Consider the following 57,671-nt stretch of genomic DNA (forward strand, 5'->3'; position numbering starts at 1 on the left):
ATGTGGGGCACGTCCACCTTGCCGTGACCGATTGTGGCGTCGGCATCGCCGAGAACGACGCGGACCGCGTCTTGGATCCCTTCTTCACCACCAAATCGACTGGCCTTGGAATGGGTCTTTCGATCTGCCGGTCGATCGTGGAATCTCATGGAGGACGACTGTCGATGGTCCACAAAAATGGACCGGGCGCGACGTTCCAGTTTGCCTTACCGCTGCATAAGGAGGCCGTCTCGTGACTGCACGATTTGACGCGCCAGATGAAGGCAGCAATGCCGAGGCCTCGACAAAGGCGACCGTCTTCGTCGTGGACGATGACGTCTCCATGCGTCGCTCGCTTACGAATCTTTTTCAATCGGTAGGGTTAGGCGTCATTGCATTCGGATCGGCGCGCGAAATGCTGCAGAGCCCAATCCCGGACGTTATTAGCTGTCTGGTTCTTGATGTCCGGCTGCCAGGCTTGAGCGGCCTTGACTTCCAGACTGAGCTAGCGAGGTTGAACATACATATTCCGATCATTTTCATTACCGGCCATGGCGACATTCCAATGACTGTCAGGGCCATGAAGGAAGGAGCGGTCGATTTTCTCAGCAAACCGTTTCGCGATCAGGAACTGCTTGATGCCGTGGTTGCGGCGACCGAACGCGATCGCAAAAGACGGGAGGCTCAGCAGACGGTCGCGAACCTACAGTCCCGATTTGAGAGCTTAAGCCTGCGCGAGCAGGGGGTGATGAAACTGGTCGCTGCCGGCCTGATGAATAAGCAGGTCGCCGCCGAGCTTGGGCTCGCCGAGATTACGGTCAAGATCTACCGGGGACACGTAATGAAAAAGATGCGTGCACGCTCGCTGGCCGACTTGATCAGAATGACTGAGACGTTGGGAATTCGCGCCAATCGTCCTGAACAAACACAAGTATGATTTTACAATTTCATCAGTCGAGCCCATCTTTCGCCGAAGGCGGCTAATGCTTGCAGCCGCTATTCCTCCTTCAGGAGGGCTTGTCTTGTCCGCGCCTGTGATTTCCGTCGTTGACAACGACGCCTCAGTCTGTGCGGCGACAGAGAATCTTTTGAAATCGCGTGGCTACATCGCCCAAATATTTGCCTCGGCCAAACACAGAGGAGCCCGGAGCAGGCTGGAACGCTTTGAGAAGCCGTACGGTTGATTGCGCCCCCGCGCCTTACGAGTTCGGCGTGAAGCCCTCCGTCGTCACCAACAATCGCCCCGCTCCCGGCGGACTGTTCGTGCTGCACGCGAGCGCAATGCACGACAATCCGTATGATGGGCACACCCTGCGGGACGCCATCGAGCGCACCGAGACGCCCCCATTGATGCTGCGCCAATGTCGTCCTCTCAGCCGTCGGCAACAACTTCCGCCGCATCCTCGCCCGGCTCAGAGAACTCTTGGGCCTCTTCCTGGAGTTGCGAATGGCGAACGCTCGCCACTCCAACACAGCTCAATCCGGCTTCTTAACTCAGGAGTTGGAGCCAGCGGAGCCAAAGGTGCGGTTCATTCGGCCACTGGATCCGGATGCGAAGAAGACCGATGCCGTACCACAAGCGGCACTCTATCGAGTCGCTTAACTAGTCTCGTATCGAGTCAGCTGCGCGCCCCGCGCTCCGTTCCGGCAAAAGGATACCCTGGATAGCCGCTAAAAGCGGAACCTAACAGGGACTTGCAGAAAGCAGGCGTGAGCTTGCCGCGATGGATCACGACGTCTTCGTGACCTGTTGCAGCTCGAGCGTTCTGCCAGAGGCGATTGTAGCCGCGCTGTTCGTTGGATTTCACGTGGCAAGCGGCGAACTCGGCGTCATCCAATGTCGTTAACTGCCACGCATAGACCGGCCGCTTCGTATGGATGTGCACCCACATCGGATTCACCGTACCATTGCGCAGTGGCCTAGGCTGCAGCTTGATCTCGAACAGCGTTCCTGGCTCACCCTTCAATGCGCGCGGTGACTCCAAGGGAGCCAACTCCTCGGCCGCCTGCAACCGTTCGAGGTACTTCTGCGAGGGAAACGCATAGGTCTTCATGCAATCGATCTCGATCGAAGCCTTTCGCGCCTTCAAAGCATGTGCCTGCCCCTGAACCTCCGACAACATCGCCTTGAGGCGGACTATTTTGTCGTGCACTTCGGGCAGTTGCATAGGCGTGAGTAGGCCGCGGCGGCGAGGTTCGTCCAGCGCGGCTACACAGGCCTCAATCTCCGCAGATTGGCTCTGCAGCCGCTCAACCACGATGTCCACGACGTGGTCGGCATCTTCGGGCTTCATGTGGCGCGCTTGCGAAATGGCTCTTTGCTCGCTGCGCAGATCGAATTGCAAGAGTTCGTCCAATCGCGCGAGCAGGCGCGTCAGTGTCTCCTTCGATGGCGGAGCCTGCCATATTGCCAAGTGTTCCCTCGCCGACGATGACATCCTCGTATGCGCCTCTTCCGCGCTCGCGAGTTTCTTCGTGCCCAGATCCGAGAGCACAATAACCTTGGTGGTTCGAGCCGTGTCGGCTTCGGGCCTAGCGAGCTGCGGCTCGGGCTGCCCGGCTGCCGAACTCCCCGCACCTCCGGCCTGCCTCCGCTTGCCCTTCCCTTTCCTGCGCGTTGGACTGCCTTCGGCCGGGTCCTTGCCGGCGGCGTCTGCCGGCAACGCAAGGCCAGCCTCCGTTGGCGCTGCAATGATGGCTGGTGTCTTCGGCTGCACTGCTAGGAGGCGCATGACCTCATGGGCAGTGACCCACGCTCCTTCCACGATCTGATCCAACAGATCCAACGGAAGCTCGGGACTTGCTCCCTTATGCCTTAGCTCGGCAACCATGTTGGGCAACGCCGACGCAAATTCCGATAGCCGCTCCATGACCCCTTCCAGAACGGCGCAGTGCTCTGCGTCGAGGGCTTGTCCTTTGCTGTGCAGAACAGCGTCGCCCGTTGAGAGGAATGCCGGAACAACATCGCCCATGAAGGTTCCGAGTAGACGTGCCCGACCGTTCTCACCCAAGAGGATTTGCCTGACGGCCGGGTCGAGCGTGCTCGCGTGCGACTCAATCATGACCCGCGCGAGAAGGACTTGCGATTGCAGATGCACGCACCTCGTATTCAGTGCCCAGCCGGTATGCAGCCTTAGTGTCGCCTGTTCGGTCTGTCGCATTTCGGCCGTTGCACTTGGCAAGCTGGCAGTGGCTGCGCAGACGGACTGCATCCGTTCAGAGCGCAATGCCTTCTTTTCCCACCACTCCGTGCAGGCCAAATAGTGTTTCGCCACACTGGAAGCCGCTCGGATCAGCTGGTCGGGCGGAGCATTGGATTGGCGCATCCGCTCGAGTATCTTTCCCGCTTTCTCCCTACGCTGCTCCAAGGCGTAGATAATCGGTTCGGCCAGCGCGTTGCATTCGTTCCCCGCATCCAGAGTCCGGTCACGAACTCGGCGAGCCTGATCTTCGGACAGAATGCTGCGCGCCACATCTGGAGACAGGCTCGCGTAGTAGTCCAGAACTGCTGCGCCTGCTTTGACAACCTGATCGATCAGCTCTTGCGCCTCAGACGAGCTCTGAGCGCCCATGGCAGCACTGTGGCAAGCATCAAGTTCCTCAAGCAGGCCGTCCATATTTTGTTTCGCTGCGTTGATCCCCTCACCGCTTGAGGAAATGGGGACTGCCACACCCGTACCTGAGGGCAGGCTCGCGAGCGCCGCCATTCTATCTTCAGACGCTAAGCGCATCCGCTCCACGACAGAGTTGAAAACTCGGTGGCCTTCCGCAGGGACATTTGGCTCCGAATGCGCACTGCTCGATACCGACGTGGTGTCGGCTCCCGCAGCCCCAACGTGCGGTTCGCCAGGTCGGCCAATGCCCGTCATGTTCCATCTCCCATACGGTCAACAATGCGCAGCGTCCCTGGATAGGCCGCCTGGCTGACGGTTGGCTGACGAAGGATGCTCTCCGAATGCACAACCCCGCCGTCCGAGTTCCAATTTCATGGAAGCTGTTGTGGTGCTGAGGCAGCAATAGGGGATGACCCATAAGGTGCGGGATAGTCGATTGTAGCGTCGGTCCGCATTCCGCTGCCTCGCCGTGACCAGTATGGAAATGTGCGCTGCCAGAAATAGCCCTGCCAAAGTCATTCAGGCAAGCGCGCGCACGCTCGACGGCTTGCGAGGGATACCTGCCAACCGGGCGCATGCTTGACGGCTCCACCATCTGCTTGCCGATGTAGAGCTTACGAGAAGGACCGGACGTTAGATATAATCTAGTATCCCAACGGAGCACTCGCGGTTGCTGCCACAGAGCAGATAACAGCAGACCTCCTCAGCGTCCCGAGGTCCTCACTTAACGAGTAACGCACATTTGCTCTGTATGAAGTCCAACATCAGCGGAACAGGCAGCCGCAATAGTGTGGCCGGCACCGGCCAGAGGAATGACGTTCAGAACTGTCGAACAGCTCAGCTAAATGATCTCGAAGTATCTCCGACGTTCAAAGTCGGTGACCCGGTGTTGAACGGCTTCCCACTCCCAACGGCGCGAGCAAGAAAACGCTTCAACAAACCTTTCTCCGAAGACATCACTTGCCGCTGCAGACTCTGCAAACCGAGAAGTTGCCTCTGATAGGCTTTGAGGCAGTCTCGCGGACGAACGACACATTTCCGCGCTTGCATCACCGACGATCGAAGCCGGCAGTGCCGGACCTGTCTCGACACCCAATATTCCCGAACCAATCGCACTTGCGAGCGCGAGATATGGGTTCAGGTCTGCGCCAGGCAGCCTATACTCCAGGCGATGGGCAGATGGCTCTCCCGGAATGGCGCGAATTGCGCAGGAGCGGTTGTCAACTCCCCAGCTTGGACAGATTGGTGCCCAGCAGCCAGGTACCAATCTCTTGTAGCTGTTGAAGTTCGGCGCAGCGAGCACACAGAACTCATTCATGTATTCTAGTTGTCCGGCGATGAATTGCCTCATAAGCTTCGAGACGTTGCCGAACGCATCACTGTCGTAAAACGCATTCTGATTATCCGAGGACATCGAGATGTGAATATGGCCAGACTGGCCGGGCCATTTCTCGGAAACCTTGGCCATGAATGTAGCCATCATGCCTCGCGTTTGCGCCCAGGCTTTAATCATCGACTTGAATATGGTTGCTCGATCGGCAGCTTCCAGCGCATCACAATGACGAAGTGACGCTTCGACCACGCCAGGTCCCGTTTCAAAGTGTAGTCCGCTGAGAGGTAGTCTAGCCTTCTCACAAAGCGCCAAGATCTCATCGAACAACTCATGTTGCGCGACCGAACGCGCAATCGAGTAGCCGAACGGGCCGCGTGTTAAAGGAGCCCATTCGCCGAACGACTTTTCTTCAATCGTGTCTGCGTTCTCCTTAAACAGCATAAATTCAAACTCGAACCCGACAGTGCAGTCGTATCCGTGGTCAGCAGCCCTTCGCAGGACCCTGCGCAGAACACCGCGCGGGCAAATGTTCTCATGTGGGCCCGTGAACTCCGCGAGGTAGAGATATTGATCGCCGAGATGAGACACCGAACGGCCGGTGCCTGACAGAATACGCAGGTCAGCGTCCCCGAACGCTGATAGCGGCTTTTGCGTAAAACTCGCCGGAATGACCCGGTCCGTACAATCCCACGCCAGCACCGCTTCAGAGAACTTGACGACTTTGTCTCCATCCGAGAGATCTTCACCTAAGACGTGCTTGCCTCGCAGAACGCCATCGAAGTCGCTTACGCCGACCATCGCCGCGCGGGCTGGATTCGCTCCGGTCAACCTGGGATCAGTTGGCATTAGGCGCGATCCTGCATCACTAACTCGAAGACCTGGTCCATCCGCATTGCTCGCAACTTGCGATAGTCATTCTCAAGCTGAGTCAAGTCGCTATTCACCAGATAAACAATGCCTGGTGTCGACGCCAAGTCGATCGTGGGAACCAGCTCATGACCAATTGGAACAAATGCAATGGCATCCGCGAAGCTCGGGAGCTGGCGGATTGCTTCAAGTCCCGGGTAACCGGCAACGACACCGCCCATATCTGAGATCAGCGAGACGCAAAGTGCGTGAGCCTGCCGCCTGTAGGGCCCGCGCAGCCTCATATATTCACCAAAGCCCTTGGGATCTGCGTAGCGCCAGGCCGTCAGGCTCATATGGTTGTGCCCCAACGCCATCGTTCGTGCTTTTGCCGACATGGTCCCTTGAAGCCTCGCTCCGAAGTCCACCAGAACCGGTCCCCGATGATCGGCGATGATCTCAGCATGAGCCGGTCCGTCGACGATCTGTAGCGCCTGCAACGCACGCACCAAATAGTCGGATAGTTCCTGAACGATTGGTTCGCTGCCGTCCAACAATCTCTCAAGCGAGCAGACCGATGATGCCCCCTCAATAGGAACCGTGTCATAGGTCCAGGCCTCCGTAACGAAACCTTCCCCGCCGATCGAGACGGCATTTACGGTGTACTGCTGGCCGTTTATTTTTTCTTGCCCGAGGGCAAAACGATTCAACACTCCGACACGGTTCGTCTTCCCGACAATTGTGCTTAGAGCCCGCTGAATATCAGCATCTGTCGAGCAAAAGAATACATCCTCGGTACCCGTACTGTTCAGCGGCTTGATCACGATCTCATCGAACTTCGCTTCACGCTTCCAGCTCGCGATCTCTACAGGATTGTCGGACACGACTTGCCTGATGGATCGCACGCCTGCAGAGGTCAACGCGCAAGACAATCGCGCTTTGTCACGCCGAGCAGCGGATAGCGCGGTCCCATTTGAGGGCAAGCCCAGCCGCTCCGACAAAGAATCGGCGAGTTCAACTCCGGTCTCGCAGCCCGCGATAACGAACTCCAGTTCCCGGCCATGCAGAGCCTGAAGATGATATTCAACGGTTTCGTCATAGCCCATCCCCTCGCTGGGGCGAATGACTTCATCATAAAGATCCGCATTGAAATGCGATCGGAATATGGGCGCAATCTGTGCAGCCGACATCACATGCACCGTTCCAATTCCATAGCGCTTGAACTCTTCCGGTAGGTATCGACCGGTAGAGTATGCGTCTACGATTACACAATTCCGTTGTTTCATGCGGATCTCCGATACTGCAAGTAGATGTTGCCGACAGCGACAGCCGTAATGAGAGCGTTTCCAATAAACGTATGTGACGAAGGCACGATGCGAGAATCGAAGTACTGGAACAGGAAGGTGATGATAGGGGCGGTTGACAGGACCGTGTTGACGGTGAAGGGCTCTACGCGCCGAATGCCCTGCTGGATCAAGAGCAATGGAACAATGATCGTCGACAGCCCAATTGCTGCGATCGCAAACCAATGCTGCGAGATCTCAGGCACGATAGATGAATAGTCGACCAGTCCCAGCAGCAAGAGAATCGTTCCATAAAAGCGATGCGCCAGGACTTGTCGGCCAGAAAACCCATGGTCGAACAGCAGTTTGACAAGTATATTTGTAAGAGCCAGCGATAGCCCGGCCACGATCGCCAAGACGATGCCAAAGGACGATCGAGCCCCCCACTCCACACCTGCGTTGCCGCTGGCCGAGATCCAAATCATGTAACTGCCGATCGTTGCGATCGTAACGCTCACGACAATATCGGATGCTGGAGGGGCACCCTGGCGCCTGATCAGTGCGTTTAACCACACTGTCGCGGTGGGCCCCAGTGCGACCATGAAGGCGACGACGATCGCAGGTTCGGCGTATTTCAGTCCGATGAATAAGCCGATCCAGCTGATTGCTGTCCCGACATTGAGCGCGACGAAGACCAGGAGCGACCATTTCGCCACCGTTGCCTCGTCTCCTTCGTGGCGAGCCAGGAGATTGAATATCAGACATACCGCGGCGAAGGACAGCAGGAGCGCGACGTACACATCCGCTTGCTGAAAGTACGACGCTGCATAAACCTCACCTGCCGCGCTCACGACGACATAAAGCGCCACAAGGAACACTCCCAGAGCGAAGCGATTCGCCAATCGTCCAGTCTTCCTGTGCCCGCGAAGCGACGCGCGGCCCTCGCAGGACCGGACGCGTGCGTCGGCTCCGAGGGAATGTCCTTTCGACGTGCACGGACCACGTTTGCTTTGAAATGTCACAATCCGCCTCTAGCTCTTCTTAGTCCGGTAGTACCGAACACACGCCTCTCCAAACGCCTTGAACAATTGCTTGCTGAGGAGATCGCTTGAGACGTGCCATTCGGGGTGCCATTGCACACCGATTTGCAGCGTCGGGGCGCCAATGACCGAAGCCGCCTCGACCAAACCGTCAGGCGCCCACGCCTCCCGCCTCAGCGCCGGGGCAAGCGCCTCGATGCCTTGATTGTGCAGCGAGTTGACTTGCGCTTCGATCGTCCGCGCGATTGGAAAGAGCGCGCCATCGGAACATATCTTGACGCTGTGGGCGGCGTCGTACTGACGGTCTCTTGGACGATTTGGCTTCTCGGCATGCATCGCACCACTTTCCGGCCTCCACTCCGCAAGCGATGAGCGGAGCGTGCCGCCGAAATAGACGTTGAGTTCCTGAAGCCCACGGCAGATGCCTAGAATAGGCATTCCGAGCGCGATGGCGCTCTCTATAGTTACGGCAGAGAGCCTGTCCCGCGGACGGTCGAGGATCCCAACCTCAACGTCCTGCCGGTCATCCTCCGTCAAGGACGCGGGCGCTCTCAGGACGGCGGGGTCGATGTTCGATTCATCACCTGTCAACACCAAGCCGTCGAGCCGGCGCATGATCGCCGGAACGACCTCCTCCCTCGCATCTTCGGCGTCGACCGTCGGCAATATGACGCAAGCCACGCCCGCATGACGATGGAGTGCCTGCAAGTACTTGCGCCGCAACCAGTCGCGATGCACAGCATCGACCAGAAGACGGTTCGAAGTGACGCCTACCACGGCTCGGGTGCTCTCTGGCCGTAGCAACGTCACGCCACCTGCCCTCGTGTGCGAACCTCGGCAACGGACTGCTCATACAACCGTCGATTTCGCTCTTTTAACTGATCTATGACGCTAGGTTGACCTTGAGGTCCCTTGACAAAGAGCCCACCCCAGGTCGCGGCAACCTTCGCATAGTTCGGATCCTGCATTCGGATTTTCTGAGCTTTGCGCAACAGCCAAAACGGGATGCCCGGCGAAAGGTGATGCTCAAGGTGGTACTCATCCAAATTCTGCCCGAGGATGGCCCGCTCGAGGAAATTTCCTTTCCGATTCCGGGTGAGATAGACGTTCTGCGTCTCGGTTTCGCACATAGGTGAGTGCTCGGCGAGCTCGATAAACCAGCCGAGGACCTGAAACGTGGTGAGATAGGGCACGATCCAAAACAGGACGACGATATGGAGCAGCCCAACAGCATATGATCCGGCCAGGATGCTGATCCAGAAGAGATAGAAGCCATACTTGTCGACAAGTATGCCTGAGCGGCTCTGATCCTCGACAGCTGTGACCGAAAATCGATTCGCCCAAAGATACTTCAGATACGCCACTGTCGCGCCGCCGAAGATCGGCTTCCAGATCATGTTGAAAGCGTACCGCTCCGGAGGCTGCACGTCGTAAACGCCGCTGGCCAGGAAGAACTTCAGGTCGGGGTCCTTGTCCGGGTCTCCAAGATAGGGGTGATGCAAATAGACGTGCGAGATCCGGTAGGCCCAGTGGCGCTGGAACAAGGGATACGACGCGAACAGAATGCCCAGGACGTAGTTCCAGGTCGTGTTCTTCGCGAGCGTGCGGTGAGCCGCATCATGAGCGATGGTTGTCAATCCGCGCTGATAGGCACCAATTAGAAGGACGGCCAGCGGGTAGAGCCACCACGAGACTGACACAGTCGCGAGCGTGCACGCTGTGATGACAGCGTAATCTTTGGCAATATAAGCAGCTCCCGTTATGTTGTCGGGTCTCAGCTCAGAGAGCTGCTTATTGATCTCTCGGCTGAATTGAACGGCCTCATAGCGTGATGACCTCAATTTCCAAGCATCTGCCTGATTCATGAGAACTTCCTCCTGATCGCCTTGCTGGTTGTCAGATTGCGGAAAGCGCCTTGTCCAGATCGCGCAGGATGTCGTTGACATCTTCGATGCCGACGCAAAGCCGGATCGAGCCGCCAAATATGCCGGCGGCTTCGCGCTTTTCCCGCGGGACGGTGGTGTGGGTCGTCGAGACAGGATGGGTCACGAGCGTGCGGGCGTCGCCTACATTCGAGACGTGATACATCAAGTCGACGTTCTGAATGAACTTGCGCCCGGCTTGTTCGTCCTCCACTTCGAACATGACCATCGCCCCGTGTCCGTATGCAACATTGAGTGTCTGTTCGACGACTTCCCGATCGGCGCCTTCAAAGAGCCCCGGGTAGAAGACACGGCGCACTTTAGGATGCTCCTTGAGAACGTCGGCCACGATCCTGGCATTCGCACAGTGCTGCTTCATGCGAAGTGGCAGCGTTTCAAGCCCCTGGATCAGTTGAAAGCTCGCAAACGGGGCGATCGCCGCGCCGGTATCGCGCAACCAGGTCATGCGAGCCTTGAGGAGAAACTCGCTCTTTCCGAGATCGTCGACATCGCGCACCGCGTTATGCCAGACAATTCCGCCATGCGCATCGTCGGGACGATTGAACAAGGGAAAGCGAGAGGCTCCCCGGTAGCTAAACTCGCCGTTGTCAACGATCAGTCCGCCGAGCGTCGTACCGTGGCCGCAAATATATTTTGTTGCGGAGTACGTCGTAATCGCAGCGCCGAGATCTGACGGCCGGCATACCAGTGGCGTTGTCGTATTGTCCACGACCAAAGGCACGCCGTACTTTCGGCCGATCTCGGCCAGCTGTTTGACGGGGAGCGGAATCAGACAAGGATTCGAAATCACCTCTCCGAACAGGCATATCGTGCGATCATCAATGGCACGTTCAAACGTCTCGGGCTTTCGAGGATCTGCCGTCCTCACGCTGATCCCAAGACGCTTTAATGTGTTGTGGAGCAGGTTCCAGGTATTGCCATATAGATACGGAGAGGCGACGACATTGTCTCCCACTTCGCCACTTGACAGGTTGACGATAGCCAGGAACGTCGCCGCTTGACCTGACGCGACGGCGAGCGAGTCCCTTCCCATATCGACGGCGGCGTAGCGCCTTTCCAGCGCGCGGGTCGTCGGATTGATGATCCTCGTGTAGGTGAACCCGTCGGCCTTGACGTTGTAGACGTCAGCAATGTGGTTTAGATCGCCATCGAGTTCATAAGCCGTATTCTGGTAAATCGGCACTGCGACGGCTTTCGTCACTGCGTCGCGTCGATAGCCCGCATGCAGAACCGCGGTCTCGGCCGAAAACGACAGCTGCGGTTCTCCACCCGTTTGAGCTGGCATCTTTACGCGAGCGTCACATGTCTCTTGGGCCGACATCGGCGCAGCTGACCGACCCTGACTGGAGCGGAAATATGTACGAAATGCGCAGCCCAACTGCACGATCCAGCTGGATTGGATTTCTCCAATGCAACCGATACGGAAACTCCGCGTCGGAAGATGCAGCTTCGAGTAGACATAAAGGTTGTGGGCTGCCAAGTGGCGGTACAGCCCGTCGAATCCTGCCTGGTCCACGATTCCGGAAGGCGCGCCGAACGCGACGCAGACCGGCGATTGCAACTCGGCCGACAGCAGCGGCGACACTACTCCTTCGAGTTCTTTGACGAGATCGTCCCTAATCTTCTCATACCTGCGGCGCCTCGCATCAATGCCCTCCTCGTGCAGAATCTCCAGCGCCTTTGTCGTTGCCTGAACGATGTGGGTTGGTGGGGTCGATCGCCACTCACCGCTGCGCTCGAGCGAGAGCCATTGATCTCTCACGTCGAGCACAAACGACCTGCGTTCTTGAACCGCATTCTCGAGCAGCTCGCGAGACGCGATGACAAACGCTACTCCCGGCGGCCCTTCTATGCACTTGTTGCTCGAGGTGACCAGGACGTCAGCTCCACGCTGGCTCAGATCGATATTAAGGGCGCCAAAAGAACTCATCGCGTCGATGATGGTCTTTACGCCACGTCGCCTCGCCTCCTCCACGATCGCGTCCAGCGGATTGACGATTCCGGTTGTCGTCTCGCAATGAACCAAACATAGGTGCGTAACGCCAGGATTTCGGCTCAGATACTCGCCAATTTCTTCAGGATCCAAAGGATCGGTCGCTCGCTTGACGAGCTTCAGCGCTTCGACGCCCCACAACCGCAAGATTCGTAAAATGCGCTCGCCATAGATGCCGTTTATGCAAACGAGCGGCCTGTCCGCTCGGGACACAAATGAAGAGAGCGCGGCTTCCATTGCAAAAGAGCCGCCTCCCTGAATAGGCACCACCGAATAGTCCTCAGCATTTCCCAACAAGCTGAGCATCAGCCGCCTCATGCAGGCGGTCACTTCCTTGAACTCGCAATCGCGCGATGCGAGATCAAGCTGCATCTGGCTCCTGACCGCCAGCGATAACGACAATGGACCAGGCGTCAGCAAAGAGCGCTGTCTCGTCAAACCATTCCTCCTCAAGTTGTAGTGTCAATGATCTGGATAACGCCAGCCACCAGGGAGCCCTGTGGCGAGCATCGACTTCCTAGGTCAACAGCTTCGGGCCAAGCGCCATACGCGGGCGCGTTTCGGGTGGGCGTCCGAAACCCCTGCCGGATGGCAACCTCCGTATCTCATCGCAGATGCGGAGCGATTGCTCATAAAGCTCATCACGGATGCCATTCACATCTCCTAGACATTGGCTTTCCGAGCGCGCGCTCGAACGCAGGTGACGCTGCCGCGCGATCTCATCCCAACTGTCATCCATGTGCAGACTGAGCGCCGTCGGCTTCTAGCCGGCGCGAAGCAGTAGGTCTGCGACCGACCTTACGCGGTGGACCTGCTCTATTCAGGCAAACTCGGCGTTAGGAAAACGATGCAGTCGGATGTCATCGCGCCTGGATGCAGGCCATGCCACGACACACTTGATGATCGTTGTCGGCAGCGGCAGTCTGATGCGTGGGCTTGAGACTCGATGCATTCGCACTCCGTCGCTTTTTGGAGGATTTCGGACGCCAATCACTGTCGTTGTCCATTTCGAGATCGTACAACTTGACGTTAGGGGCGTTTCAACCCTCTCCGGGCATTTTCTCGTGTGAATTTTTCCTGACCGTACTCGCATCGGCTCGCGCAACCGGACGTAGATGGGAGAGTGTGGAGAAATTCACAGCGAGCTGAAACAATTTGAGAGTTCGACATCAGGACACTCGGCCTCCGCCTGCGACCGCATACCGCAGGTAAGGATGGCCCAGTCTTCCCGTTCACGTATTCCTCGCCATACCGCAGATGGAGGTACCGAGCTTCTCCTCCATGCGGCCGAGATCCTCCTCGATAGCTGGCACCTGGAACGTGTACGCCTCGCCGCACATGACCACCGCTGTTAGGTGTCGTTGCGCTTGAATGAAGCGCCCCTGGCAGGCTGAGGTCGAGTCCGGCTTGAAGGTAATCTGAGCGACCTTGCGATTGCTGTCGCTTTAGCAACGAACAGTTCGACACCTTTCGGCGAGGCCGTGACGCAGAACATGTCGTCCTGCTTTGCTCGGACCAGGTCGACTCGACCCCAGATGAGTGGCACGTGTGCCTCTGTGAGCGCGATCGTTAGGCTGGCAGCATCTCTCGGTTCTGCACGCGGCTTCGCGGCGCCAAAGTCTCACGGACAGCCACCGCCGTGGCGAGCGTGCCGCGGTTGACGGCTTGTCCAAACCGTAGGCCCGAAGGTGAACGGAGTTCCATCGCGTCCAGCACTCAATGAGCGCAAAAACCTCGGCAGTGAGGCGGTTTGGTTCGCCGAATCGCACCTCGCAGCCGTTCTGCTCGCGTTGGCCCCTCTCGCGCCTGCTCGTTGATGGCGAGCTCGCGTTCGACGCGGTCTACCGCGCGGTCGGACAGGTTGACGGTTGACCAGAGCGGATCATCAAGAGATCGTCCTTGTCGCTTGCCATGGATAAGCTCTCTTGCCATTCGGCCGCGCCATGGCCGCCTTCATGGCGATCAACGACGGCAGGCGGAAGGGAGCAGAACCCGAAGCGCGGCGAAGGTCGGTAGCGCAGCGCGGGATGGCTAAGGTTCGCGGCTGCTTTGTCTCGCAATGCGAAGGCGCGGGTGTAGGCAGGCGTTGTCCGCCGTCGAGCGGCGGGCCACGGAAACAAGCTTGCCGAAAGCCGGCATGGCCGCGACATGAGGGAGTCGTGGTCGACTGCCAAGTTCGGGTTCTGGAAAGCAAGTACCCGCTCGCCGGATGCGGCCAAGCCCGGAAATCGACGCCCCTCATACTGCGCGAGAGATCGAAGCCGGCCGAGACGCTGCCCGGCTCGGCTTTAACGGGAGCTCGGCGTGTCGCTGGCCGCACGCGCAGCAAGAAGCGCCAAGCGAAAAGTCAACTTACTGGAAGTCGGACTTCCTCTCTGGACTTTGTTGTCACATCGTAGATTCCGATCTGGAGCATGGGACGGCGTTCCTTGAGCTCCTCCGCTCCCGCCCATGCTCCATCTCTGCTCGCGTACTCGGTTTGAATTGACCATCCACTTCGAGCATAACGGAAGCGGGGCAATCGACGAGTGGATGCGACCATTTTGTTCCTTTAGAGCCAAAAGTCCGATCGCAGGTTCGCCTGAGCTGGATCGCTTTGGCCGAGCCTGCGGGATATTGTGCGAATCGATGGTGCGACGCGAGGGACCTCTAACCATCAAGAATTGACCGCGCCATCAAGACATCCACTACCGCTTCCGCTGAATGCTCTAGGGTCTGCTCCATGGTCCTGAGATGAACCTCTGATGTAGTTGGTGCTTCGTAGCACGAATCGATCCCGCTGAAGTTCTTGATCTTGCCGGATTTCACCTTTGAATACAGGCCTTTTGGGTCCCGCCGCGCGCATTCCTCGAGCGGCGTATCGACAAAGACTTCTATGAACTCTTCCTTGCCAACCAGGCTGCGCACGCTGTCCCGTTCGGCCCTAGTGGGCGAGATGAACGAGCAGATCACGATCAAGCCGCTGTCCGCCATCAACTTGGCAACTTCGCCGACACGCCGGATGTTCTCCACGCGATCCGTCTCCGAGAAGCCGAGGTCCGCGTTCAATCCGTGCCGGAGGTTGTCGCCATCCAGCAGCATGGTATGCCGCGACATCGCAGACAGCTTTTGATCAACAAGGTTGGCAATTGTCGACTTTCCCGCGCCAGACAGGCCAGTGAACCAGATGACGCAAGGCTTCTGATTCTTGAGCGCGGCGCGCTCCCTCCTGTCCACGGATAGCGCTTGCCTAGCAATATTGGTGGCCCGCCGTAGCGGGAAGGCAATCATGCCGGCTCCGACCGTACAATTCGTGTAACGATCGATGACGATAAATGATCCGGTCTTTCGATTGAGGTCGTAAGGATCGAATACGGCGGGCGTTGCGGTCACAACATCGCAGAAGGCGATCTCGTTGAGGGAAAGCGTCCCGGCGGCCAGATGCTGACAAGTGTTGACGTCGATTCGATGCCTAATTGTGGTAATGCTGCCAGAAATCGTCTGCGCTCCAATCCGCAGGACGTAATTGCGTCCGGGAGCGAGCGGCTCCTTGTCCATCCAGATCACATAAGCGGCAAGCTGGTCGGCCACCTTCGGTCGGTCGTCCGGTCGCGACAGAATGTCGCCACGACTGATATCGATTTCGTCTTCTAGTGTAATGGTAACCGCATCCCCGGCTTCGGCGGCGACAAGGTCACCATCGTGGGTCACGATCCGCTTGACGCGCGTGGTCCGCCCCGACGCAGCGACAACGATCTCGTCTCCTGTCGAGATCCTCCCGGAAGCCACCGACCCGGCGTAACCCCGAAAATCCGGGTTTGGCCGGTTTACCCATTGGACGGGAAAGCGGAAAGCTTGGCTTGCGGTGCCGGACTGGATGTCAATGCTCTCCAAATGCTCGAGCAGGCAGGGACCATGATACCAGTTGGCATGAGCGGAGCGGTCCACGACGTTGTCGCCGTAGCGGGCCGAGATCGGGATCGGAACAATCGAGGTGAAGCTGAGACCGGCGGCAAAGGCGAGATAGTCACGGGCGATCCGATCGAAGCGCTCCTTGTCATATCCGACAAGATCGATCTTGTTCACTGCCAGCACGACATGTCGAATGCCGAGCAGCGAGCAGATAAAGGAGTGGCGGCGGGTCTGAACCATCACGCCTTTGCGGGCATCGATCAGGATGATGGCGAGCTGGGCATGCGAGGCGCCGGTAGCCATATTGCGGGTATACTGCTCGTGGCCGGGAGCGTCGGCCACCATGAAGGAGCGCCGCGGCGTCGTGAAGAAGCGGTAGGCGACATCGATCGTGATGCCCTGCTCCCGTTCGGCCTCCAGCCCGTCCACGAGCAGCGCGAAGTCGATGTCATTGCCGGTGCTACCATGCTTGATGCTGTCGCGTTCCAGCGCCGTGAGCTGATCGTGGTAGATCATCTTGCTGTCGTGCAGTAATCGGCCGATCAGCGTCGATTTGCCGTCGTCCACCGAGCCACATGTGATGAATCGCAGCTGATCCTTTGTCCTGGCCGGGACCAGTTCCGTTGCCGGATTCGTACACATCAAAAGTAGCCTTCCCGCTTCTTCTTCTCCATTGAAGCGGCTTCGTCGGTATCAATTAGGCGACCCTGGCGCTCCGACACAGTCGCAGTCTGCATTTCTGCGACGATATCTTCGATCGTCGTCGCATCGGATTCAATAGCCCCGCTCAAAGGATAACATCCAAGCGTGCGAAAACGGATCATCCGCATTTCCGGCGTCTCGTCGCCGTTAAGCGGCAATCGCTCGTCATCGACCATGATCATCGCACCATTTCGACGCACTATCGGTCTTTGTTTTGCGAAGTAGAGCGGAACGACCGGAATCTTCTCAAGCATGATGTATTCCCACACCTCGAGCTCGGTCCAGTTTGACATCGCAAACACGCGCATGGTCTCGCCCTGGCGGATCCGTGTGTTGAACAGGCTCCAGAGCTCCGGCCGCTGGTTACGGGGGTCCCATACGTGTCCGGCCGAACGAAAGGAGAGTATCCGTTCTTTTGCGCGACTCTTTTCCTCATCGCGCCGCGCTCCGCCAAAGGCGGCATCAAATCCGTGGAGGTCGAGCGCCTGCTTCAGCGCGTCGGTCTTCATCACCTGGGTATGGAGCGCGGAGCCGGAAGCGATCGGATTGATCCCGCGCGCGATGCCCTCCTTGTTGACATGGACGATCAGGTTGAGGCCGAGTCGCCTGGCTGTCGCGTCCCGGAAGCAGATCATCTCGCGGAACTTCCAGGTCGTGTCAACGTGAAGCAGGGGAAAAGGCAATTTTGCAGGATAGAACGCCTTGATCGCAATGTGCAGCATTACGCTTGAGTCTTTTCCGATCGAGTAAAGCATGACCGGCCTTTTGAACTCGGCGACCACATCACGCATGATTTCAATCGATTCAGCTTCGAGGCGGCGCAGATGTTTCGGTAGCATAAGTCTTCTTTTTCGATGCAGGATCTCTGTTCTTCGCCGCTCTATGGCTCCAGGCTAGCGTGGGGATATCCGCCGCTGAAACGACCGGCCACGACGCATGGCTCAAATAGCTCAACCCTACAGGCGACTTGCAGACGCGGGAGCATATCGCATTAGGCCGCTGGTGCCGCCGGCGCCTGCGTCACACCTGATCGGGAGATCAGCTCGTGCGGGTTAAGGATCTTGGCTAAATCAACCCGCGTGTTTTGTTCGCAACCATTCAGATCCCCTAGCGGAAATTGAGGATCCGCTCAAGCCGAGCGACTTCGCCTCGCAACATCTCAATAGCCGCGTCGCAGTTGCGAATGCCATCCAGCTCCGCAGCTCGATCAGCTTCTGACGCCAACAGCGTCTCTTGCAACTGGGCAGCCATCGTGTGGCCCGGCTCTCCAGCGCGAGATGGGCCGGATAATGCTCCCGGCTTGGTACTTCGCAAATCCCACCACGTTCGGAACATCTGACGATAAAGTTCGGTTACCTCCCCTCCCCTATCCAGGACTCCGGCTTGCCGTGCATGTACCAGTTCCTGCTCATATCCGAGTTCTAGCAAAAGCTCGGCGCCGACAAGATCGGTCACGGTTTGCATCTCTTCCACGCTCAATTGAGATTGCCATGCCGTGACAGAGCTTTGATCGACGGCGTTTCGTTCCAAGATTTTCCGGTCTCCGAAGCTGCTCGATCGAAGATAATCTGCTTGTCTCATCCCCGCCGATGCGACGGCCGCAGGATCACAGCCGAGCCCAGTCAACAGACGCCGGATTTCCTCGTCCGGATGCGCCACGAGCAGTTCGTATTGGACGAACTGTGTGTGCGGCCGAGTGCGGTGCGCGGCGAGCTTGGGAAGGCCCAGAACCAAATCGGCGAGTGGAGTTATGATGCCGTCGGGCAGACGGAGCATGAGATCGACGAGACTGGAGACGCTGACCGGATGCGAGCATTCTGCGTGCAGTGGGATGCCCCACGTCGATTTCAGTGAAGCCGCGATGGCATAGGGATTTCGCATCAGAAGGATGTGTGGCGCTTCTGGATAAACAGATTCAAGAAACTCAAGCGCCATCCAATAGCGTGGTGTCTTGTCTAGGATGATGCGCTTGCCCGCTTGTGCCAGATACTGATTATATGCTGCATCGGCGAAAGCGCGGCTGGGGATCGTGCGATCTATCCGCCCCAGGAATTCGGAAGTCGCGGCCTCAATCAGTGAGCTACCCGCCGGATGGCGCTGATCCACCCTGCCAAATGATTCAAGCGCCAGCATCAACCAGGGTTCAGGCGAAGCCAGAATGTCTGGATGGTGCTGGAGCAAATGCGCCAGGAGTGTCGTCCCAGACCGTGGAAGACCGAGGAGAAAGCACACCGCAGGCGAACGGCCAAAACCAGCGCTCATCGTTCAGACCTTCGTGCTTGAAAAGTGAACCCTATCGGCGCTCGCTCGATGGAGCGATACAAAGCCAGCCGCAAAGCGCTAAAACGACAAGAATTTTGTCTGCCACTCATGACTTGAGAACCGTTCAGTTTGATCGATCGGCTGGATCAAAGGACACTGCAATCGCATCCTCGATTGCTCGACAGTTGAAACGAAGTCGCGCGCCAGCTCAATTGCACGAAGATTGATTGCGGATATGGGAAGGTTGGAACGTACTATACGGACGTTTGCCGAAGACCGCCCGCGGCACATGGAAGTTACGTATAATCACAAGCTTCCTGTTGCTGAGGCATTGAAGACGTAAATGCGACCTGCACCTGGCTGATGCTCCGCATACACCAAAGAAGTACGGCAAAAGAGCGATCAGCTCGGCGAGCGCGGCAAAGAAGCAGACCATGACATCTCACTTGGCAAGGTGCAGCAATCTTGTCAGCGCGTATCGCTCCCGGCGCAACCGTGAATGCTGCCCTTGGTCCGCCAAGACACTGAGCCGTAGCTCCGGCCAGCCTGTTGTACGCCAGCCCATCCGTCCGAACTATACCAAATATTTGATTTTCCTGCTCTTGGCGCGTTGCCCTCCCTAATCGGCGCTAAGGAGGCTTGTAAACGATGGAACCTGACTTAAGATGCCTCCGGAGATCCAGCAAGCGCGGTTGGCCGCATCTCTACTGACGGAGACGAGATTGTCCGGTCATTTATGTGGGAGATCAGATCGATCCGTGCGCTCCAAGAACTTGCCAAATTAAATGTGCTTGGCATCACTCGGCTACGGTGGATGATCCTGATGGCTTTAACCTATTTGGGCAAAAGAAAAGGGTGTACCGTTCAACCTGGTATCACGATTGATGCACGTCGGCCCTTACTTTGTGACAACCCACTCTAAGCTGCTAGAGAAAAACGGTTTGCTGCGGCGTAAGTCCTCCGCAAACGATGCCCGGCGGACAGATGTCGCTGACGGCCAAACGCGCAAGCATCTCGCGACTTTGGAGCCACGACAGGCAGCGCTGGATGAGCTCGCATTTGATGAAAGTGGCGTTGACCGATCAAGCGAGTTCATTCCCAGGGCTGCTACACTGAGGCTTCGCCTGGAAAGGGCCCGCTCTGGCATTCAGAAGATCAAACGCACGACTGTCAGAAATGGAGCTCGCTAACATGAGTCTCCCATCCTTCGAATATGTCTTGAAGCAGCGCGGTCGAACGTGGTTGTGGTTCGTTCACAACGCCGAGGGCGCTCAGGTGATGACGGGTTCAGGCCGTAACCGCTCGGCCGCCATCTATCAAGCTAACAGAGCGCTTTTTCAATTGCTGTTAAGCGCGCCATATCGCCTCGGAGCTCCAGCTAGCCAACAGGCTCGGCGAGGTCCGCTTACACCCAAACTTTAGCCTAGCATGAGCTTCGAGGATGCCCCATTCGCGAGTTTGTTTCCATTTGGCTAAAGCGGTCAGCCGATGTGTTCGGCCCAGCGCGTAGACTGCTCGTCGAAGCTGAAGAAGCTGATGGCCGAACGAATACTAGATTCGGCGTATAGGGGATTCGTGTGCGACTGGCCCATCTTCTCAAAGTAACGCGCCTAGGACTGGGCGTTTTGGCCCCATCGCGGGCTAAGACTATGTCTTCACTGGCAATCATACATTGCAAGCGGCTGTCGAGAGCGCCTTGCAAAAACAATGATCAAAGATAGGGAGACGACGGATCCCGTTCCGCGACATTGAACGCCATCCAGCACGTGCGTGAAAAACTCTCTCAGCGCGGGTCGGCAAAGCCAATGTGCAATAGCCGCCCTACCGCACTATTAGCCAGCGTTTCTGAGTTAACGCTGATGCCCGAGTCCGATTCCGAGATTTAAGGCCTTCTGGCGTAGCGCGCCGACGCTGCGTTTGGTCATTTTTGCTATTTTTATGACCGGCGTCCGAGCCTTCGAATGGACTTTGAGCTCTTTGATATCCGCCTTCGTCCACTCGCGCCGCTTAACGCGTTTCTTGGTTGCTTTTTTCACCATGAATGCTCCTTCTGAGTGGAGCGCTTGTAGCATAGTTTTTTCGGAGCGACGACCGTTAAAAACGGACAGTCATCGGAACTCGCGCCAGTTATTAGCTCGGTCATGCTTTCGGAAGACAAGGCGTCTGGACTACTGCACCTGTTGATAAACTTCGCACAGACGCTGTGTTGAGAGGCTTCGTTATTGAATGCAGCCCACTCGACGTCTTTCTATTCGAAGCTAAGCAGGACGGTCCGTGATTTGTATATGCCTAGAGCGATCAAACACCGACGCCCTATGACACATCGTGACGGTCTCTTGCGATGGTCACCTCACGGCGATTTAGCGCGCGCTCGTTAGTAAGTGCCAGAGCTCCCTCGGGGCGCGAGAGAATACCAGATCGGTGTCGCCTTCGTGTCCATCGTCCGGGAGCAGCTCAAGGCATCGAAGTGCTTGAAGACATCAGGTCCTCCATCCTCAGGTTGGACGAAGCCATATCATCCCTTGATCGTGTTGAACCGCTTCACAGTACCACTAGCCACTGCATTATCTCCAAACTGCACTTGCGCGACCTAATCGGGGTAGGTGGCCATCACCAAGGGATTGAGCGGCAAGCCGTCAGGCTGATAACCCTTGCGCCGGCTCAATCGCTTGCCAAGGAACGCTTTCTGCGCGCGCTCGTTGGCAGCTGCTAAGACACCATCGGTGGCTACTCATCTTCGGGCTCTTGCGCGGTCTTCCGCTCAACCTGCCCCTGCATAGCACCCAGATCTAGCAGTTCGAGCCTCTCAAGAGCCTTCCTTCCCTCGTCGGTGATAATCCAGCACCCGGCCTCTCGCTCGACCAGCCTTTGGCCGAAAATATCGAGTTGCGGCGCGCGGCTCGCGATGCGCTTCATACGCGCCGGCCACTCTGGGCCGCTGCTGTAATAGATCGCCAAATACTGTTTAACGACTTCGATGCTCGCCCGTCCGTGCGGCTGGCCGGCAAGTATCTTCAGTATGGACAGCTGAAAACTCACGCGCGCACGCCATCGAGTCGAGGAAAAGCTCCATAATACTTATCCTGAGCGAAGCCACAGCGCCGTCCTGTCGTTTTTCAAAAGAAACCTTGCGCCATAAGCCTAATGAAGCAGGATACCCACCTGCCGTCGACGACAGCCTGCATTGCCTGGTCGCCAGCGCACAACGGCTTCGCCGTAAGCAAGTTTCTCAACGGCATCGGCGACATCCTGCCCAGAGCGTTTTGAAGCATGGGTCAGCGTAGGTAACCGCGTTGGCTAAGCGTGTGACGAGGTCTCGACTGCCGTCTTTGATCGACTTGAGATCAAACTACGTCGGTGGTACCCGCGCTGTTGCACATCTTGCCGAATGACATCGCTCACTAAACGCACCGCCCGCTTCTTTCGCTTCCAACTGCCGTCCAACCCCACGGGGATCGCAAACCCTCGCGGAACGACCAAAAGATCGCGTCTTCCATTCAAATAAATATCGAACATGTCGTCCTCGTTTGACACGAGCGTAGATCGCCGGTCTATACATTTGGTGACATCGAAGCAACAGTTGCGCTCAAAGACTCTACGCGAGTTTTCTGCAAAATTCGCCCGTACTTGAGCGTGCCTGGGGCAATCCCGCTGCTCCTTCACGTGCTCCGCATCGCCGAGAATACAGGAGCCGTCGGACGCCTTATTATCGCAAACAGATCCTCTTAGGTGTCGTGAGACGACCGCCCGCCGACTTGACGCCAGCATCACCAGTTGTACTCGAACCGACGGTCGACGCGAGCCTGTCGGGGATCACGCTTACATTACAGATTGACCCACGTTTCAATTCGCGGACTTCCCGCGCGAAAGTCAGGCTAACCAGCCCATACCGGCGGCAATGCAGGCGGGGTTCGAAGCTCTATCACATCGGCGAAGACCGTCCAATCGCGGACACTCTTTTGCTTGCAGAAATCGGCCTCAGCCTGCTGTGCAGCAGCACTCAATGAGGCAGCATCGACCTTGAACGCTGCCTGACAGGCACGATGTTCGTGGCCGGTATCGTCACAAACGGTCTTAATGAACCGAACATTAAATGAAGGCATGACACGCTCTTCTTGTGGGTTTCCTGATCCACCATTCTGCCTACTCGCGCCACAGGCGTATTTGATCTGCCTCAAGCAGCATCCCAAGAGGTTGTCCGCTCCTTCATTGAGTACTGTTGAAACTTTGGCATCGCCGCCCGAGCGCTCCCGTTGTCCCGCAGACCACGCGAGATCTATTTGTCCAGCTGCGCGGATCGCACTCCGTTGTGAGCCGCGGGGTAACGCGTTCTGGTCTGCTCATGCCCTCGACCAACAAAATTGAGTCGCCGATGACTCGAGGAATGTCTTGAACAGACGATTGAGTGCGGCATGCGCCGTCACGCCAGAAATGCCGACTATTGATCACGATCGATCCCATACCCAACCGCCGGCAATACCGAGATTCGAGAGGCCGCGAACTTTACACGCGGTACTTGGTGGTCTCAGGAGGCGTCTCCGCAAACACCAGGTCATTGCGCCAGTCACCGGCCAAAGCCATTTCTGACCCGCGCCGGCGGCCGCGGCTATCGATGGCGAAACCTACGCGCACGTGATCGTGGGCCATGCGGCGAACCGACCCGATCTCCCTTCTGACGGTCCATGCTGCGGCCGCGAGAGCAAAGCCGATGACCACGCTTGTCGCAGCAGACGTTTCGATGAGCCGAGGTCGTCAGGACTTCAGCGCCAAAGCCCATTTCTGGGATCTGCCCGGCAAGGCCACCGACAATGCGAGGCAAGCGATCAATCGACGATCTGCTTGCCGGCTACCGCAGCACTGGGACAAATGCTGTCGTGGCCTATTCGAGCGTGCGCATCAAATCAACCAGGCTACACGCTTACGTGTTTGCGGACCACGCGAGGTCGCGGCGGATCGCTCGACTTGGGCATGTCGCCTGCCAATGAAGCTTATGCGGCTCGAAGCCGCAGCTCGAGCTCGGCCATTCTGGACGCGCATCAGCTCTTTTTGACCTGTATCAATACAGCGGCGACTGCCTACTGATAGAAGTAAGCTTCCTGTCCAATATCACACACATGGCAGACAGAGAGACATGATGCGCCATCAGCTTTTCATGTCCAGATACCGGCGACTCAGTTCAAGGAGCGCTGCCAGATGTACCCAAGCGGCGTGCCGATGACTGCACACAACAACCTGCGCCGCGTGCTAGGCGTCCACTTCATCGACCCGCGTACGGGCGCGATGATCGGCGCCGAGCGAAGCCAGGCTTATCCGAATGGTGTGGCTGACGTCATCAGAACCGAGCGCCCCACGCTGCCGACGTGGGACAAGGAGATTTCCCACGAACAAGGGATGTTCGAAATGACAGACCACAGGGACATTCGTTCCGCCGCAGGTCGGGCTGCGGGGGCGGAAGTCCAGTTAAACTTCTGCAGAACAGGGGTTAATACGAGCCGCCGACGTCTTGAGCTGATCCACATTGATTCGACCGAAGCCCGGGAGTTGCTTCGCAGCGCCAATCCTAATATCTCGGCTGGCGAGCCGATCATGTCCCGGCACGACAGGTTCAACGGCGCCACGGCCGACAAAAGCCCGGCCGCGACTGGCGCAATCGAGAGCGCGCCGCTTCGGCAATATTGCGCTGAGCCTGCTCGCGGCGGCCAAGCCATCTCGTGCGAAGTGTTCAGAAGGTTGCCTGAATTTGTCAGCCAGCAGCGATGAACACCGTGCAAGATCTACTGGCGACCTGACGTGGGAGCGGCTCGAAACGGCACCGCCCTCGAATCGGGATCTGGAGATTGCCGTGATCGAGGGTAATACCATTCACCGGGTGGTCTTTCCTTGCCGGCGGGCCTTCAGCGGCTGGATCAATGCCAAGACCGGAGAACACATAGCCGTGCAGCCGACGCACTGGCGCATATGGCCCAGATAGCTGCGGCCATCCCGCGCAATACATTGGTGTGAGTTGAAGCGCATTCTGCTCCGGTGGCCTCTCGTGGGAAACAATGAAAAGTCGATCGAATGATAGCGTCTCCCAGAAAAGATGTCCGACCACGTCTGGTAAGCCTATGGCGCTGCCGCGGCCGCCGACGCGCTAGCTCTCATGCTCTGCCTGGCGCTAAATCCATTTGTTCATGACCTCGCGTTCATGAACATCTACCTTCCAGTCCTCGTTTTGCCGCTTTCGTCGCGGCTGCGGCCCAGGCTAACGTCGCTCCCCGCTCTGCAGCCTCATGATCGGCGTGATCTTTCCTGTGAAAGGCCTAATCCCGCACCCATGATCGATACCGCGGAATTCGCGGGCGCCATGATCGTGATTGAGAAGAGGATCATTCGCTCGTTCAGCGCCTTAGCAGTGCGTTTACTTGGTTGCTCTCACGTGGTCGGAATGAATGTATCGAGGTTGAGGCCGCAGCTCTACCGCGTCGAGCACGGGCGCTACATCGAACGTTGTCTGACCAACGGCGAGCGGCACATCATTGGCATCGGCCGCATCGTGGCCGGCGAACGGAGCGACGGCTCGAACTCCGTCCGTGAGACCAAAGTGAGCGCCGAACGGTTCTTCACCGGTTTCATCCGAAACCTCACCGAGGCGGGCGCAGGGACGGCGGTTGGAAGAGCTACAATCTGAACTCGTGCACGTGTCGCGACCGACCACCATAGGTGAGATGGCATCGTCTATTGCCAGTGAGATCAACCGGCCGCTCTCCGCAATTACAAACTGCATGCGGGACACAAAGGCTCCGCTCGCGCGCACCGCGCCGGACGCCAACTGCAATGGTGATGCACTCGAACGCGCCGCGCAACACGCTCTACGCGCCAAAGATATCATCAAGCGCCCGCGGGACTTCGTTTCCAGGGGCGAGCACACTGTGGAGAAGCCGCTCACGCTCCTTGAAGAAGCTGTGGCCTTGGCCCTAGTCGGTCCCAAGGAGTAAGGCGTACGCGTGATGACCCGCAGCGACCGCGACATCATTGTAGACAAGATCCAGATTCAGCAGGTCGCGCTAAACCTGATACGTAATGAAATCGAGACCATGACTTCCTGCCCGCGCCGTGAAGTTGCCAACGTCGACACGTATACCGTTGCTGATAAGGGGCCCGGCATCAAGCGCTGATATCGCCGACCGACTGTTCCAGCCTTTTGTCACGAGCAAAAGCCATGGCATGGGTGTGAGGTTATCAATCTGCCGGACGATCATCGAGTCAGATGGCAGCCATATCGTCGCGGAAGTGACTCTGAGTGGCAGCACGATCCTTAAGACGGCATTTGCGGAGCTTAGCGAAGAGACATGATTGGGCGGCGAATTCTTGTGATCGACGATGACGCCGCAATACGGGACTCGCTCGCGTTTCTTCTTGATGTTAACGGTTTCTACGTAGCAACCTATGAGACGGCAACCGCCTTTCTTAATGACGTCGCGAGCGGTCCAGTCGATTGCATCGTGTCAGACATCCGTATGCCGGGTATGAGCGGTCTCGAATTGGTCAGAAAAGTGAAGGCCAATCGCGTCGACTGCCCGGTTATCTTGATAACTGCTCATGCCGACGTATCGCTCGCAGTCAAAGCGATGAAAGCGGGTGCGGTCGATTTCATCGAAAAGCCGTTCGAAGAGAAGGTGCTGTTGCGTGCGATCAATAGTGCTTTGAAAGCGCGGCCAACGAAACCCGCCGATGACGCAGCGAAGCTGCAGGCGGAAGCCCGCCTCGCGGACCTCTCCTCGCGCGAACGTGACGTCCTGCAGGGACTATTAGCCGGCAAGATCAACAAGGTGATCGCCCATGATCTGGGCATTAGTCCTCGGACAGTCGAGGTTTACCGTGCAAACCTCATGGCCAAGGCCAATGTCCGCAGCATGTCCGAGTTGATGCGGATCGCCATTACCGCGGGACTCTAGCAGGGACGCACTTGGTGCGAATGGCCTATTCATGCATTCAAGCTGCGCAGTCCTGACGACGAACGGAGGTTGTCAGGTGCACAGCGCGGAGCCGATCATGTTTTCGGTGGTGGCTATTGATGCAACACAAGCTGCTGGTTTCTTGGAATCACGACGGCGCATGAAGCAGATCAATTGCGTTACCCAAATTTGTGCTCCGATGAACAACAGATCTTGCCGCCCGAAGACCGGCATAGTTTGGCAATATATTGGTCCATCCTCCAACGGAGCTCCCGGTGCGGGTTTCCGTGAACGGTTCGATTTTCTTCGCATTGGAAACGAGTGCGCATCTTGACGCTGTGGCAATCGGTTACGAGAGGGCCATCATTCGGTCATTGCGCTCGGCTGGGCGACAGTCACTTCACTTCGGTCTTCGAAATCAAACGATGGCATGGGTTGGAGGCGCATGATCATCAAGCCCGTCGATGAGGTCGGCCGCCGTACATCGATCCGTGTTTGAGCAACCAAGGGACCGCGCCGGCCCCATTCAAGACGCCCTCCTCATCGGACTTACGTATAAATACTTAGGGGCTTCTACCTAGGGAAAACAACCAAATTTCCCAGTTCGTCAGGAACAGACAATCTGCGTCACATCGACGTTCGCAAGATAGGGTCCCCCATGCACGCCTAGGCCGCCAGTTTTACCAAGAGCTGCCGCCATCGGACCAGCGTCTTGCGCGGGCAACTTCAACACTTCGGCTAAGTTGCTATACGCCAGCTCAAATCGGAGCGCGCTACTTTTTCGCGTCGAACGGCGCGGACGAACGCGGCGCAGCGAAGGACGCCGAATTCGGCTTAGGAGATCTTCTGAGCCGCAGAAACGCTTCCAGCCTACATTGTGCCTCCAGGAGCACCGCAATGATTATCGATCTTTTGCTTCGAGAGCATCGCAACATTGATCTGCTTCTGGTCGCTCTTGAACGCGAAGTGGAGATTTTTGAGAAAGGGATCCGTCCTGATTATGAGGTCATTCGCGCGATTATCAGCTATTTCGAGGTTTATCCCGAGGTGTACCATCATCCACAGGAAGACTTGATTTTTTCCAAGCTCAAGGCTCGCGATCCGGATGCAGCTGCAATCGTCGGCGATCTCGCGCTTGAACACCAGGAAGTCGTCGACCGTTTGCACCACTTCGCGCGGGCTATTGACGCCATCCTCGCGGATCGTGAACTTTTTCGGCAGGACGTCGGCGATATCATACGCGACTTTATAGTACGCGAGCGGCACCACATGAAGTGGGAAGAACGAGATTTCTTTCCGGCAGCTCTGAAGGCTCTCTCGGCTCAGGATTGGACCGAAATCGCTTCCGGTCACACTGATCATGGAGATCCACTGTTCAGCGAGACAGCGGCAGCAACTTCCGATGCGCTAAGAGCGCATATTCTGCAATTGGAGCAAGAAGCTGAGGCCGAACGGAGCTCGGTCGCGCTTGCGTGCCCCAAGGCCGCCCCTCAGTGACACGGCGCCGAGATGGACGGGCTGTACTGATCGCTGCCGTTTCACAACAGTAAGTGGACCTCATGTTCATCCTGTCAAAATGAAAATGGGGGGCTCGCGGGCACGTAGGCTGCCGTACCGCCAAAACAGCGTTTGGGCAATATAATCGCTTGCTCGACCACCGGTGCAAAGGCGCGCCGGAGTCTTCCTGAGCTCTGGTCCGGCATGTTCCAGAATGTGACGGTCTCAGGTCGGGCAGTTGCGCAGTGATATCGCGCGAAACGGACGCCCCCCATGTCCACGGCCAGATAAGGACAGACGATTGCGGCCGCGCGGGTGCGCGCGAAGCAATTCCACGCGTTGACCCAACCCGGGACGTTCCGACTCATCCGACGGCAGCCGCTTCGACCCACTGCACGCCAACTGGGCGGCACTGGCAAGCCCGGATACGTTCAGCACCAACAGCATGGCGCTTGACGTCGCTGGCCACGACCAGTAGCCGCCCGCACGGGCTCCCACGTTACACCAGATATCCGACGTCCTCGCATTTCTCAGCGTCAGTTCGCGAGTTGGATTATCAAGCCTGGCTTAAGTCCTTTAGCTGTATGGCGTAGCCCCACCGGACAGTCCGCTTCGTGCCTTGAAATCGAGCAAATGCCCCGAATTGCATCCGGGTCGGCTTTCGGGATTCAGCTACCCGTACATTCCTGCATTCAAGAAGCACAACGCAAAATCGACGAATTCACTCCGCTCGACAGCGTCGAGGACTACCTCCAATTCGAAAGGATCACGGAAGCTTTTGGTTGATGCTGGATCCATACGCGTCGGCATCGATCACTTTGCCGTGCGCCACGAAAGTCTTGCCGGGGCCAGGCACGAAGACAGGCTAAGCGCAATTTTCAGGGCTACACTGATGATTGCGCGGATTGATCTCGGCGCCAGCGCGATCGAGCGCATCCAACAAGGGCTTGACGGGAACGCTATCTCGGCAAATGACTGCCTTGCTCGTATCGCCGGGGATCGGCTCACCGCCGGGAAGGGCTGTTTGCTGAGGCAGGAGGATCGCTTCCGTGCCGAGATCACGATCGACTCATGTGCGTCATGGCAGTCGATCTCTTGGAGGCATTCCGTCGTTACGCTCTGGATCGAAGTTCGCCACCGTCGATCGTTCTCGAATCGACAGCCTTATCACGGATGGCGTCGTGGTGATTGAGATCGTCTGCTCTCCATCGTTGATGGCGCAGAGTTCCTGGCCCGGAGCGTCGCCTCGGCGTCCGACGCTCATCTTCCGCCGCGCGGGGCTACACATAGCGGGGCGGTCTAACTCTGTGCGCCGACCCGAGTCGGGTCAGATCCGAAATCGCTCAGTTAACTGGCCTATATTGGGGCAGGACCACGCTCACGGCTCAGGAGCACCCTATCGGCACCGCCGCATCTTCAAGCTCGTGACATCCTCCGCGTGGTCCGGTCTCAGACTCTCACCAGAGGCTCAAGCCGAAACCCGGCTATGGGATGGAAACGGTGGACCAAGGACTGCCCCTTAGGCCAGGTTCAAATCAATAGCAACCGCTCATGCATTGCCTATGCTTACGAGATCCTTGGAGCCGGGTTTGCCGTATCGTCTCGCCGGTGTCCGTGCGGTTTCGAAGCAGGAAAGCGCACCGAGTTTGCGGTGGGTGCCCTGCGGTGACCGCCCCGCATCACTGCCCCTCGTTGCCGTGTAGTCGTTCCCGACGCGCTCATGAGCGACAAACCTTGGCGTAGATATATAAACCTCAGACTATACGGTGGCATACCACGGCATAATTGAGCTACGCTGAGCTTGTGCTTCAACTCGGCTCAGCGATGCGTCAGTGTCGCTCCTCCAGACTTTCGCCCGGCCCGCCTAGGCGGGACCGGGCATTTTTTCTGTTCCCAGTGCTACCTCCATTATCGGGCGCGCAAATGACCACCTCGATGAGAAGAGACCCAAGCCCGGATCAACGGCCTGGCGGATCGAATGCAGCGCGCAGCTCGCGGGCGGCAGCGACCATGTTCGCTAGCGCCGGCCGGACCTCTTCCCAGTTGCGCGTCTTCAGGCCGCAGTCCGGATTGACCCAGAGCTGCGAGTCGTGCAGCCGCGTCAGAGCCAACGCCATCAGCTCCTTCATTTCGCCCGTCTCCGGAACGCGTGGAGAGTGGATGTCGTACACGCCCGGCCCGATCTGATTTGGGTATTCGTAGTTCCTAAACGCGTCGAGTAGTTCCATTTTCGAGCGCGACGTCTCGATCGAGATTACATCCGCGTCCATTGCAGCGATCGCACCGATGATGTCGTTGAACTCCGAGTAGCACATATGTGTATGAATTTGCGTTTGATCAGCGACGCCCGATGAGCAGATGCGGAAGCAATCCACGGCCCAGTCGAGATAAGCCGTCCACTCCGATCGACGCAACGGCAATCCTTCTCGAAGTGCAGCTTCGTCGATCTGGATCATGGTCGCACCAGCATTCTCGAGATCGCGGACTTCGTCTCGGATCGCGAGCGCAATCTGGCGGCAGGCCTCGCTTCTGGGAATATCATCGCGAACAAAGGACCAGTTCAAGATCGTCACCGGACCGGTCAACATCGCCTTCATCGGCTTCCTCGTTAATGATTGCGCGTAGCGCCACCAGTCCACGGTAATAGGCTTCGAGCGCACTACATCGCCAAACAGGATCGGTGGCCTGACGCAGCGCGAGCCGTAGGACTGCACCCATCCGCTCCTGGTAAATGCGAAGCCGGCAAGTTGCTCGCCGAAGTACTGCACCATGTCATTGCGCTCGAACTCGCCGTGCACGAGGACGTCGAGACCGATGTCCTCCTGCCAACGTACGGCGCGCGCAGTCTCCTCCTTGAGGAACCTGTCGTATTGCTCGTCACTTATCGCGCCCCGCGCATGCGCCGCACGCGCATTCCGGACCTCTGTGGTCTGCGGGAACGATCCGATCGTCGTGGTGGGGAAAGCCGGCAGCCCGAAACGATTGCTTTGGATCTCTGCACGACGGGCAAATGGGCTCGCGCGCCGACGCATGGTCTGATCGATCGCTTTCATCCGGACAGCGACATTAGCATCACGGATTTTCGGCGAAGTCCGGCGAACAGTCGCGGCACATTCCGACTCGGCAAGAGCTGGCGCAACATTCTGGTCGCCTGCGAGTGCCCGCGCCAGGATCGCAAGCTCCCGCATCTTCTGGACCGCGAAAGCAAGCCAGCTCTTGACGTCGGAAACGAGCCCGGTTTCAAGTTCAACATCGACCGGTACATGAAGCAGCGAGCAGGATGGGGCAATCTGTACACGGTCCTTGCCGAGCTTCGCAATCGCGGGTTCGAGCCGCTGGCGCAGCGAGGACAAATTCGACCGCCATACATTCCGGCCGTCGACGACACCGAGCGACATGACGAGATCACTTCGGCCGCCAGCGATGATCTGGTCCAACAACTGTGGCGCTCGAACTAGGTCGAGGTGTAGTCCGGCAACTGGCAGGCTCAACGCGGTTTTCAGATTGTCCCCGAGGTCGCCGAAATAGCTGGCAACTAAGATCTTGATGGCCGGCACCTCCTTGGCGAGCCGATCATAGGCATGTCGCAAAGATTGCCGCGCCCTCTCATCCAGATCAAGAACCAGGCAGGGCTCGTCGAACTGAACCCAATTTGCTCCACGTTTGGCCAATTCCTGCAGAACCTCGATATAGGCCGGTAACAGTTCATTCAGTAGTGAGAGTGGCTGGAACGCAGGATCGGGACTCTTGCCGAGCTTTAGGAATGTGACCGGCCCGATCAGGACAGGGCGGGTCTGAAAGCCAAGGGCCTTGGCTTCCTCATACTCCTCGATCGGCTTGCGAGAGCATAGCCTGAAAGTCTGTCCTCTGCGAAACTCGGGGACCATGTAGTGGTAGTTGGTATCGAACCACTTGGTCATCTCCTGCGCGGGTGCGCCAAATCCGCGCGGTCCGTGACCGCAACTCGCATCCTGATCGTCGCATTGTGATCCGCGGGCCATGGCGAAGTACGTCTTCAGCGAAACGGATTCGGCTTTTGAGGCGTAGATCTCCGGGATGGCGCCAACCATGACACTTGTGTCGAGCACCTGATCATACAGCGAGAAATCGTTTGATGGAATGACCGTGACGCCGATAGATTTCTGACGAGCCCAGTTCGCGGCACGCAGGCCAGCTGCGTCCTCGAGCAACTGCTGTTCGCTGCTTTTTCCGGCCCAGTAGCTTTCTAGAGCGAGTTTGAGCTCGCGCCTTGGACCGATGCGTGGCGTTCCGAGCGTGGCAACGGGAAGGGAGAGAAGAGACATAGCGTTAACCCCGTGTTGGGGGCAGAAGGCCATGGCGGACGCAGGCAGGGGAAGTCGCGCAGTGCGACGGCTGCTTGGCGCACCACCGGGACACCCCGCCCGTGGACGAATATATTGTCGGGGCAGGTCTCCTGGCTCGCGGGTCATCGCTGCTGTCCGGCCTTCCCGAAGCCGCGCAGGCTTCAGTGACATCGTTGGACAGCGGCTCGCCACTCACAGTTGCGGGGGCAGCGCCGGCATCTTCACCGGCTTCCCTCTTAGCTCCGGATCAAGTGCGACCGGAGAACCTCGACGACTTGGATTATCGAGAAGACAAGTCTTCCGTCAACCTCTCAGATCATGTCTCAAGCTGGTGCTGCGACATCCGCTACGCGAATGACCGCGCATCTTGATGCGTTGAGCCGATGTAGAAGCGCTTTCAAGTCAGCAATATCGGAATGACGATCGCAGCTGCCTGCGGGCCGCACGCCAGATCGGTGGAAGGGACAAATGCGGCTTGCCCGGTCGGGACTGCTGCCTCGAGCAGAACGCATCTCCGGCTTCTCAGCGGTTCTTTGAGCAAGTCCACCATCCAGCCACCTTCTCGGCCAACAGGATCCGTGTTGAACAGGCCCAAGCTGGCGAAGCCAGCAACATACCCGGCCAGCACGTTGATGTGCGGTTCAGCAAGACTCCAAATGTTCGGCGGTGAAGATCGGTTTCGCCTCGTCGCCATCGAGTGCAAAGCGCTCCTAACTGAGGCTATTCTCGAAGCGCCGCATGTCGCGATAGGAGCGGCAGACGCACCATGGCCGATGGCCGCAAATGGCCAAACGCATGGCAGAGATCGAAAGCCACATTCTGGCAACGATGCCGAACCAAACGGTTCAATAGCGGCAAACAATTCTCATCAGGAGCTTGGTACCGAGGTGTTCCGCTGCGCCATCGAACGATCCGGTGCGGGACGAGGATGCATAAGCCGGGCTGGATAGCGCTGAACGGAAACATCGAGACATTGACCAGTCGGAAAGTCGACAAAGAGGACACAAAAGCGGTGCGAATTGCCGTGTATTACCTGGCACGAAGAATGCAAGTCTTCGGCATGCCCAGTCTCCTCCTGCTGGGCATGTCCAGCACAGCAACTTGAGGCTGTCGCCGGCAGTGAAGTTAGTGGCGCGTGACATAGAGGGGAGCGCCTGCTCGCACGGGACACCATCGGTCTCCCCGTCGCGTCGCCGCTAACTTCTTGCGCTCGCGCATAACAAGTCGAAGGTTGCGCGCTTTGGAATGACGTGTGGATGACACCAAATAGGCCGGCAGTTATGAGAACAGTGTCTAGAAGACGCGCGTTATGGTTTTGTCTCGGTCGACCCCTGATCTGCCTGGTCGGGCTGGCTGCGATGAGCAACAGTGTTCGCGCCATCGAGAGCCCCCATATCGAAAGATTCAAGTCAACGTGGCGAGCGCAAGACGGTGAGACAATAGAACAAATTATCTCCAACGTCTCGAAGGTGGCACAGTTCGTCCCTCGAATGTGGGGCGTCGCTCAACTTGACGAAAACGACTATGTTTTCGTTTTGTGGACCAGACACCCTGACGATATATTAGACGAACCGTACTTTATCACCTGGAGGATCGCGCTCGACGGCACGTTTCAACTTGCGTCGACCTATGCAAAGCCGATCGAATTGGGCTGGCACGCCCTAGCACTCTCGTTGATCGCCACTGAAGTCAAGGAGAGTGAAAGGGACGCAAATCTTGGCTTTCTGCATGATCCGAGCAACTTCAACTTTGTGACGACCACGCAAGGCCGCCTCGGCGATCTTCTGCGGCAGGGCCGCTGCACTATCGTTGAACCTGTTGAAGTGGACTACTTGCCGAAGCAGAAGGACAAGCCGACCGAGAAGGGTGATCTGTGGCGCGCTTTGCTTTTGGTGAACTGTGATATCCCAGGACCCCGTTTTTTTACATACAACGGGGTCATCACTTTCGAGAAGAGCGAAGGGCAAGATTGGGAGCCGCAATCCCCCTTTGCCAAGCGTATCGCGGCCTTTCCTCCTGGCTCCTGGTTCGCTCGCATGGAGCCATAGGAACGGGAATAGTAAGAGAGGAGCGAAAGCGCTTGGTAAACGGTCGGGCAGAGCAAGATCGCGCCGCAGCTTCTTTACCGCCGAACGCCTCAGAGCAACTGCAAGACATTCAGCTCGAAAGTCTCGGTGCTTACGCCTTCGCAGCAGTCGCGAGCCTTTCCCGCAGCCTTCAGCCCGTCAGGAAAAATCGGGCAGCACGATTACTCGGGTGTTTTGCTAGGAGTTGGCCGCAGCGGCACGTGCCAGCTAGCAAAATTTTGCCCCGACTCAGTGAGAGGATAACAATCTGCCGGGGAACCAGCTCTCCATGCTACTCCTCAAGGGACGGGACATGGAGATGCCTCGGGCCCGATCCGGCGTGCACGCGGCGCATCGCGCCCGGGCTGGTGAGCATGCCGACACCGAGGCGGCACGATCGAATGCTGCGACGAAACTTTAAAAGGGTAACGGGACAGTGTTAGCGGGCTCGCATGCCCGCTGAGCACCGGCGAGGTCCCTCGGCGAGGAGCCCCGGAGCCGTGCGCGAGGCATCGAGGACCGAACTGAGTCGGCGCTAGATTTCCTCGCGCGCATTCGTCTGCGCGTCATAGATCCGGACTTGAAGCAAGGGAAAACGCTTCTTTAGTTCTGCTCCGCCTGCCCTGGCGCCGTCTCTGGTTGCGAATTCGGCTCTAAGTCGGCCATTCACTTCAAGCGCGTAAGAAGAGACCGGCAATTCCTGGGGGGCTGCAGCCATTTGATTCCCATTGTGTAGTGAGGTCGTTGAGAATGATTTGTAGCTTGAGTCGGCTAAACCGCACCAGAGCGACCTGCCCAAGTGCCGCAATGGCGGAACCATGTTGTGGATTGACGCCTCGCACCGAATGGCATCAGGATGGCACTCCCGACCGTCCGAACACGCGGGCGGCTTACCCCTCGTCCGGTGCGTATACGACGAAGCCACGGAGGTTGCCGTTTGACATTTTCTGGCGCAAACGCACGCCCTCATACCGGGCTTGCTGGGTCAATCTCCACATGTGTCGCGGTGAAACGCACTACGAGAGAGCGGCCGCCAGTCGCGCCGCCTGGGTCATGACAATCGGGTTCTCCTACGAACGGGGCGGCAGCACAACGAACGGTCATGGTGCAGCGCAGAGGTGCGAAAAGCCACAATGCGATTGGCATCAAGGCCTGGCTCTCCAAAAGAGGGCTCGGGGTTGGCGGTTTGCGCAAGCGATACCGGTTCATTTACGCAGCGAGCGTTGAGCTGAACTCCGTGGCGCCTTTCCAGTTTTCAGAGGAAGCGAGACCAGATGTCCTTCGAGCATCAATCTTTTCCTGACAAGAATTTACAGCGAAATGTCATCCCCTCGCTGAAACCGTCTCGGCAGCCTTCTGTCTGCCGATGCAGGTTGGCACAATCCATAGCCAGGTTGCTCCTCCCCGCCTGACTTCCACTCGATGTCAAGATTCACAGGCGACTTCTTCTCCTTCAAGCGCGTGAGAAAACAGCGTTCGAGGCTTGGCTTTTCTCCCCATAGCAAGTTCGCGGCCGAGCGGGTCGGATCTCCTCCTCAGGTCGAGAGGGTGCAGTACGCGCCCAGTGAGAGAGACCGACGAGGCTAAGGATACCGCGACACGCACACCGGAAGAAATCGCTTGAACCTCACGCAGCGTCAGGTCGTAGCTTGGAAATGAAGGCCACGCTTTCGTAGACCAAGCGTCGAAAGATGCGGCCGAATAGCGGACAAGCGTTTAAGCAGTCGAATGCGGCGGCGCCGGATCGTGCGTGAACATGGATCGAGAGCGAGAGGTTATTGTCGGGATGAGACACCGCGTAATGATGGTTGCATTGTTCGCTGTCATCACATCTCCGGTCTGCGCGGCGAAGCTCAGCGGTCCTGCGCGCATCCTCGACGGAAATACGATCGAGATCGAGCGATCCAAGCTTCGGCTCTCAGGCATTGAAGCTCCCGAAACTGACCAGATTTGCCTCGACGCCCACGGTCGGAAATGGGCTTGCGGCATAGCCGCCCGCGACGAGCTGATCAAACATTCGAACGGACGAACGTGGGATTGTCATACCACAGGAGGTGATGAATATGGCAGGTCACGCGGCAGTTGCTTCATAGAAGGCGAGGACGTGAACGCCTGGATGGTGCGCTCCGGTTGGGCACTCTCGTCGGGTCCGTACGTCATCTATGAAGTTGTGGCGAGCAAAACCTGTGCGGGGCTGTGGTCGGGGGCCTTCATCGCCCCCTGGGACTGGCGTCGCCGCAATAAGGGGACGGTCATCATCGGCGCGAGCTCGGTTCCGGTCGACGCTCAGGCACTCCTGCTCGGATCCGCGCTGCTATCGGACCCGCCCTCGTCCGAGTGTGTGATAAAAGGCACTGTGGGCCGCAATGGCGAGCGCATTTATCACCTGCCCGGGCAACTCAGTTACGAACAAATCGACATGACGAATCCCGGTGAACGCTGGCTCTGCAGCGAAGCGGAAGCCGAAGCCACCGGGTGGCGTAAAGCCGCGCGATGAGGTGAGATGCATGAAGGCAGGCCATTCTCCGACCTATCTGACCAAGATCGCGCCTTCGCGCCGCTTGCTGTTGCTGTTCGCCGTTTCGGCGGTTTGCCTACGGGGTGGCAACAACATTGTCGATGCAAGGGAAGCAAAAGCGCCGCCCAAGCCAAATGACCTGATCTCGCCGGAGGCTGCCCTGAAGCGGCTAATGGAAGGGAACGATGGCTATGTCCAGGGCGTATCACGACGCGACGATTTCAAGCGCGAGCGTCAGGTTTTGGTGGATGGGCAAAATCCATATGCCGCGGTTCTGAGCTGCGCCGATTCTCGCGTGGCGCCTGAACTTGTCTTCGGCAGCGGACTTGGTGATCTGTTTGTCTGCCGCCTCGCCGGTAACTTCGTCAACGATGACACGCTCGCCAGTATGGAATATGCGGTGGCCGTGCTGAACACGCCGCTGATCCTGGTACTTGGCCACGATCATTGCGGTGCGATAGACGCCACGATCAAGTCGCTCCACGACGATAAGCCGCCGCCGGGGCACATTTCATCCCTCGTTGCCGCGCTTGCGCCTGCGGTAAAAGGATCTCGCCAGCAAACCGGTGACACGTTCGCCGAAGCAACCCGACAAAATGTAATCGATAACGTCAACAAACTAAAATCGACGGGGCCGATTCTGAACGCGGCAGTTGAGCAGAACAGAGTAAAGGTCGTCGGGGGCCTGTATCGGCTCGACACCGGCAGGGTCGAGTTGCTGAGCTGACGCTGGCACCCTCGGCGGCCCGCTATCGTTTGCGGCCTGTTGCAGAGCTTCGGTCGAATTCCGGTAATTCACTCGTGCATCGGCTGCATCAAATGCACCGAATACAATCCGCTCCACAATTGTCATAGCTTCGGGAAGACCCTTGGTATGCGCGGCCTCTTGATTCTCCTTGCATTCTACGCGCTCATATTGGCAACGCGAGGCCAGCACCAAGAAACACTCATACCGCGGCCGACAGTATTCATGACTGCGCGTTAATGCGCTAGACCAACAGAGGTGGTGCAAGCGCTAGATCGCGGTGCGAGGCATGCAGGGTCTGGGCTCTCGGCCTAACGGAACACGTGACAACTCCGGCAGGCTCTCACCCGCGCCCCGCAAGCCGCTTATGGTCCTACTATGATCACCAGCCTTAGCCAGGTCCGAAGATCAAAAAGAGCGGAATTACGACCACGACGACTGCCCAGCCGACCGATGTAAAGAAAACTGCTACTCGCGTCGGCATCGGACGGGCTCTCCTGCATCAGCCATTTGGGAGATCGCAGTGTCGGACAAGCAGCCTCGTCGCATCTGCCGTGGGCCTGTACCTTGGGCCTGTACCTTGGGCCTGTACCTTGGACCAGCATAAAGAGACACTTGGCGTACGACAACTGCGAACCATCGGCTCGAGCGGAAAACACTCTTTTTGTAATCGCCTCAGTTCGTCAAGCCTGGCGGTCACCTATGGACCCACGCTTTGACGTGCCATCAAAAAAGGGCTTTCCTGGCCCTGCGCAGACGGGTCTTGTCATTGGGATCTCCGAAGTACGTATCGGAAAGGCGCATCTTCGCGCGCCGACGTGCACCTTTGAGGATCGTTTGCCGATACGGACATCAGCCTGATGATCGCCGTCGCGGTCAGCGCACCTAGCCCCCTAGACTCTTCGGCCCAACGCATCGATCACATCGGATATATCAACCTGCCTGACGTTAAGCGTCAGCGAGATCCGCGACCTTGCCGTAACCCACATGCACTGTTGGGTACCGCATGTCGGATATCACACTCGCGCCTGTGATGCAGAGTCGAGCGCATCGCGCGGCCGTGGACGCCCACGACGTCAGGAACAATCTGTTCGAACGGCTCGGTCGCCCGCACGCAACGAGCTGACTTGTGTAAAATGGACCAGATCGATCAAGCGTTGCTGCCGCTCAGGCTCCTCCTGCAGGATCTGGAGTGCCTCTCCACCGCGACAGCCATAAGGGGTGATGGCGCCTTGGCGAAAATGAATGGACGGCACCGATTGACCATGAAGTTCCGCAATACGCCGGAAGCAGTGACAAGCGCGCCCGCCGCGCCCAGCACCTTGCCGCAGGTGTGAACCACGACCAGATCTCCGCGCCCCTCATAAGGCGCGCTGAGCCCCGTCCCTGCTCGCCGTAAACGCCTGTGGCATAAGCCTCGGCGAGGAACGCCTCGTAGCACTCCGCGACTGCGACCAGATCTTTAAGCGGCGCGAAGTCGCCGTCCATTCTGTAGAGGCTCTCCACCACGATCCAGATGCGCCCTATTCCGCCCCTGAGGCGCCAGTTGCCAATCGCATCTGCAACCGACTGTAGATCATTATGGGCGCTCATCCGAAACTCCCGGAGGCCGCCGTCACGTTTGTTAAATACCTGCCGTGTGATGTCCACTTCCAACCAACAGGTCGCCCACGGTCGCGAGTACGGTAAATTGCGCTGTTGGTACTGTCCGGAGATCGGAACGGGTCTGAAACTCCAGCAGGCAAGCCGAACCCGACTGGTTCGCGGTCGAGGTCCACTTCAGTCGTTCTCCTTCCGCCGTGTCCGATTGATGACGCGTTGTGCCTGGAATCAGACACGGGAGGCGCGAACATTCACCCCGGCGCGGCACGAGCCAAGTGATCTCGCTCGATTCAGACACAGCCGGCAGACCATAATTGATGGCACATCGATTGCTGGGGACATGCCAAAGAGCCGCAGGGCATCGCCGACCTCGCGGTTGCCAAATCAGGAATTCACCACGTGGTTCGAGCCGGCGGGGCACAAGTGTGACAAATCGTCCCTTGGAGGAGACATGGCAAAACCAGCGCTGTCGTCACCCGTTGGAGACATAGTGCAGCAGAGGCGGATCGATCTCGCCGCCGCATATCCGTTGCTTTGCCGGCTCCGCCTCAACGACAGCATCGACAGCCATATCTCTGTCAGTCTTGCCGGCCCTCAACACCTTTTCTTTGAGTCAATGCGTTCGGGGATGGTTTGGACTGGCAACCGTGAGTAATCGCATCAAAGTCAATATCAACTGCGACAGTTTTGACGATCCCTGCCAACTGGCTATCAATCCGACCGGCTTCGCCGTGCGCGCGTAATCAAATTCAATGAAGTGCGGCAGCGATCGGCTCAAGACACCGAGGACAGCTTTATGAACGCTCCACCAGAGACGATCACTCCAGTAACCGACGTGACGGCTGCGACCTGGGATAATCTGTCGCCGCTGCTGGTTGATATCCGCGCGCGTCGAAACGAATTCGCCCGAGCGCAGAAGATTCCAGACGAGATCATCGAGGGCTTCAAGCGGGTTGGCGTCTATCGAGCTTTGGTCGCCAAGCGATTCGGCGGCGAGGAGCGAACGCCGGCCGATTTTTGTCGCCTGATCGAGCGTATTTCCGAAGTCGACGGCTCCGCCGGTTGGGTCGCCAGCTTCGGCGATGGGGCTCGCTACCTCGCTGCTCTTCCGGAGGACACGCTTCACGAGGTATACGCGAGTGGACCCGACGTGGTGTTGGCAGGTGCGCTTTTCCCGCTCCAGCCCGCCAGGCGGAGCACCGACGGGTTTGTCGTGAACGGCGTATGGCCATTCGCCAGCGGCTCACCGGGCGCGGATCTGATAGGCGTTGGGATCACTGTGGAAGACGATCCGACCGGTGGCCTTGCGCGGGTAGCCGTGATACCGGCCGAGAAGGTGACAATCCGCCCCAATTGGGACGTCATCGGTCTGCAAGGCACCGGCAGCCACGACGTCGTTGTCAACGATGTCATTGTGCCGGAGGAATGGACCTTGATCCGCGGCGGTCCGCCGACACTCGACGCGCCGATCTATCGTTATCCGTCCATGACTTTCGCTGCCCAGGCGCATGCGATTGTCGGCATCGGTATTGCGCGCTCGGCGCTAGACGAGGTGATCGCGGAGGCCGGAAGCCGCACCTCAATCACAGGAGCGCCCGTCATGGCAGAGCGCGGCTATGTCCAACTGGAGATGGCCAGAGCCGAAGCCATGCTGCGTTCCGCCCGTTCCTTCTTCTATGAGGCCACCGAGGAGCTGTGGGAGGAAGCGATCAAGGATGCGGTAAACCCGCGCACCGCGACCCTGATGCGCCTCGCCGCGACAAATGCCGCGCGGCAAAGCGCTGAGGTCTGCAACATTGCCAGCGTTCTCGCTGGAAGTGCGTCGCTCTATACAACCAGCAATCTGGCGCGAGCGATGTGCGACAGCTTCGTGGTTGCCCAGCACGCAGCTTTAAACGAGGGAACCCTCCAGAGCGCCGGCCGACTCCTGCTCGGAAGTGCAGCACAGCCGGGATTTCCATGAAGTGGTTCATCCACGTTCCGCACCCCTCCCACAACTGATTGCCGCACCGCGATATCATGCTGTCTGCAGCTACAAGACTTAGCGACCTGCCGGCCTTCTTTAAAGGAAGAGGAGAGAGAGAGAGAGAGCCTTTCAGTCGGGCTCTTCTCAAAAAGACAGCTCCATATCCGTGGAGCAAGCAGCCTTCCCCGTCGCAAACATAACGAGCGCCCTCATAGGTCTCTGCGCACCCGCCTCGATCATTGTCATGTCGAGCACGATCTACACGCAACAGCCGCAACGGCTCGCGGTTCGACTCACAAAGCTTCTAAGTGGCGTTTTGATTGGGAGAGAATTCGCGGCGCGATGTCGGCGGACCGGGAGATCACTCGGCTGCGCCAGGAGAACGGACGACTGCGCATGGAGCGCGACATTTTAACGCTGGTGATGCCAGTCGGAAGCCAACAAGGTCGGGGTGATGAACTGACGATTCATGATCGCCAACGCACGCGATCTTCTGGACGAGACGAACACACGACATCACACAAGAAATATGACGTGCAATGTATCTGGAGCGCTCGCGCGTATATGCCCATCCAAAAACGGTATGCGGGACGCATGTCGACCGATGGCGGATCACTTGCTATCGGCGAGAGATCGGCGGCTTGAGTTTTATGCGAGTCAGCTCAAAAGACCTTGAATCGCACGTAGCGTCACGTTGTACCATTTTGCAGTAGCTGACGCGGATGCCCGACAAGCGGACCGGGCCGCTGTTTGCTGCCGACCTCGGTGAGACGATGATAGTAGTGCGGTCGATGTGCATATGGCAGAGGGGGACGCAGGTGCGCCAATCACTGCCTGCGGATCGCTCGAACGCGCTCCGAGTGCTCGCAGGAATAACAAGGTACTTTCCCAGGCCCCGGGGATGGTGGGGCGCTACGTTCTTCGGCCGGCACGTTGATGCCATGCGAACAGCCGCCGCGGACCGTCTCTATTCGGGCCACTCACTAGATCAGCATGACTTTGACGATCCTCAGCACAACGGACAATACCTCCTCCAGCGGTGCGAGCCAGTGTTGAGCTGCATTCCGTCAATATCGGTTTGAAAAAAGGGAATGACGCCAGACTTCTGCGACCATTGATCATTCCGCAATTAGAATTTGCGGCGAACGTTTTGCTGCAAATAACCGTCGGCAGCGCTCCCTCTGTCGACGACTAACTTCCGCCCGGCCATCGAAATGAGGCCGGGCGTTTTTTTTGCGTCACTGAATGACAGTTTTGGAGTGTTCTGGCCCGCGGTGTTTGATGATTGCGAAGGGTTAGGGAGAGAAACAAACGTAAGCGATCGGGCATGAGTTATGGAGAGAACCGTTCGCGTCATCTTAACGCTCTATCCGTTCGACGATCTCGTCGATCCCTGCGCGTGATGATGGCGGTCGACGATCCGACCGTGTGCCCGGACGCAGTGCACGGTGCTCCCCGAGATCGAGCGCTCGGTCGGCCGCCCCATCTGTCCCGGTGAGCTCTCGCGTCCGGATTTTCTCGCGCTACGGCTCCGACGTCGTGCAGGTGGGTGACAGCAGGGATATGCGCGCCTTCTGATCAGGAAGGGCGTGATCAGAGAACACTTCTGCGCGAGATCACGTGAAACTCTGAACCCCAATTTGAATGGCCTTCGCGCAACCGACCGACTATTATCAATCCATGTCTCGCCTTGTGTGTCTAACTGCTACTATCATCCTGCCGCTGCTGTCGGTCGTCGCGAACGCTGCGCCAATTAAAAAGGGGCCCAATCCGGTCTGGCAAGGCTACGGCTTCCTGCCCGGCTATCGCCAGCCGCTGAGCAATAGCATTCCGCTCTACAAGCAGAAGGACTTGATGCGCCGGCTCTCGCGCGCCGACCGGCGCCACTTGTATATTGACCCGGTTCCTCAGTATTTCGGTTGGGACGGCGAGTGGCACTATTTCGGCCAACCCGGCTTCCGCGGCGGCCGCTACAACGGAGGCAGTTTCGGGCCGTGCTGGACGCGGACGCCGATCGGGCCGATCTGGAATTGCGGGTGATCGGGCCGCGCAGCTAGGAGAAACTTCGCGCCATTGCGCCGGGATCACGTCGCGGCGTTTACTGACGTCCTCTCCCGATCTTCGTGATCGCGTTGCCGCCACACAGGCACAGCGTGCTCGCAGATTCGATGATCAGCTCCGCGTGCGGCAAATGAGCAGGCAAGTAACCGCGATTGGGATGACGATCTTGATCCGATCCGGCGCGAGATCGGCCGCCGATGATCGCCGCCGCCCTCTACTGCGCCGCGCCCAGGACGCCCTGCCTGACAATCGGCTGCTGCAGTTATGCTGGATGCCTCGCGGCAATTCTGTTCTGGAATGAACACATACTTCAGCTCGCTTTCCCATTGACACAAGAATAGCGACGCCAATCGCGTGCTGAAATCCGCCGATCTCAAGGAATTACGAGAACCGATGCAATTGTACTGGCAGTTGCTCGAAGCAGTGCACCCGCTTCCTAGAAGACCAGGCCATACAGCAGCCGTTCGAACGATTCAATGCTTCGAGCGCCGGCTGCAGGGTTAGAAACCCACCACCCGCCCGATGTGGACGTCGTGCGCCGGGTCTGTAATGGCAACCTGGAAACGGGAGCGCCCGTCCGGCCACCGATATCCGCTCAAAGGATCACCCGTTGTGCAGAATTGGGCGGCTAAGCCCGCCGGTCAGGTTTTCCAACGATGAATGAGGCTCTCGATGTGATTCGTCACTAGAAGCGCGTATTTTTGAGCAATACATCACCCTCCACCGCGCGGGGATAGTGGGAAGCCACTTCGAATGATGGCAACAGGTCAAGAATAGCTTGCAGGGACAACTGCCCTTCGTAGAGCTCGCGGTCGCTATATTCCGTGTAGACGAAGCGCGTGTTGCCCAAGGTCTGCATGCCGCCAGCGATGACATCGGCTTCGGCTCCCTGGACATCCATCCAGATGAGATCGATCGTATTCAGCTTAGCTTCGCTGCACCAATCGTCCAGCCGCCGCGTTTCAACCGAGACAGGGCGATCGAACCGAACCCAATCATACTCAGTAAGATGGTTCTTCGGGCGGCGTATTGAGCCGGAGAGGTCCCATTCCTTCGCATCACCGTCTGCATTGCTTGGATGGAAGTCGATCATCCCGTTTCGATCACTGATCGCGATTTCAAGCAGCTTCACCCCATAGAGGGATGGGCCCAGCTTCTTCTTGAAGCGCGCGATCGCTCTGGGGTCCGGTTCAAAGCAGTAGAGCTGAGCTTGCGGGCAGAGGCTGAGAAACTGTTGCGTATCGGTCCCGTCATTGCAGCCGATATCCAGGATGACGGGATTCGGCTTCTGAAGAAGTGAAACAATGTCCTGGTGTACTTCGACAGACGACACAGGTGCTTTTCCCATTTGGCGCGGAGATCGGATGAATTTCGTCTTTGACGCCGCAATCACACGCCGGACGCGCCGGCACAACGTATATCAATGTATATGATTCATATACGCGTTGGTCCCCTTGATCCATGACAGCGATTTGGAGGCCATCAACATCAAAAGGGACGCCTGTCGGACCGGGGCCTGCAGCGACTGCCCTGCAATGCAAATTGCCGCTCGATCTGGGGAGACGCGCCAACTGCGAGCTAGATTGTCGTCTCCGGTCCGCCTTTCGGAGCGGCAGAAAGATCGGCTTCGTACGAATGTCAGTCGTCGATTATTCTCCCCAAAGCGTGCCCGCCATACTGATCTGTCGTGCGCAGGAATAGCCAATCACCTCGGTCGCGGTTGCGGCAGGCAAGATGTGCCCAGCCGACTGACCGCTGCCATCCCAGATTCGCTGACGCAATGTGTGAACCACTCAGTGTAATCACCTGTTCTTCGGAATACCGTACGAGGTCAAGGAACCGACGCATGCGTTGCTGCGCGCAAGTAAAACACTGCACGGCGGTCGTCGCGGATCTCTTCGACTTCTGGCAGCACACTTTGCCGCGGATCTCCGGCAAATCAAAGCTGGCCGAGGCGATCCGCTATGCCGTCTCTCGGCGCGCCATCTTCCAACGCTTCTCCCCGGTGGCCGCATTGAGCTCGTCTCCACCACCGTCGAACGCGCCATCAGCTACAACAATTCGAGAATCTCTTCGCGGGCAGCGACGGCGGCGACAAACCTTGGCAGCCATTCGGCAACCTGCCGCAAACGACGTAAATGAACAATGTCGATCCATTCGCGCAAGTTCAGATACTTCAGCGTATTACCAACGGCTTACCTTGGAACGAAATCGAAGCGCTTATGCCATGGGACCACGCCCTCTGACGACCTCAGCTTGCCGCTGGCGTAGTTCACCTCGAGATTTCACATGCCTTATGGTTGAGTTCGCGCACGCTCTCCCGATGCTTGCCACGTCGGTCATCAGGCGTGGATCGTTGTTGAGCTGCCGATCTTGCTCCATCACCGACCGTGGTATACACTGTCGAACGTCGATCATCAGGGTCAGTTTGAGAGGATAAGCTCTCCACGATTCCGCCGAATTTTCCGATAAGCCATCATCTGCAACTTTAGGGCTCGCCGGTTTACGTCTGCCACAAGCGCGCATAAACGCTTTCAGCCAGCAGATCAGGATGTCTGCCCTCCGCAACGATCCGGCCCCTGTCTAAGAGGACGATCTTGTCGGCACCACAGATGGTGCTGAGTCGGTGAGAGATGACCACGATAGTCTTGCCGTCCCGACGCAAATCCTCAAGGAGCCGGTGCACGGTGGCTTCGGCAACAGAATCGAGGGAGGAGGTCGGCTCGTCCAAGATTAGGATTTCCGGATCCCGATATAGAACTCGTGCTAACGAAAGGCGCTGCTTCTCGCCACCAGACAACTTTACGCCATTTTCGCCCAGGTAGGCTTGGAAACCTCCGGGCCAATGCTCGATTGCCTCCCGCAGCCCAGTTTGATCGCAGATTTTCATAATCCTATCGATCTCAGGTTCGCATTCACCAAGTGCGATGTTCTCGATCACGGAGCCCGAGAATACGTCCGCTGATTGGGGTACCGCACCGACAATCCTGCGCAGGGATCCCTTCGAAACGTCCTTGAGATCATAGGAACCGATCCGGATGCGTCCTCCCTCAATCGGATAAATATTCTGTAGCAGCGCAGCAAGGGAGCTCTTGCCGGAGCCGCTTTCCCCCACCACTGCGGTTATCTCCCCTTTGCGGAACGTGACGCTCAGATCTTGAAAGAGCTTTGGCTGGGCGCCATGGCGAAACGTAACATTCTCCAGGCTGATATCACCAAGCCCCGATTTTGTGAGATCAGCGGTGCCGTCAGGTGCCGGCTCTAGGTCCAAGATCTCGAACAGGCGATCCGCCGCAACAAAGGCGTCCTGCACGATTCTGTTAGTTTGGATCAGGTCGGCGAGTGGTCGGTTGATATAGCCGAGCAGTGCATAGCAGGAAAGCAACTCACCTGGAGTGACGGTCCGGTCCAGAACAAGCGTCGTGCCAAACCACATTAGCAGGATTATAACGAGAGTTGAGAGGAAGCTACAGGCATTATCTCCGGCGATTGAGACGAGACCGACGCTGTAGGCCGACTGCAGCGTCTTGACGAAGCGGGTCTCCATCTTGAGGCAGGCACCGCGCTCGATGCCGAATGCCTTGATCGTAGAAACAGCTCTGAGCGATTCCACCAGTTGCGCCGCGAGATCGGCGGCACTCTCCATCATCGCACACTGTCGTTTTCTGTTCAGCCTGTTGATCGTCCCATATAACAAGGCGTAAAACGGGACCGAGATGGCCACGACAAGGGCGATCTTCCACGAGTAGAGGAACATCAGCGCGAGCGAGAACAGTATCACGAGAATGTTGACGAACATCGTGATCGAGAGCTCGTTAAGGAAGCTCCTGATTTTCACCGCATCGTTCATCCGGGAGACGATTTCTCCAACGCGCATACTGTCGAAGAACTTTTGAGGTAAGCTTAGGATGTGATTGTAGTAACTGAGGATCAAGCACACATCGATCTTCTGCCCTGTCGCCAACACGATCCGGCTTCGAAGCAGATTGATTAAGGTCTGAAGCACTAGGATCAGCAACATCGCGACGCCCAAGAGGTTGAGCACGTTGCGATTGCCTGATGTCACAACCTGATCGACGATCTTCTGGACGTAAATGGCCATTGAAAGACCGAGGATCGTGGTTACCAGCGCGCCGACGAGCGCCTGGGTCAACGCCGCTCTGTGTGGCGCAAGCAGTCGCGCGAAGCGGACAATGGTAGAGGTGGTCTCATCGCGACGCTTGAAGGTCTCTGCCGGAACCAGCAGCACCAGGACGCCAGTCCATTGCACCTGGAACTCTTCATGCGATAGCTTTCGGATTTCTCCGAACGCCGGGTCCATGACGGTGACCCACCGCGCGTCGATCGCCACGACGACCACGAAGTGGTGCAGCACATCCTTGACGGTCATATGCGCAATAGCGGGCTTTGGTATCCTGTACAAGCTGTCGAAGTCGCCTTTGACCCCCTTCGCAATGAAGCCCAACTTTTGAGCGGCATGCAAAAGACCCGACACCGTGGTGCCGGAGCGGTCGGTCGAGGCATACTGGCGGATTCGAGACAATGGCAACTTGCAGCCGTAGTGGGCTGCAACTGAAGCAAGACTGACGGCCCCACAATCCGTCATATCGCGCTGCTTAAACTTGACGATCTGACTCGGCACGGTGGTTCACTGACTTTTAAAAGGTAGGTATTTAGCTAGCGGCCAAGAGCGGGTTGAGCCAATCGTCCATCTCACTGTAGATGAGTTGCAGGCGAGTGCGCTCGGCGACGACAAATCGGACTCGTACAGTCATGCCTTTCTTCAGATGGCCGATAGTCCACTTTTGAGTGCAAGGTAACTGCGAGAGAGCACGCAGCGCACCTTGAAGACCAGATTCTTATCTAGCAGGACGAAATCCTGTGTGACGTTCAGCACTGTCGCGTCGCGCCCTCCCCATTGATTGGAATTGAAAGCATCGACCTGGAGGCGCGCCGTCTGGCCTTGCCGCACAAACCCGGTGTCTTTAGGAGAAACGTAAATATCTGCACCAGTTCGCCTTCCCGCGATATCCAACACACGGTTTGCGACGCCTGGACGTAGCTGCCGGGCGAGAGACCGGAGAATTGCTCGAGGTCGCCGGAGGCGGGTGCGCGAACGCCGGTCAGGTCGCGCTCGCTCTGAGGTCGATGTAACCTGGCGTTCAGCTCCTGAAGGCGAAGGTTAGTGTCGACCGGCTGCTGACTCCATTCGGCGAATTTGCTCCGTGGGAGGATCTCGCCTTTCAACTCAAGCCTCTGCAGAGCCAACGTCTTGTCCTCAACTGCCTTGGCGCGCGCTGCAGCAGCGTAGCGGAGGCGCTTTGCCCTTTCGAGATCCACCGCGCCATTGCTGCGGGCATGTTGGTTCTCCCGGTGGATAAAACGTACCGCTCGGCCTTGGCGGACTCGGTCCGGAGTCGGACGGGAGGGTCGAACTGCGTGCCTGGAGGTCACTGGCACGATCGCGCTTCAGACGGATTGCGTTCGCCAACGCACCGACTTCCTCCTCAATGAACTTTTCGTCGAGAACCAGAAGTTCCTGGCCGCGCACAACCCGATCGTCGTGGAGAGCAAGGACACGAGAAATGCACGCGGAAAGCGGCGCAATCAGAGGAGTCTTCTCAATTATGGAACGAATAGTACCGGCACCTTGAAGAGAGAGCGTTATAATGACGGCCGGCAGCGAAGCCAAACCGGCAACGACGGACAGCACAATGAGCTAGTAGATCGCCAAAGATCGTCCTGATCCTCGGGCCAAGATGCTCACAGCAGTGCGACCAGCCATTACCGGAGCAAGCAACGCATCACTCATAGTGGCATGAGTTGATGCGATTGGCTGGTGCAAAACACTGGGCGACATTCAGCGGCCCGATCCAGCTCTCCAAACCAAAGGACGGCTAGTAGCTCATTAGCTGCCAAGCAGCCACGACTGCGAACATGCTCGCAACAACTACTGCAGATAGACAGAGCTCACCCCTCTCGAACTCGCCGCTACTTCGTCAGCATCGATTTCGGCCACATTGTAAGATGCCGTATTGAATTTCATTTTTTGGTCTCCTCTCGAATGGGGGGACGCTGGTAACGCAAGTCGGCAGATTCTGGGGCGCCAGAGAGATTAACCGTCTTTGAGATCGCCAGCCGCCCGCATTGTGTCTGCCCAGAGCGACGGACTCTTACCGAGGCAAGTCGAACGGTATATTCGCGCCATAGCTACGGCGCGAAAGCGTTTCGTTCCGCAGCGAAGTTTACAAATGAGCCTGAGGCGAGCCGGCCTGCATCTGTTCACCGCGCCGGCTCGCCAGCTACTTCTCACGCAAGCTGCTTAATCGTCGCAGACTACTGTCGGGACCAACACACCAGTGTAAGGATCTGGCACCCACTCGATCCAGCAACCGGAGCCCCCAGCAGCGCATGCTTCTTCGTAGGTCAGTTCAGTCACTCCATAAGCTGGTAAATCCATTCTTTTTCCTTTTGCATAGGACGGCGGGTCAACAACTGCTGCCGCCAACGTACGGGCTTCAAGTTTCGTGCCAGCCGCTTAGGACAGCGGTAAAGTGTGCGTGTGTTTTGTTTATAGGCCTGAGTGAAAAGTGCGGCAGATGGCTCGGACAATAGGTCGCAACACGACTAGTCAGTCCCGAACACAACAAATGGGAAGAAGACGGCGATCATCCGAATTGGGCGAGCCGGGCTGCTAGAACTGCGGAAGCGAATTTCCATCAGCACCTCATCATGGCTGACAAAGCTCGAACGTGCACAAGCGCAACCAAGATCCGACACCGACGAGAGGATCCGGCGCATGCGGTTTGGCCGCCAGCCTTACCAAGCGCGCAGAAGCGCGACTCGGTCGAACGTGTGGTCGGCGACCGCGGCGGATTGCCGTGCCGATGACGCGTGACTCCATGCGCCTTCCTCATGCCCCGGTCTGCTGTGTTCGTACCGCAGCGCCCAATGGCCTGATAGGTCGGAGCCGATCAATTCTTAAACGCCCCGCGCTCGAGATAGTTGGTACAATTGCTATTATGCGCGAGGATCTCATATTGCTCGGGTCCGCTCTTCGCTGAATCTTGTGCGCCCCTCGTTTCCCGTCGCCGGCTCCAGACGCTGCCGTCAGACGAAGCAATCATGTGCAGGCCGGCCAGCGCCGTCGAAATACGCGACGCTTCGATCGGTGTAAGGGCCGTGAGGAACCCTGGGTTCAACCGCGTGTTTCGGCGAAACGCAATGTCACTTCCGCAACAGCTTGGCGGCCATGTATCTAAGGGCGTCTGCTTCCGGACAAAGACACGCGCAGACCAGCCAACGGATCAGCAGAACTGCAGGCATAGATCGTTCAGCTGATTTTTGGCCTGACTCTTGCTGTAATTTGGTTTGTCACAATGTGGCTATCACCAACTTGAGCTCAGGAAACCGGTATGAATTTTCGTCCGCTTCACGACCGCGTCGTGGTCATGCGCATCCAGGCCGATAAGAATACCGCTTGCGGCGTTATCATTCCCGACACAGCCAAGGAAAAGCTGCAGGCATGGATCGTTCAGCTCATTATTGGCCTGACCTTTGCTATAATTGGGCTTGTCACAATGTGACTATCTCCAACTTGTTCAAAACGCTCAGGAGTCTTGTATGAATTTCCGTCCGCTTCACGACCGCGTCGTGGTCAAGCGCATCGACGCCGATGAGAAGACCGCTGGTGGCATTATCATTCCCGACACAGCCAAGGAAAAACCCTCGCAGGGCGAAGTCATTGCAATTGGCCCAGGCGGCCGCGATGAGACTGGCAAGCTGATTCCGATCGACATCGAGGTCGGGGACCGTGTGCTGTTCGGCAAATGGTCGGGTACCGAAGTCAAGATCAATAGCGAGGAGCTGTTGATCATGAAGGAGAGCGACATCATGGGCGTTCTCACAGATGTGTTTTCCAACAAGAAAGCCGCCTAACCCAGCGCTCGCACAGCTCACTACCTGAAGAGCGCCCACCTAGGCGCGCTGAAGGGTGATAAAATAAGAACTGAGGGAATTCTTAATGTCAGCCAAAGAAGTCAAATTCGGAGTAGACGCGCGGGACCGTATGCTGCGCGGCGTCGACATCCTCGCCAATGCCGTGCAGGTCACGCTCGGTCCGAAGGGCCGTAACGTCGTGCTCGACAAGTCGTTCGGCGCGCCTCGCATCACCAAGGACGGCGTTGCCGTCGCCAAGGACATCGAACTCGACGACAAGTTCGAGAACATGGGCGCCCAGATGGTGCGCGAAGTCGCTTCGAAGGCGGCGGATGCTGCCGGCGACGGCACCACCACTGCGACCGTCCTGGCCGCCGCGATAGTCCGCGAAGGCGTGAAGTCGGTTGCCGCCGGTATGAACCCGATGGACCTGAAACGCGGTATCGACCTCGCGGTCGAAGCCGTCGTTGCGGACCTCCAGAAGAACTCCAAGAAGGTCACCTCGAACGAGGAGATTGCCCAGGTCGGCACCATTTCGGCCAACGGCGACCAGGAGATCGGCAAGTTCCTCGCCGACGCCGTGAAGAAGGTCGGCAACGAAGGCGTGATCACGGTCGAAGAGGCCAAGTCGCTCGAGACCGAACTCGACGTCGTCGAGGGCATGCAGTTCGACCGCGGCTACATCTCGCCCTACTTCGTGACCAACGCCGATAAGATGCGCGTCGAGATGGATGACGCCTACATTCTCATCAACGAGAAGAAGCTCTCCTCGCTGAACGAGCTGCTGCCGCTGCTCGAGGCCGTCGTGCAGAGTGGTAAGCCGCTGGTCATCGTCGCCGAGGACGTCGAAGGCGAAGCCCTCGCGACCCTCGTCGTTAACCGTCTGCGCGGCGGCCTCAAGGTTGCGGCCGTCAAGGCTCCGGGCTTCGGCGATCGCCGCAAGGCCATGCTGCAGGACGTCGCGATCCTGACCGGCGGCCAGGCGATCTCGGAAGATCTCGGCATCAAGCTCGAGAACGTCACGCTCAACATGCTCGGTCGCGCCAAGAAGGTGATGATCGACAAGGAGAACACCACGATCGTCAACGGCGCCGGCAAGAAGGCCGACATCGAGGCGCGCGTGGCGCAGATCAAGGCGCAGATCGACGAGACCACCTCGGACTACGACCGTGAGAAGCTCCAGGAGCGTCTCGCCAAGCTCGCGGGCGGCGTCGCGGTGATCCGCGTCGGCGGCGCGACCGAGGTCGAGGTGAAGGAGCGCAAGGATCGCGTTGATGACGCGATGCATGCGACCCGCGCGGCCGTGGAAGAAGGCATCGTCCCGGGCGGCGGCGTCGCCCTGCTCCGTGCCTCCGAGCAGCTCAAGGGCCTGCGCACCAAGAACGACGACCAGAAGACCGGCGTCGAGATCGTGCGCAAGGCGCTGTCCTGGCCGGCCCGCCAGATCGCGATCAACGCCGGTGAAGACGGTTCGATCGTGGTCGGCAAAGTCCTGGACAACGAGCAGTACTCTTATGGCTTCGATGCGCAGACAGGCGAGTATAGCAACCTTGTCTCCAAGGGCATCATTGACCCGACCAAGGTCGTGCGCATCGCGGTCCAGAACGCCTCCTCGGTTGCCGCTCTCCTGATCACGACGGAAGCGATGGTTGCCGAGCTGCCGAAGAAGGCCGCGGCTGGTCCAGCAATGCCTCCAGGCGCCGGTATGGGCGGTATGGACTTCTGATCTACTCTGCCAAAGTGTCGATGACCATGCAAAACCCTGGCGGGAATGCCAGGGTTTTGCTTCGGCGGGCTTGCAACATAACCCTAGCAAGCCGCTGTGTGTCAGAAGGTTGCGTAATCGATGCTGTTGCGCATACGGTCGGGCAGATCACGGGGAATGACTTTCTTGAGGATGCAGCGGGACCGAACCTTGGACTACCCAGAACGACTCGGAACGTGCTAGCGGGCTGGCTGCGCCACGTGGGTTTGCCGTAAAAATGGCGAGTTGTTGCCGATTGCTCTCTAGGGGCTTTATTGTTGTAGTGTTTGCGTCCAATATCTCCACGACGCCGCTGCCGAAGGCTCGTACTGCTAGATGCGGATCGGCTTCTTGGAGTTCTCTCCAGTGTCGGCACGCATTTTCATTTATTCCTTTCGCAGAGCAGCAGGCCACGTCGTAACTGTCATCAGCCGCAGGCCGGCCGAGAAGAACATCAGGAAAGCCACAGTTCTGATCGATCGCGACTTCACCATTGGTCACACGAACTCTCGTCTGTTTGGTGCTTTCGTCTTTCGTCGAACATCGGGGCCGATGCATCTATGGTAGCATCTACGAGCCCGGCCATCGGAGCGTAGACGAAAGAGGTTTTCGGAGGGACGTGCTGGCGCTGGTGAAGGAGCTCGGCCCGCCCGTCGTTCGATATCCTGGCGGCACGGTTACAATTGGGAGGATGGCGTTGGACCACTAGAGACGAGGCCGGCGCGCCTCGACTTGGCTGGTTGAGCACCGACCCGACAGCTTCGGCACCAATGAATTCATGGACTGGCGCAGGGCCGCCGATGTCGCGTCGATGATTGCCCTCAATCTGGGGACCCGCCGCGGCGATGCCGCTCGCAATTTGGTCGAACACTGCAACCATCCTGGAGAAGCTGTGTGGTCGGAGCTTCGCCGCAAGCACGGCTGGCGGGCGCCTCATGGGATCAAGCTGTGGTGCCTCGGCAATGAGATGGATGGGCCGTCGCAGATAGGGCAAAGGAGCGCCGCTGCCTACGGGGCAGTTGCAAGAGAGGCGGTCTAGATGATGCGGCGGGTGGACGCTACCATCGAACTTGCGGTGTGCGGTTCATCGTTGCGCAACATACCTAGTTTTGGCCAATGGGAAGAAACGAACGTGCGCCTCCGATAGGCCCGACAAGACTTATCTTGATGAGAGTCCACGCAGCGGTCGCAATAAGTCGAAGTCCCGCAGAACGTGCTTATACTGCGCTTACATCCACACTATACCAATGTGTAACCGAGATAGCCGCGGGGATGAATTGGCATGAAGCGCGACCGGGTTCATTGTGGGCCTTATGGCTATGTATACTCAGGTTTATGCCCAATTCCGGGAGGCGCAGGAACGCACGGCCGAACGCCGTGCAGCTGCACTATACTCCAATTTGATCGCTGACCTCAGTCAGCTAAATTTCGCCGACGCGGATGACCGCCGAGCATTCCCTCCAACCCTACACAGCATATTGGCAAGGCATGGACTGTTCGGGCTCACCACACCAGGAGAGCACGGCGGATTAGCTCTTCCCCTAGAGGAGGCCATCAACCTCATCTCTGCCACTGCATCCTTCGATGTCTCCGCTGCCTCTACCCTCGTCATCCATAACTTCCTGGCCTTGCCCTGCATCCAAGCGGCACCGCACATCCCGGAACAAAACCATATCATTTGGGGTGCGACACGCGGCGATCTCTGCGCTTTCGCTTTGACGGAGCCCGGAGCTGGCTCGGCCCCGAGGCACATAGAGGCTTCGGCCCTCATGCGCGAAGATAAAGTTCGTATCTCTGGCCGCAAGATCTGGATCGGCCTCGCTGACTGGGCTCGCTGGATCGTTTGCTTTGCGCGCGCGTCTGGACCCGATGCGAAAGGTCGGCTCGTTGGTGTACTCGTTGACAGGCAGGCTCCAGGCCTCAAGGTCACGCACGAGCATCGCACACTGGGTCTGCGTGGCATCATTCAGAATACCCTGGAGTTCCACGATGTTGAGGTGCCGCGTTCTTACGTGCTCTCTCGCGATCAAGACGGCTGGGGCGCTGCCTCATCTAGCATGAACCGCGGCCGTATCGGTGTGGCTGCTATGGGTCTTGGAGCCCTTGAGCGCGCTATCCAGGTCGCAGCCTCTTATGCAAGCCATCGCCGACTCGGTAAACTGCGCATGATCGAGAACAGCTACATCGAGCAGTTATTTGGACAGATGGTGCTGCGGCGGGAAGTCGTGAAGGCGATGCTGGCCGCATCATGCCAACTTGTTTCAGCGCAGGGCGCGCCAAACGTCCACCTTGCGTCGGCAACGAAGGTTTTGTCCTCGGAGTGGTGCGGCCTTGTCGCTGATCAATGCGTCCAGCTGTTAGGTGGCCGTGGTTACGACGAGGGAGCGCCTTTAGCCAAAATCTATCGAGACGCTCGCATCCTTCGCATCTTCGAAGGTCCGACTGAGGCGCTCCTATCGCATCTCGGTCGCTGCCTCCTCTCTAAAGCCACGCGTGACGAAATAGCCGATCTCTTTCGATCAGTTGGAGCGGCATCAGTCCATGGTGCTGCAATTGAGGAGCTCTCTGGGCTCAATGAGACAGACGGTGCCGTGCTGATCTATGCGGGTTGGCTCACCACATTGGGGCTGGCAAAAGCTGTCATGTCTGCTGGCTGCTTCTCTGCCTCAGATTGCGCCGCAGCGGCGGCTGACCTCGTCAGTTCCGAACTTGCAACTCTCCGTACTCGCGCGCCGGCCCGGCAATCTGTCGAAGTCCGCAATTGGGCTAGTCGGACTCTCACCACCTTCCTTGAAGACGCGGCCTGTTCGATTCGCTCACCTGTCCTCACGGACGATTACCTTAGATTGGTGCAGTATGTCTGACATCTGGCCGATGCCGGACGTCTTTCCACCTGGTGGTCCCGCGCGCGACGATGCAACCGCGGAAAGGCGAAGCATCCCTGATGCACTGCCACGTCTAATTCCGGCAGGCTGCTATGAGGGCCTAACCTAATCGCGCTCCGGTGAGACACCTCGATGCGTCGTTCGATATCCAGCGCACCATCAACGGCCGGGACGCCGACGTGACCGGCCGTCCGCCACGGAAAGAGCAAGCCGCTTCTTGAGCGCATGCACGTGGTTGCGGGGCGCGAAACCCTCTCGCCCTCCTCCGAGGTCCTGAAGCCTACGAAATAACATGCTCAGGCGCTGGGACGACTTCGCCCGCTTCCTCGACGATGGCGAGAAGTCCTTACCTTCAGTTCGTGGCAACTTTTTTTGGTTTTTCCTTCCAGGCAGCCACCATGCGTTCGTAGGCCTGCTCGACGCGTGCGACGTAACCAGCTTCCCGTTCGCGGATTTCTTTGATCCAATAGTCCCGGCCCGGGCCAGCCTTGCCGTAGGCACGGGGAGCCCCAGCCTTCAGAGCCACCTTCCGAAGTTTCATCGCGGTGAACGCTGGCCGCGCGTAAGCGTAGTCCTTCCCGGTCGTCAGGACGTGCCAGATCATGACTGCGAGCTTGCGCGCCGTCGCGACGGCTGCGACCCCGGCCCCGTGCTTTTTCTGCGTGCGGTTAAAGAATGCTCGCAACGGACCCGGCGCCGTCTTGGCTGACCACGCCGCCTCAACCAGCATCTTGCGGGCGTCACGGTTGCCCTGCTTCGAGATCCGGCCATGCCGTGCCGGGTACTCGCCTGACTGCCGAACCCGCGGAGTCAACCCGAAATAGCTGCTGAGCTTATCCGGCGACGGGAAGCGTGCGATGTCGCCGATGGAGGCCAGTACACTCGATGCGACAACCGAACTCACGCCGGGGATCGTCATCAGCTTGAGAGCCCGTGGATCGTCCAGAGCCTGCTGGGCCACGACTTTGTCGATCTCCGCCAGTTGCTTCGTCACGCGTTCGAGTTCCGCGATCAGACGCCGGAGCATTGCACGCTCCTCCGGTGGAAGAGGCAGACTGTCCAGCCAATGCTGTCCGCGCTTGCCGAAGAGATAGCCCTTGTAGGGCGGAATGAGGTTGGCATGCAGGATAGCCTTCATGCGTCCTTTAATCCGGATGATCTGCGCCAGGACGCCAGCGCGCTCGGCCATCTGGCGCCGGCGGCTGTAGGTGCCCTCGTCAGCAACCCAGACCTCCGGCAAGAAGCCGGCAGCATGCAACTTTGCCAGGGTCGCAGCATCGACCTTGTCCGTTTTGACTCGCGCATAGGCGATCGCCCGAACGAGCCTCGGATTGGCGACCGCCACGCGCTTAACGTGCGGGCGCAGAAGACGTTCGACCGCCGCGCTGTTGCCCGTCACCTCGATGACCACCTCATCCTCGAGGCTGAGTGTCTTGGCGAAGGCGACAAGCCGATCGTGGATGAGATCTACGCGGAGCTGTCGGATTATTGTTCCGTCCTC

38 protein-coding genes, 5 pseudogenes and 1 riboswitch (1 of these 44 running past the window's edge) are annotated in these 57,671 nt (G+C 58.0%); of the genes and pseudogenes, 23 read left to right on the forward strand and 20 right to left on the reverse strand.

Going from position 1 to position 57,671, the window contains the following annotated elements; all coding sequences use genetic code 11:
- The 3 genes and pseudogenes from E4K65_RS34720 to E4K65_RS34735 form a co-directional block, all read left to right on the forward strand.
- On the forward strand, positions 1-236 hold a 236-nt coding region (locus E4K65_RS34720; RefSeq protein WP_135177966.1), incomplete at its 5' end, for an ATP-binding protein.
- Positions 233-916, forward strand: coding sequence for a response regulator transcription factor (locus E4K65_RS34725; protein ID WP_135177967.1), 684 nt, complete (start codon positions 233-235; stop codon positions 914-916). The genes E4K65_RS34720 and E4K65_RS34725, both read left to right, overlap by 4 nt.
- Positions 917-1,167: 251 nt before the next feature.
- A pseudogene (locus tag E4K65_RS34735) lies at positions 1,168-1,472 on the forward strand (IS5/IS1182 family transposase); the annotation flags it as partial.
- Between the two features lie 126 nt (positions 1,473-1,598).
- Here the strand turns inward: E4K65_RS34735 and E4K65_RS34740 are convergent.
- The 13 genes from E4K65_RS34740 to E4K65_RS34810 form a co-directional block, all read right to left on the reverse strand.
- Positions 1,599-3,848, reverse strand: a complete 2,250-nt coding sequence (locus E4K65_RS34740; RefSeq protein ID WP_135177968.1) for a hypothetical protein — start codon at positions 3,846-3,848, stop codon at positions 1,599-1,601.
- A gap of 586 nt (positions 3,849-4,434) precedes the next feature.
- Positions 4,435-5,772 carry a glutamine synthetase gene (locus E4K65_RS34745; RefSeq protein WP_135177969.1) on the reverse strand — a complete coding sequence of 446 codons (1,338 nt, stop codon included), beginning with the start codon at positions 5,770-5,772 and terminating at the stop codon, positions 4,435-4,437.
- Entirely contained in the window at positions 5,772-7,058 is a 1,287-nt protein-coding gene (locus tag E4K65_RS34750) for an ATP-grasp domain-containing protein (protein WP_135177970.1), read from the reverse strand. Before E4K65_RS34750 ends, E4K65_RS34745 begins: the two co-directional genes overlap by 1 nt.
- Positions 7,055-7,957 carry a DMT family transporter gene (locus E4K65_RS34755; RefSeq protein WP_135177971.1) on the reverse strand — a complete coding sequence of 301 codons (903 nt, stop codon included), beginning with the start codon at positions 7,955-7,957 and terminating at the stop codon, positions 7,055-7,057. The genes E4K65_RS34750 and E4K65_RS34755 overlap by 4 nt, the downstream gene beginning before the upstream one ends.
- Positions 7,958-8,086: 129 nt before the next feature.
- The gene (locus E4K65_RS34760) at positions 8,087-8,872 is read right to left on the reverse strand and encodes a gamma-glutamyl-gamma-aminobutyrate hydrolase family protein (RefSeq protein ID WP_235885836.1); all 786 of its coding nucleotides are present in this window, start codon (positions 8,870-8,872) and stop codon (positions 8,087-8,089) included.
- Between the two features lie 29 nt (positions 8,873-8,901).
- Positions 8,902-9,960: a dhydrorhizobitoxine desaturase gene (gene rtxC / locus E4K65_RS34765; RefSeq protein WP_135177973.1), complete on the reverse strand. Its 1,059-nt coding sequence runs from the start codon at positions 9,958-9,960 to the stop codon at positions 8,902-8,904.
- 31 nt (positions 9,961-9,991) lie between these two features.
- A complete protein-coding gene (locus tag E4K65_RS34770) occupies positions 9,992-12,469 on the reverse strand; it encodes a 2-aminoethylphosphonate--pyruvate transaminase (protein ID WP_167771401.1) in 2,478 nt (825 codons plus the stop codon).
- 2,211 nt (positions 12,470-14,680) lie between these two features.
- The gene (gene cysN, locus E4K65_RS34780; RefSeq protein ID WP_135177976.1) at positions 14,681-16,564 is read right to left on the reverse strand and encodes a sulfate adenylyltransferase subunit CysN; all 1,884 of its coding nucleotides are present in this window, start codon (positions 16,562-16,564) and stop codon (positions 14,681-14,683) included.
- The gene (cysD, locus tag E4K65_RS34785; protein WP_135177977.1) at positions 16,564-17,463 is read right to left on the reverse strand and encodes a sulfate adenylyltransferase subunit CysD; all 900 of its coding nucleotides are present in this window, start codon (positions 17,461-17,463) and stop codon (positions 16,564-16,566) included. Before cysD ends, cysN begins: the two co-directional genes overlap by 1 nt.
- 268 nt (positions 17,464-17,731) lie before the next feature.
- The gene (gene noeE, locus E4K65_RS34790) at positions 17,732-18,886 is read right to left on the reverse strand and encodes a nodulation protein NoeE (RefSeq protein WP_135177978.1); all 1,155 of its coding nucleotides are present in this window, start codon (positions 18,884-18,886) and stop codon (positions 17,732-17,734) included.
- Positions 18,887-20,736: 1,850 nt separating this feature from the next.
- Positions 20,737-20,925 carry a hypothetical protein gene (locus tag E4K65_RS34795; protein ID WP_126261845.1) on the reverse strand — a complete coding sequence of 63 codons (189 nt, stop codon included), beginning with the start codon at positions 20,923-20,925 and terminating at the stop codon, positions 20,737-20,739.
- A 688-nt stretch (positions 20,926-21,613) separates the two neighbouring features.
- On the reverse strand, positions 21,614-21,925 hold the full coding sequence (locus E4K65_RS34800) for a hypothetical protein (RefSeq protein WP_235884902.1): 312 nt from the start codon (positions 21,923-21,925) through the stop codon (positions 21,614-21,616).
- Positions 21,926-22,761: 836 nt separating this feature from the next.
- Entirely contained in the window at positions 22,762-22,989 is a 228-nt protein-coding gene (locus tag E4K65_RS34810) for a hypothetical protein (RefSeq protein ID WP_126261847.1), read from the reverse strand.
- Positions 22,990-24,079: 1,090 nt separating this feature from the next.
- On the opposite strand from E4K65_RS34810, the gene E4K65_RS34815 reads away from it, so the two are divergent.
- From E4K65_RS34815 to E4K65_RS34845, 6 genes are all read left to right on the forward strand, one after another.
- Positions 24,080-24,646, forward strand: coding sequence for a hypothetical protein (locus tag E4K65_RS34815; protein WP_135177980.1), 567 nt, complete (start codon positions 24,080-24,082; stop codon positions 24,644-24,646).
- Between the two features lie 556 nt (positions 24,647-25,202).
- Entirely contained in the window at positions 25,203-25,556 is a 354-nt protein-coding gene (locus tag E4K65_RS48945) for a PAS domain S-box protein (RefSeq protein ID WP_235885837.1), read from the forward strand.
- A 319-nt stretch (positions 25,557-25,875) separates the two neighbouring features.
- Positions 25,876-26,043, forward strand: a complete 168-nt coding sequence (locus E4K65_RS48950) for a hypothetical protein (protein WP_235885838.1) — start codon at positions 25,876-25,878, stop codon at positions 26,041-26,043.
- A 174-nt stretch (positions 26,044-26,217) separates the two neighbouring features.
- Positions 26,218-26,823 carry a response regulator FixJ gene (fixJ, locus tag E4K65_RS34830; protein WP_135177982.1) on the forward strand — a complete coding sequence of 202 codons (606 nt, stop codon included), beginning with the start codon at positions 26,218-26,220 and terminating at the stop codon, positions 26,821-26,823.
- An 897-nt stretch (positions 26,824-27,720) separates the two neighbouring features.
- Positions 27,721-28,320: a hemerythrin domain-containing protein gene (locus tag E4K65_RS34840; protein ID WP_135177983.1), complete on the forward strand. Its 600-nt coding sequence runs from the start codon at positions 27,721-27,723 to the stop codon at positions 28,318-28,320.
- 778 nt (positions 28,321-29,098) lie between these two features.
- Entirely contained in the window at positions 29,099-29,512 is a 414-nt protein-coding gene (locus tag E4K65_RS34845) for an oxygen-independent coproporphyrinogen III oxidase (RefSeq protein WP_135177984.1), read from the forward strand.
- A 766-nt stretch (positions 29,513-30,278) separates the two neighbouring features.
- On the opposite strand, the gene metE is transcribed toward E4K65_RS34845, so the two are convergent.
- The gene (gene metE / locus E4K65_RS34850) at positions 30,279-32,624 is read right to left on the reverse strand and encodes a 5-methyltetrahydropteroyltriglutamate--homocysteine S-methyltransferase (RefSeq protein WP_135177985.1); all 2,346 of its coding nucleotides are present in this window, start codon (positions 32,622-32,624) and stop codon (positions 30,279-30,281) included.
- A 104-nt stretch (positions 32,625-32,728) separates the two neighbouring features.
- A riboswitch (cobalamin riboswitch) is annotated at positions 32,729-32,930 on the reverse strand.
- A gap of 1,073 nt (positions 32,931-34,003) precedes the next feature.
- Here metE and E4K65_RS34855 point away from each other — a divergent pair.
- The 4 genes from E4K65_RS34855 to E4K65_RS48955 all read left to right on the forward strand — a co-directional run bounded on the left by E4K65_RS34855 (position 34,004) and on the right by E4K65_RS48955 (position 39,311).
- Positions 34,004-34,693 (forward strand): nodulate formation efficiency C protein, encoded by a 690-nt coding sequence (locus E4K65_RS34855; protein WP_235885839.1) that lies wholly within the window; start codon positions 34,004-34,006, stop codon positions 34,691-34,693.
- Positions 34,694-36,512: 1,819 nt separating this feature from the next.
- Positions 36,513-37,208: a thermonuclease family protein gene (locus tag E4K65_RS34865; RefSeq protein WP_235885840.1), complete on the forward strand. Its 696-nt coding sequence runs from the start codon at positions 36,513-36,515 to the stop codon at positions 37,206-37,208.
- 10 nt (positions 37,209-37,218) lie between these two features.
- Positions 37,219-37,956 (forward strand): carbonic anhydrase, encoded by a 738-nt coding sequence (locus E4K65_RS34870; RefSeq protein WP_135177988.1) that lies wholly within the window; start codon positions 37,219-37,221, stop codon positions 37,954-37,956.
- Positions 37,957-39,110: 1,154 nt separating this feature from the next.
- A complete protein-coding gene (locus E4K65_RS48955; RefSeq protein ID WP_235885866.1) occupies positions 39,111-39,311 on the forward strand; it encodes a hypothetical protein in 201 nt (66 codons plus the stop codon).
- Between the two features lie 106 nt (positions 39,312-39,417).
- Here the strand turns inward: E4K65_RS48955 and E4K65_RS48960 are convergent.
- Positions 39,418-39,567, reverse strand: a pseudogene (locus E4K65_RS48960) (8-amino-7-oxononanoate synthase); the annotation flags it as partial.
- An 805-nt stretch (positions 39,568-40,372) separates the two neighbouring features.
- Here E4K65_RS48960 and E4K65_RS34880 point away from each other — a divergent pair.
- The 3 genes from E4K65_RS34880 to E4K65_RS34890 all read left to right on the forward strand — a co-directional run bounded on the left by E4K65_RS34880 (position 40,373) and on the right by E4K65_RS34890 (position 43,582).
- A complete protein-coding gene (locus E4K65_RS34880; RefSeq protein ID WP_135177989.1) occupies positions 40,373-41,539 on the forward strand; it encodes an acyl-CoA dehydrogenase family protein in 1,167 nt (388 codons plus the stop codon).
- Between the two features lie 399 nt (positions 41,540-41,938).
- Entirely contained in the window at positions 41,939-42,187 is a 249-nt protein-coding gene (locus E4K65_RS34885; RefSeq protein ID WP_135177990.1) for a hypothetical protein, read from the forward strand.
- 999 nt (positions 42,188-43,186) lie between these two features.
- The gene (locus E4K65_RS34890; protein ID WP_135177991.1) at positions 43,187-43,582 is read left to right on the forward strand and encodes a hypothetical protein; all 396 of its coding nucleotides are present in this window, start codon (positions 43,187-43,189) and stop codon (positions 43,580-43,582) included.
- A gap of 706 nt (positions 43,583-44,288) precedes the next feature.
- Here E4K65_RS34890 and E4K65_RS34900 read toward each other — a convergent pair.
- A complete protein-coding gene (locus E4K65_RS34900) occupies positions 44,289-44,936 on the reverse strand; it encodes an FkbM family methyltransferase (protein WP_135177992.1) in 648 nt (215 codons plus the stop codon).
- A gap of 493 nt (positions 44,937-45,429) precedes the next feature.
- Here E4K65_RS34900 and E4K65_RS48965 point away from each other — a divergent pair.
- Positions 45,430-45,849 (forward strand): annotated as a pseudogene (locus E4K65_RS48965) (IS66 family transposase); the annotation flags it as partial.
- A gap of 257 nt (positions 45,850-46,106) precedes the next feature.
- On the opposite strand, the gene E4K65_RS34910 reads toward E4K65_RS48965, so the two are convergent.
- The 3 genes from E4K65_RS34910 to E4K65_RS48970 form a co-directional block, all read right to left on the reverse strand.
- Entirely contained in the window at positions 46,107-48,209 is a 2,103-nt protein-coding gene (locus E4K65_RS34910) for a peptidase domain-containing ABC transporter (protein WP_430649047.1), read from the reverse strand.
- A 177-nt stretch (positions 48,210-48,386) separates the two neighbouring features.
- Positions 48,387-48,575: a hypothetical protein gene (locus E4K65_RS50225; RefSeq protein WP_488226130.1), complete on the reverse strand. Its 189-nt coding sequence runs from the start codon at positions 48,573-48,575 to the stop codon at positions 48,387-48,389.
- Positions 48,494-48,943, reverse strand: coding sequence for a hypothetical protein (locus E4K65_RS48970; RefSeq protein WP_235885842.1), 450 nt, complete (start codon positions 48,941-48,943; stop codon positions 48,494-48,496). The genes E4K65_RS50225 and E4K65_RS48970 overlap by 82 nt, the downstream gene beginning before the upstream one ends.
- Before the next feature lie 2,075 nt (positions 48,944-51,018).
- Between E4K65_RS48970 and E4K65_RS48975 the strand changes: the two are divergent.
- From E4K65_RS48975 to E4K65_RS50070, 6 genes and pseudogenes are all read left to right on the forward strand, one after another.
- Positions 51,019-51,126 (forward strand): annotated as a pseudogene (locus tag E4K65_RS48975) (co-chaperone GroES); the annotation flags it as partial.
- Between the two features lie 100 nt (positions 51,127-51,226).
- Positions 51,227-51,541 (forward strand): co-chaperone GroES, encoded by a 315-nt coding sequence (locus E4K65_RS34925; RefSeq protein WP_135177994.1) that lies wholly within the window; start codon positions 51,227-51,229, stop codon positions 51,539-51,541.
- An 85-nt stretch (positions 51,542-51,626) separates the two neighbouring features.
- Positions 51,627-53,267 (forward strand): chaperonin GroEL, encoded by a 1,641-nt coding sequence (gene groL, locus E4K65_RS34930; protein WP_135177995.1) that lies wholly within the window; start codon positions 51,627-51,629, stop codon positions 53,265-53,267.
- 754 nt (positions 53,268-54,021) lie between these two features.
- Positions 54,022-54,324, forward strand: coding sequence for a hypothetical protein (locus tag E4K65_RS50230; protein ID WP_488226131.1), 303 nt, complete (start codon positions 54,022-54,024; stop codon positions 54,322-54,324).
- A gap of 280 nt (positions 54,325-54,604) precedes the next feature.
- Positions 54,605-56,149, forward strand: coding sequence for an acyl-CoA dehydrogenase family protein (locus E4K65_RS34935; RefSeq protein ID WP_167771402.1), 1,545 nt, complete (start codon positions 54,605-54,607; stop codon positions 56,147-56,149).
- A 140-nt stretch (positions 56,150-56,289) separates the two neighbouring features.
- A pseudogene (locus E4K65_RS50070) lies at positions 56,290-56,507 on the forward strand (IS66 family transposase); the annotation flags it as partial.
- A 15-nt stretch (positions 56,508-56,522) separates the two neighbouring features.
- Here E4K65_RS50070 and E4K65_RS34940 read toward each other — a convergent pair.
- On the reverse strand, positions 56,523-57,671 hold the 3' portion of the coding sequence (locus E4K65_RS34940; protein ID WP_135178037.1) for an IS110 family RNA-guided transposase. The gene runs 39 nt beyond the window's last position; the window shows 1,149 of its 1,188 coding nt (coding positions 40-1,188); the start codon falls outside the window, past its right edge — the gene reads right to left on this strand; its stop codon occupies positions 56,523-56,525.

Source organism: Bradyrhizobium niftali, assembly GCF_004571025.1.
Taxonomy (GTDB): Bacteria; Pseudomonadota; Alphaproteobacteria; order Rhizobiales; family Xanthobacteraceae; genus Bradyrhizobium; species Bradyrhizobium niftali.

Coding starts and splice junctions, on each gene's coding strand:
- E4K65_RS34740 (WP_135177968.1), bottom strand. CDS start 3,848: ATGACGGGCATTGGCCGACCTGGCGAACCGCACGTTGGGGCTGCGGGA.
- E4K65_RS34745 (WP_135177969.1), bottom strand. CDS start 5,772: ATGCCAACTGATCCCAGGTTGACCGGAGCGAATCCAGCCCGCGCGGCG.
- E4K65_RS34750 (WP_135177970.1), bottom strand. CDS start 7,058: ATGAAACAACGGAATTGTGTAATCGTAGACGCATACTCTACCGGTCGA.
- rtxC (WP_135177973.1), bottom strand. CDS start 9,960: ATGAATCAGGCAGATGCTTGGAAATTGAGGTCATCACGCTATGAGGCC.
- cysN (WP_135177976.1), bottom strand. CDS start 16,564: ATGTGTACGAATCCGGCAACGGAACTGGTCCCGGCCAGGACAAAGGAT.
- cysD (WP_135177977.1), bottom strand. CDS start 17,463: ATGCTACCGAAACATCTGCGCCGCCTCGAAGCTGAATCGATTGAAATC.
- noeE (WP_135177978.1), bottom strand. CDS start 18,886: ATGAGCGCTGGTTTTGGCCGTTCGCCTGCGGTGTGCTTTCTCCTCGGT.
- E4K65_RS34795 (WP_126261845.1), bottom strand. CDS start 20,925: ATGGTGAAAAAAGCAACCAAGAAACGCGTTAAGCGGCGCGAGTGGACG.
- E4K65_RS34810 (WP_126261847.1), bottom strand. CDS start 22,989: ATGCCTTCATTTAATGTTCGGTTCATTAAGACCGTTTGTGACGATACC.
- E4K65_RS34815 (WP_135177980.1), top strand. CDS start 24,080: ATGTACCCAAGCGGCGTGCCGATGACTGCACACAACAACCTGCGCCGC.
- E4K65_RS48945 (WP_235885837.1), top strand. CDS start 25,203: ATGATCGATACCGCGGAATTCGCGGGCGCCATGATCGTGATTGAGAAG.
- E4K65_RS48950 (WP_235885838.1), top strand. CDS start 25,876: ATGACCCGCAGCGACCGCGACATCATTGTAGACAAGATCCAGATTCAG.
- fixJ (WP_135177982.1), top strand. CDS start 26,218: ATGATTGGGCGGCGAATTCTTGTGATCGACGATGACGCCGCAATACGG.
- E4K65_RS34840 (WP_135177983.1), top strand. CDS start 27,721: ATGATTATCGATCTTTTGCTTCGAGAGCATCGCAACATTGATCTGCTT.
- metE (WP_135177985.1), bottom strand. CDS start 32,624: ATGTCTCTTCTCTCCCTTCCCGTTGCCACGCTCGGAACGCCACGCATC.
- E4K65_RS34855 (WP_235885839.1), top strand. CDS start 34,004: ATGAGCAACAGTGTTCGCGCCATCGAGAGCCCCCATATCGAAAGATTC.
- E4K65_RS34865 (WP_235885840.1), top strand. CDS start 36,513: ATGATGGTTGCATTGTTCGCTGTCATCACATCTCCGGTCTGCGCGGCG.
- E4K65_RS34870 (WP_135177988.1), top strand. CDS start 37,219: ATGAAGGCAGGCCATTCTCCGACCTATCTGACCAAGATCGCGCCTTCG.
- E4K65_RS48955 (WP_235885866.1), top strand. CDS start 39,111: ATGGACCAGATCGATCAAGCGTTGCTGCCGCTCAGGCTCCTCCTGCAG.
- E4K65_RS34880 (WP_135177989.1), top strand. CDS start 40,373: ATGAACGCTCCACCAGAGACGATCACTCCAGTAACCGACGTGACGGCT.
- E4K65_RS34885 (WP_135177990.1), top strand. CDS start 41,939: ATGGAGCGCGACATTTTAACGCTGGTGATGCCAGTCGGAAGCCAACAA.
- E4K65_RS34890 (WP_135177991.1), top strand. CDS start 43,187: ATGGCCTTCGCGCAACCGACCGACTATTATCAATCCATGTCTCGCCTT.
- E4K65_RS34910 (WP_430649047.1), bottom strand. CDS start 48,209: ATGACGGATTGTGGGGCCGTCAGTCTTGCTTCAGTTGCAGCCCACTAC.
- E4K65_RS34925 (WP_135177994.1), top strand. CDS start 51,227: ATGAATTTCCGTCCGCTTCACGACCGCGTCGTGGTCAAGCGCATCGAC.
- groL (WP_135177995.1), top strand. CDS start 51,627: ATGTCAGCCAAAGAAGTCAAATTCGGAGTAGACGCGCGGGACCGTATG.
- E4K65_RS34935 (WP_167771402.1), top strand. CDS start 54,605: ATGTATACTCAGGTTTATGCCCAATTCCGGGAGGCGCAGGAACGCACG.